This is a genomic window from Barnesiella intestinihominis YIT 11860, assembly GCF_000296465.1.
GTDB lineage: Bacteria > Bacteroidota > Bacteroidia > Bacteroidales > Barnesiellaceae > Barnesiella > Barnesiella intestinihominis.
This window is the reverse complement of record NZ_JH815203.1, coordinates 905,189-962,859: the sequence shown is the minus strand read 5'-3', so window position 1 is coordinate 962,859 and position 57,671 is coordinate 905,189. Positions and strand designations below refer to the sequence as shown.

Here is a 57,671-nt window from a genome sequence, read left to right as displayed (position 1 = left end):
CGGTGTATCGAGGGATTGTAATCGGCATCGAACAAGCTCATGCGCATATACGTGTGGTCTTGTGCCGCCACGAAACCTAAGGTGTCGAATGCCGCGAGGCTGTCCCGGTCGCTGGGAGGGAAAAACATGCATTTCGAGAAATTCATGTATTCGCAATAACCGATGAGTATGATGAGCAATACCCATACCAAGTTGGCTTGTTTCCAGTCATCGAGCATAGCCGAGGTGATACGGAAACTTTCGAATCCTCGGTAATGGGCTACGATAAACATCAATAGGGCGAATGTTACGGCTCCTGCTGATAAAACCGAAAAACTGGTCAGGGGAATATGCATTAAGTCGAGCAAAGCCATCACGACGGTTTGCAGCGTCATACCCAGAGGGAAAGACAATCCTATGCGTTCGGTCCACGAAAAACGCGTCCCGATGACTCCTGTTAATAAAAGACCCGACAGGCAAGTCAATATGATTCCTGATACTACTAACATGATGGTTACGGTTTTAGGTGCATGGGCAATACGGCATGAGGCGCTTTTTGTTCAACCTCGTAGTCGAGATATTCGTATCCGCGACCGTTGACGATAGCTACATGGGTGATTTTCTCGCTCCAAGGAGTTTTACCCAACTCCGATGGGATAATGACTCGGCGCGGATATAAGAACCGGATAGCCCATAGTTTGTTATAAGGTTCGCCCGAGAATATACGTTCTTCTCCTTCGGGGTAAAAAGCCTCTTTTCCCGGTAACAAGATAACGGCGTTTTCGGGAGTGCTCTCTTTCACGTACCGCAGATACACATGAGAAAGTCCCAGCTTCATTTCAAAGCGGTTGTCTGTCGTCGTACGGGAGTAATGACGTATAGTCTCCAAGTTTTTTTGAAGCATGTTGTATGCCCAGTTGTAACCCGGTTGTACGTCGAGGACGAATTTGTTTAGCAGAAACAGGACGATGACAACGGCAAAAATGTTCTTTGCTACCCATGAAAAAGAGATTCCCTCTTTTTGAGGCGTTGCAGTACCCTTCTTGGTGGAAGGTGTGTTTTTTTTGCTTGTGGTGCTATTTTTCATGATTCGGGTATTTTCCAGAAACGATATTTCAACAGCGTGCCTATCGCTTTCAAACCGTCGCTCAGACGCAGTTTTTTCCCCTCTTCGATAGAGCGGGGATAATAACGAATGGGCACTTCTTTGATTTTGTAGCCCAGTCTCGAAACTTTTGCCGTCACTTCGGGACAAAATTCGAATCCCTCGCAGTCGAGAGGAATCGATTTCAGCAAATCGGCGGTGAACATTTTGTAACAAGTGGGTTCGTCGGTGATGTGCTGACGATAAAGAATGTTGGTCATTACCGATAAAAATTTCCCGCCCAGTTGATAACTGAAATAAGTATGTGAATTTTCCTCTGCTAAAAATCGGGAGCCATATACCACATGGTATTCGCCCGATAAAAGAAAAGGAAGCATTTTCTTGAAATCGTTCGGATCGAGTTCGAGGTCGGCATCCTGCATGACGATATAATCGCCCGTTACGGCTCGTATGCCCGTGCGGACGGCCATGCCTTTCCCATAATTCCTTTCGTGCTTCAAGTAAACGATAGGAGCGTCGGCATGGCGGGCGATAAAATCTTCGACGATTTGTTCTGTCGAATCGGTCGAGCAGTCGTTCACCACGATCAACTCCCTTTCGATGCCGGTCCCTAGATCGGCATCGAGTACCCGTTGCAGCAGTTTTGCAATAGTCTTTTCCTCGTTATATGCGGGAATGATAATCGATAAAGTGTGCACGGCTTCGCCCATAATTCGCTATCGGTAAAAATAAGATAAACGAAAATGACGGCTTGGCCGTCTTTTGATGTGACGATAAGCCTATTTTCGCAATCCGTGCAAAAATATTATAATAATTTTGCCTGTGCAAGATTTTATTTCGAAAGAATCGGAAACAAGTGCTTTCATAGAGGCGAAGGCCGTGGCATTGATTTATTGCCTTATAAAGAAGAACGATATATTTCATCTTTCTGAAATGAGAAAACAAGAATTACATTATCCTCCTCCCCTGTGTTTTGCTGTGCAAAATATAGGGGAGGTGTCACGCAGTGACGGAGGGGTTGGAAAATACCGGCAGTGGAGGTGACAGAGTCAGGTCTCCTCTCCCTCTTGCTCATCGTAGATGTGATAGGAGAGGTGACTTGTAGAGCCGGTGAGGTTAAAGAAACAGGGAAGAGGTGTAAAATTTATCCTTGTGTCGAAATGGGAATTACCATTTTAATCTTTTCTCCTTGTTGTATTGTGGCATTGCTGGATATTTCATACTCCTTCCTTAGAATAGCGAGGGATTGGAATGACATCATTGGTGTGGTATTTAAAACCTCCTCCCTGCCGTGTCCCGTAGCCTTACGGGGGTGTTTTGCCATGCAAAATATAGGGGAGGTGTCACGCAGTGACGGAGGGGTTGGAAAATACTGGCAGTGGAGGTGGCAGAAGTCAGGACTCCTCTCCCTCTGCTCATCACAGATGAGATTGGGGGAGTGCCCGTAGGGCGAGGGGGTTAAAGAAATACCCGCAGTAGAAACAGAGACAGGCATTAACCTCTTCCCCTTTCGAGGTGTCTCCGAAAGAAAAGTACAATAGCTATTCCCCGGAAAAATGCTCTTTGTCGGGTCGGTTGGAAACTTTTTGAGCTCCTGTTTCTGCTATCTTTGTATTTGTGTTATCTTTGCAGCCGTAAACTGCTCGGTCCTTTCCGGGCTCAATATGTGAAGCATGAAAGATTTTTTTTCCATACTCCGGCGATTTGTGCCCCCCTATAAATATTACCTTGCCCTCAACATCTTTTTCAATATTTTGGCGTCGGTCTTGACGCTTTTCTCGTTTGCCCTTATCATTCCTATATTGGAAATATTGTTCAAGCTCAAACAGGCCTCTTATACTTTTATGGAATGGGGGTCGGGTTCCATTAAAGATGTGGCGATAAATAATTTCTATTATTACATTACAACCATAATCGATGAAAAAGGAGCCGGTTTCGCCCTGCTGATATTGGGCGTTTTTTTAATGGTGATGACCTTTTTCAAGACAGCCGCTACCTATTTGAGCTCCTATTTCATGATACCGCTTCGGTCGGGAATCGTGCGCGACATTCGCAATTATGTGTATGAAAAAGTAGTGAGTCTGCCTATCGGCTTTTTCACCAGTGAGAAGAAAGGCGATGTCATGGCCCGTATGTCGGGAGATGTAGGAGAGATAGAAAATTCGATAATGGCATCGCTCGATATGATGTTCAAGAATCCCATTATGATTATTGTCTGTCTGGCGACCATGTTCGCCATTAGTTGGCAGCTTACTCTTTTTGTCTTGATTCTGCTTCCTACGGCAGGATACATTATGGGACAAGTGGGTAAGAAACTGAAACGTCGTTCTCTCGAAGGGCAGAATCAATGGGGGTTGTTGATGTCTATCATAGAGGAGACTTTGGGCGGGTTGCGCATTGTCAAGGCCTTCAATGCCGAGGATAAAATGATAAAATGGTTTCACGACGATAACAATCGTTTTTATCGCATATCCAATCGAATCAACCGCCGGCAGTCGTTGGCGCATCCCATGAGCGAATTTTTAGGCACGTGTACCATTTGTATCGTCCTTTGGTATGGCGGCTCGCTCATCTTGTCGGGAACGAGCAGTATCGATGCCGCTTCGTTCATTTACTATCTGGTTATTTTTTACAGCATTATCAATCCGGCGAAAGATTTGTCCAAAGCCGCTTACTCCATACAGAAAGGGTTAGCATCTATGGTGAGGGTCGATCTTATTCTGTCGGCGGTGAATCCCATACAAGACCCGAAGAATCCGGTAGAATTGAAGGAAATGAAAGAGGGGATAGAATATCGGGGAGTCTCTTTCCGGTATAGTACCGAAAATGTCGTGAAGCACGTCGACCTTTCCATTAAAAAGGGACAGACGGTCGCTCTCGTAGGGCAGTCCGGTTCCGGAAAATCTACGATGGCCGACCTTTTACCACGCTTTTACGACGTGAATGAAGGGGGAATTTACATCGACGGAATCAATATCAAAGATTTCAGAGTGCACGATTTGCGGGGATTGATGGGAAATGTCAATCAAGAAGCCATTCTCTTTAACGATTCTTTCTACAACAATATAACCTTCGGGGTGGAAAACGCGACGATGGAGCAAGTCATCGAAGCGGCAAAAATCGCCAATGCGCACGATTTCATCATGGCGACCGAACAAGGATACGATACTTGCATTGGCGACCGGGGAAGCCGTCTTTCGGGAGGGCAGCGACAACGTGTGAGCATAGCCCGTGCTATTCTGAAAAATCCTCCTATCCTTATTCTCGACGAAGCGACCTCGGCTCTCGATACCGAGTCAGAACGGCTGGTACAGGAGGCTTTGGAGAACCTTATGCGTAATCGCACTACGCTGGTAATAGCTCACCGTCTTTCCACGATAAAAGATGCCGATTTAATTTGCGTCATGCACGAAGGCGAAATTGTGGAACGGGGTCGTCATGACGAATTGATAAAACTCGACCGCTATTATAAACGCTTGGTCGATATGCAGAAATTCTGAAACGTTTCGGAAAAGATACGCCGAAGAGCCTCCTCTCGGTAACCTCTTCGGCATCACTCATTTCGAGATTAATCGATTACCTTTTTGTATGTCCCTTCCGGTAAAGCCGTTTTATCCATAATATTCTGTTGTGGAGTGTCTTGTCGTTTTGTAATACAGGGCAAGTAGAAATTGTGCGTGGGTGGATATGGAACTCGTATGGCTTGTCGTTGATAAAATAAATTCCACAGAAAACTTTTTTGATTTTTATTCAAAGTATTTATTAAGATTGGCTTTTGAAAAATAAAAGCAATATTTATATATTATTATAATGATAAAACTTTCGTTTTCTTTCTTGTATATTAATATTATTTTATATAACTTGCCTTCGCTTATAAAAATAAGATCGGTCTGGCTTTATTCCATAATTTGATATAGGCCGATAAAGTTGTTAGAAATTCGAATATAAAATATTGATATTCAAATTGATATTATCTAAAATGCTGGTTAAGAATCAAATAGTTTGTTGAGCTATATTTTTACAAATATTATACATAAACTAAATTTAAATTATGATGAAAAATTTCTACAAAAAGCTATCGTTTGTAATGGTTATGGGCATCTCTCTTTCAAGTTATGCCGCATGGAACGGTGATGCAACTGCTTGGACACAGGGCGATGGTTCGGAACAAAATCCGTTCTTGATAGAGAACGAGGCGCAACTGTCGCATTTGCAGCAAACGGTGACAGCCGGTGAAACCTATCAAGGAAAATTTTTCCGCTTGACAGCCGATTTAGACATGGGTGGCAAGCAAATGCCTTCGATTGGTAACTATAATGACTATACGACACAAGAGAATCCCGAGTTGGTCAGAGAGTCAAAAGTATTCCGTGGAACTTTCGATGGCGATTTCCATACCATCGATAATCTCACAATCGTAAATAATAATGCCGATGTCAATCTCGGTGGGGTGGGACTTTTTGCAGTCTCTTATCCCGAAACCCACATCTGTAATCTCACTCTCGGGCAGGGTGTTACCGTTGAAGGTAGTGAATTCGACAATGTAGGCGGTTTTATCGGTTATAGTTCGGGTGGCAAGGTGGAAAATTGCCGCTTCATGGGTTTGGTGAACGGGGGCAGTATGAACGCTGGGGGTATCGTGGGTGTTGCCGAGACGACTGTGACAATCTCTGGTTGTGTAAATACCGGTAGGTTGGTAGGGCATTCGTTTGCTGGTGGTATTGCTGGGACTGTCAGTATATCGAAAGTTCAAAACTGTTATTCTTCGGCTACAATTTCGTGCCCATCGGCCTATTGGGTGGCTGGTATTGTTGGTTGGGCCGAGCAATCCACAGTCTACAACTGTTATGCTATCGGTTCCATCGAGGCGGAAGTCGGTTCGTCTTTCTTGCCCGGTAAAAGCCCCATTTGTGCAGAATTGGAAAAATCTTCGGCTTCCGATTGTTACTATGTCGAAGCGCTCACCGGCTGTAAGCCTTTGAGCGAGCAGACCGGTGTGACCGCTGTTACGGAGGAAGAAATGAAAGCTGCCGATATGATTGCTAAACTTAATGCCAATCTGTCTGCTAATGCGTGGGGGGTAGGGGCCGACGGCTTCCCGGCTCTTCTGTGGGAAATCGACGGAACGGGCAGTATCGAGTCTGTCGGTGCGACAGCTGGAATTGAGATTGTTAAAGAGGGCGACCGCTTGGTGATTGTATCGGCAACAGGTGAAAAAGCCCGCCTCAGTGTTTACGATATTACCGGTAAAGCGATTGTGACGACTGTTGTCACCGATGGCGATTGCATTACGGTGTCCAGTAAGGGAGTGTGTATAGCCACGCTTGTTACAGACGGTGGTAATTGCACGACCCGTAAATTTTTGTTCTAAAAAGTAACGAGAAAGTGAAGGGGAATCGCATGCTATCGGTTCCCCTTGCGCTCTCTGCATTATAATATTATCGACTTATGATAATGCGAAAAAAAATTACATGTATGGTTGCGGCTGCGTTGGCCTTTATGGCTTCGGCGCAGCCGTTTCAATCGATATATTACCCTTCGAAGCTCACCGCTTCCACGATTACCCGTGTTCATCGGACAGCATCGGCTTTGCGAGCTTCCGATGAGAATATACATGCCATAGTGAGACTTTGCGACGAGGCCGACCTCGACAGGCTTGCTGCGGACTATGGAGTGGCTTTCAATGTGGTGACGGGTAACTTGGCTACGGCAGTAATCCCGATGAGCGCATTGGTGGATTTCGCCGAAGATCCCGATGTCGAGAATGTTGATGCCGGAAACAGTGTGAAAGCCATGACCGATCTTGCGAGGGAATATTCTCATGTGGATGCTCTTCATGTAGGTCTTCCCGATTTCCCTCGCAGTTTCACGGGAAAGGGCGTGCTGATAGGAGTGATTGATACGGGTTTTGATTTCATGCACCCTGCATTTCGCGATGCCGAGGGCAATAGTCGCATTATTCATGTATGGGATCAGAGCGGTAGGAACGGAAACGCTTCTTCTATGGGATACGGTGTGGTATTCGATACCCCGGAACTGATTCGCTCTGCGGCTCATGATGTTTCGAGAGACACTCATGGTACTCATGTGGCTGCGATTGCAGCCTCCTCGGCCGATGTGTATAAAGGTATGGCGCCGGAGTCCGACATTGTGGTAGTGGCGACCGACAAGAGCGAATCCGGAATTATAGATGCCCTTGCCTATCTGCTCGATTATGCCGAGAAAGAGAAGAAACCGATGGCTATAAATCTCAGCATGGGTACGGTCATAGGCTTCAAAGATGGGACTGATCCTATCGCGTCGATGATTGACGAGCTGCTCGACAAAAGCGGCAAAAAATGCCTTATGGCGATTGCGGCCGGTAACGAGGGGCATCGCAACTCCACGATTGTGACCGAGGCCACGGGGCAGGGTGAGGTGATTAACACATCGTTTACTCCGCCATCGCACATGCGCGAAAATATCTTTATCGGGTGTTCGACCACATCTGCATTTCAAGTGACCCTCTCGTTGGTAGGTAGCGATGGAGTCGCTTTTGAAACTTCGATTAGCTCCGATGTTTCCGAATCGGTAAGTCACGAGAATATAACCGGCGAAAAAGACTATTCGCTCGTCACGCTTTCCCCTATGAAAGATGCCGATGGTTTGCAGCGCGGTGTGAGCATCAACCTCTATGCCCCGTTGAAAGACGGGCAGAAATGGAAACTCTCAGTGACGGGCGCTGCCGGAAAATACATTGCATGTTGCGATTACGGAGAACTTGATAACGGCTCCAACGCGAGCACGATGGCGGCGACCGCTTGTGGGCAAATTCCCATATCGGTGGGTGCTTATGTGTCGCGAGACAAGTTTACCAATTTACAAGGTACGGAACGAAGTTCCGATTGGACTGTGGGCGAGAGGTATCCCCTTTCCGGTATGGGTCCCGCATTTGATGGACGCGATAAGCCCGATGTGCTTGCACCGGGTGCACACATAATTTCGGCGATTAATAATTATGCGGCATCTTATAATGTAAATCGCGAAGACTTGGCTTATACCGAGGTCGATGCCTTGATTCCCGGGCGTACCAATTATTGGGGGGCAATGTGCGGGACATCGATGGCGACGCCGGTAGTCACCGGCATTATGGCATTGTGGTTGCAAGCCAATCCTCGGCTCGACTTCGATCACGTGCGAAAGCTCATCGGCTCCCCCGGATCTCACATCGATGCCAAAACCGGTATGGAGTCGCTGTTGGCAGGGGTAGAGCTACCGAAAAGCAAAAACACCGTGCCCTATATTTACAATCCCTTCACACGCAGTATCGCTATTATCGGTGAAGGAGTCGTTTGTGTAGAGGTGTTTGCTGTCGACGGTACTGTTTTAAAGAGGAAAAATCGGCCCGTGGAGCCTGTTCATATCCCCGAAGGAGCTATGCGCATTGTGCGTATAACCACTTCGACAGGCTCGCATATCTTGAAAATATGATGCTGCACGGTGTGCTCTCTGTCGAGAAGCCCGCTTGCGAGGATATATCGCATGGTTATGGGAGAAAATATTTATTGGAGAGGCAAGAAAAGGATATTCTTGCAATGGGGTGAAATTCAATTTTGAAAAGATAACCTTTCGGTTGGGATTTGGGGGGCAGTCTCAAAGTCAATAGAAAGAGCCGTATTAAACTCCGTTTTCTTCCTTTTCGACCATACCGATCGCCCGTTTAGTCATGTCATTTGATTACACGTGCGTTAATGTAAATATATATCATAGAACCGATTCTTGTGAATCTCGAAGATTTTTTATACGTTTGTCACATGAAAGGTTTCATGAGAAAAATAGTAGTTTTCCTATTTGCCACTATATTCGGGCTTACTTCTGCCATCTTTTTGTCCGCAGGAGGCGAAAATGAGTTTGTGAAACCGCAAGACCCCTCTTATCCTTATAGTCTTATCGATGTTCGGGCACAATCCCTGCCTATACAGAATTTTACAGCGATTATTCCGGTAGAAAGAGGGCTATGTGTGAATGTTTCACGCTTTCCGTCTTCTCCGATAACAGGGAAAGTAGGAGGAAATATCGCATTTTTATATGAGCAGCAATTATATTGTCAGTTAGTAGATCTTCGGGAGAAGATCGTCGGTGATTGTTATGATAAATATAAGGCACAGTTGTGCTACGACGGACATTATCTATATTCCCTTTGTAAAATGTTGATTTAGAGGAATAACGGCGGGTAGCTGTTGTTCACGGGGAGTCGAGTGCCTCACCCGGTTTTCTTGTCGCATGTATGAGTGTGGCGAGAAAGAGCCTGCATATACATATAATAGGAATAGTCTGGTATCCCGATGATACGATTCTCTGGCTGTATGGAGTTGTTATATTTATATTCTTGTCTTGCTGTAATGCGATAGAAAAGAGATAGCTCGCAGATTCAGAGGCTTGAAATCCGGCAGAGATATCGTCTTTTCGGTTTGATTCCATATACTATCTGTACTATCTGAGGTTCGGCACTTAGGAACTATTTTGCGATTTGTCGATTTAAGCAATCAAAATAGTTTCATGGAATTTTAACTACCAATTTTTATTACGATTCAATTAGTTTTATCATCAAATGGAAAATATAGAAAAGGAAACTGCTTCTTCTAAATTTATGGAAAATCCTTATATTGAAATGAAAAAGAAAATTTCTGTAAATGGTATTGTTGCACTGGTAATTGCTATACTCGCTTTTGTAGGTTCATCTGCTGTTTCCGATACACAGTCCTCCCTCAAACTTTTTTTGATTATGTTGGGAGCGGGACTCCTTATATATGGATTGATAAGAGTTGCAGTGGGGAATAGGATAGCTGTTTGTCGGGCTACTGGAAAAGTGTTGAAAAAATATGAACTACTTTTCGAAAGCGCCGAAGTTTCACGGTTAAAACAAATGGTAGAGTCGGGTAATTTTCAATCTATCGATACGTTACAGCGGGCGGTAGGCCACAAGGCTGGGGCAAAATTGACTTTATTCATCGATGCGGATCATAATTTTGCGACAGCACAAGTTTCTGAATTTATACCGTTTGACTACGAGCCGGTTATGTCTCCGATGAGTTATGAGGGCGAGGTCGTAAAGACAATCGCAACGTTAGTGACTTCTGGAACATAACGGATTTTTTACTACTTATACTACTACTTTTTTATTAGAAATGATCGTAAGATAGACTCTTTGTTTCAAGTTATTTAGAATAATAACCAAGAGACATGCTACTGAATTAATGTATTTTTTAGGCTCCCTCTGTTCGGCTTTCATAATTTTCGAATAGAGGGAGTTTTTTATGATTCGGTTGAGTAAGTCCGGTTTTGGGTCAGTAGAAAATCCGTGGGGTAGACCTGAATTTTAGCGATGAAACCTTTGTCGATAACTATATTCCAGTCTTTTCGGAGAGTTTGATTTACAGTTCTGTTACTGTTATCGGGTGCTCCCCCTATTTTATCTATGATGAGCAGGGGAGGAGGGTAATACCTTTCTGTGTATCGTGTTTGTTCTTCTTCCCTATATTACACGGAAAGACCCCGTAATGCTGCGGGGCACGGCATGGGAAAGATTTTAATGACTTTCTGTCACATTGTTTTAGCGAATGAGATGGATTGTATTTAACCTTCTCCCCTGTGTTTTGCGATGCAAAATATAGGGGAGATACAGAGGAGCGAAAGCGCCGAAGAGAGGGGTTAAAAAAAAGACAGCGTATAGGATTTTTTATTGTAAAATCTAACCCCTTAGCCCTGTGGGTGCTCTGGCTATTTGCTCCGAAAAATTATTCTGGGAAAGAAATTTGCGATAGAATGTCGTTAATTATTGTCGAATTGGTTTCCTTTACGTATCTTTGCGCAAGAAGCAAAATAGACAGCATTCGGTATGGCCGGATAAATTGGTTACTGTCCATCTTTGCGTTATCTTTGCATAGTGTAACAATATAAAAAATAATTCTCATGAATCAAGTATCCGATCGTTTGGCAGCTCTTGCTCCTTCGCAAACGCTTGCGATGTCACAAAAAAGTAGTGAACTGAAAGCACAAGGAGTAGATGTGATTAATCTGAGTGTGGGAGAACCCGATTTTAATACACCCCAGCATATTAAAGATGCCGCGAAAAAAGCGATAGACGATAATTTTTCGCACTATTCGCCGGTTCCGGGATATATGGATTTGCGGCAAGCCATTTGTGCGAAGCTCAAAAACGAAAACGGACTCGATTTTACTCCTGAACAGATTGTCGTTTCGAATGGAGCCAAACAATCCATTTGTAACACGATTCTTGCCCTTGTCAATCCGGGAGACGAAGTAATCCTCCCCGCCCCGTATTGGGTAAGTTATGTAGAGATGGTTAAACTCGCCGAAGGAAAGAATGTGATTATCGAGACGGGCATCGAACAAGATTTCAAGATGACGCCTGCCCAACTCGAAGCCGCTATCACGCCCAAGACCAAGCTGCTCATTCTCTGTTCGCCCTCCAACCCTACCGGCAGCGTCTATTCCCGTGAAGAGTTGGAAGCGTTGGCCTCCGTTTTGGAACGCCACCCGCAGGTATTCGTCATTTCCGATGAAATATACGAACACATCAATTATGTGGGAGCCCATCAAAGTCTGGCGCAATTCCCCTCTATTCGGGAGCGGATAGTCATTATCAACGGGGTTTCCAAAGGCTATGCGATGACCGGTTGGCGTATCGGGTTCATCGCTGCTCCGTTGTGGATTGCCAAAGCCTGCAACAAATTGCAAGGACAATACACATCGGGAGCATCATCTATCGCACAGAAAGCCGCGGCTGCCGCTTTTGCCGGAGAGCAAGGTTGCGTAGAAACCATGAGACAAGCATTTCAACACCGTCGCGATTTGGTCGTACGTTTGGCAAAAGAAATACCCGGCTTAAAAGTAAACGATCCGCAGGGAGCATTCTATCTCTTCCCCGAGGTCAGCCACTATTTAGGGAAGTCCGACGGCGAACGCAAGATAAACACCTCTTCCGATTTGGCGATGTATATCCTCGAAGTAGGTCATGTCGCAACGGTGGCGGGCGATGCTTTCGGGGCTCCCGATTATCTTCGTCTGTCTTATGCCACTTCCGAGGAGAATATCACCGAAGCCATGCGCCGTATGAAAGAAGTCCTCGCCCGTTTGAAGTAAGACCCGCCGAATCCGGTTCAGTAGAAAAATAAAAGGGTTAGCGATGAATTTCTTGTCGATAACCACATTCCAGTCTTTCCGGAGAGTTTGTTTACAGTTCTGTTACTGTTGTCGGGGGCTCCCTTCGCCCTTCGGGCACTCCCCCTATACCGCTGTGTGACACCCCGCAATGCTGCGGGACACGGCAGGGGAGAAGAACAAACACAATACACAGGAAAGTATTAACCTCCTCCTCTGTGTTTTGCGTAGCAAAATATAGGGGAGGTGTCCGCAGGACGGAGGGGTTAGAAAATACCGACCGTGGAGATGACAGATTCAGGTCTCCTCTCCCTCTGCTCGTCGTAAATGAGATAGGGGGAAGTGCCCGTAGGGCGAGGGAGTTGAAAAAAATACTGGCAGAAAAGGAAACAGAAGCGGATATCAACCTCTCTCCGGCTGTGTCTCGTAGCGTTACGGGGAGTTACGTTAGTAATATAGGGGAGACACCGAAGATACGGTAGTTTCTTCGGAGAGGGGTTGGAGGTGTATAAAAAGAAAATTTCCTCTGATGTCCTCCTGAGACCTGAATCCCTTTTTAGGAAGATACAGATACCTATTCGATAAAAACAGAGAACACCGCTCCTCACGGGGCGGTGTTTCTTTACTAACTAAAAACAAACTCCAATGTTTTGGATTTTTCTTTCCCCGCGAATTAGATCTGGCTTTTGGGGGATTTTATAATTATTTTATTTGGCTTTGCGCTTGCAATAGCGGAGGCATTGTCCGCAAATATCGTAACCCAGCATGGCTCCCAATATGAAATCCTCCTCTGGTGTCAGTTCGTTCAAAGGTCGGGAAGTCATGGATTGAATCACTTCGATGCACTCCCTGCGGCCGAAAAACAGATTGATTTTATTACAGCCGATCGGTTGAATGCAATAATCTATGTTTTGGCTGTTCAATCGACTGACGGCAAACTCTTCATATTTTTTGTTCGTCGTATAAAGAACCATGTTGCGAACACCCTTCTTGTATTCATACACGTGGTTCAGAAACACTTTCAATTCGGCCGGATAGGCATTGCACGTAATCATGGGATGCCGGTTGTAAAAGGTTAATCTTTCAAACTTTTTACCCAGTTATCGATGCGACCTTCGGTCTTGTCCGATTCATTCATTTCGTCGAGGGGAAGCCCCGCGAATTCACCGTCTACAACTGCCGTAGAAGAGGAAAAGTTGTAATCGCCCGTCGGTACGTGATTACCGATAAACTTACAGCCCGTCCCTTTCAGCTCCTCATACAGTACGCCTATTCCGTCACAGAACGTATCGCAGTACGACTCCGAGTCCCCGCACCCGAAGAGTGCGACCTCTTTCGAACTCAGGCCAGCCTTTTTCAACACCTTCACAGCGTCGTACCAATCGTCTTGCAACTCTCCGCAGCCCCAAGTCGATGTACCCAATACCAATACGTCGTATTCCTTTACCATTTCTCCGGTCAGTTTGGAAGCATCGTGTACGTCGTTCGAGGCGACACCCAACTTTTGTGCGATTGTATGGGCTACACTCTCGGTAGTACCTGTGGAAGAACCATAAAATATTCCAATTTTTTTCATCGTTTTATTCTTTAATTTTTCACGATGTAAAGTAACGACTTTCGGCGAGCTTTCGAAATACCTAGTTATAGGGATTTTATGGTCGTCCAATACTCAATTTGTGTGGAATAATAAGGAAAAAGAGGCTAATTTTTATAAAAATACCAGCCCGATAGGAAATCAGATAGGATTGTCATATCCCCAACTCCTCTCCGAAGAAACTACCGCATCTTCGGTGTCTCCCCTATATTACTAACGTAACTCCCCGTAATACTACGGGACATGGCGGGGGAGAAGAACAAACACAATACACAGAAAAGTATTAACCTCCTCCTCTGTGTTTTGCATAGCAAAATATAGGAGGTGTCCGTAGGACGGAGGGGTAAAAAATATCCATAGCAGAGGAAGCATATCAAAATATCACACACTCTCTCCCTATGTTTCTGTAAGGGAATAGAAAGTATTCACAAAGCAAGAAGAAAGCACAAAAAGGCCATTCAAAGTGACATTTTAATCCTCTCCCTCTGCTCATCGCAGATGAGATAGGGGAGGTGTCCGCAGGACGGAGGGGTTAATCTTTACAGCCAAAAATTTTATGAAATCCTTTCAACCCCTCTCCTAAGAAACTACTGTATCTTCGGTGTCTCTCTTATATTTCTAATGCAACTCCCCGTAATACCACGGGACACGGCAGGGGAGAAGGTTAGAATGTTTTGTCTTGTTGCATAGAAAACTCGCCGGATTGTGACAAGCAACGCTTTTAATCCTCTCCCTCTGCTCATCGCAGATGAGATAGGGGGAGTGCCCGCAGGGCGAGGGGGTTAAATCTACAATCTCCCCACTATTTTTCGATAGTAGGATAAACCAAGTTCTTTTCCTCGATAACGTCGAGAACCTCGCGCAGATATTTGTCTGCCTCCCATCGAGCCATAGGCAGGTCGTGCAGCAGATAATTTCCGCAGTCGCGCGGAGCGGCTCCCGGCACTTCGCCGTCGAAGTCGCGGATAAATCGGAATGTCTCCCGCATTAGTTCTACAATGTCTTTCGATTCGAGGTCACCCTGCATTAGGAAATAATTTCCTGTACAGCACCCCATTGGGCCCCAGAATACGATTTTGTCGCCCCATACCGGGTGGTTACGCAAAAATGTGGCGGCTAAGTGTTCGATCGTGTGCAACGCACCGTAACCGATGGCCGGTTCCCGGTTGGGTTCTTTCATTCGAATATCGAAAGTCGTTACGACGTGGTCGCCCAAATAATCTTTACGGGAAACGTAAATGCCACGTAATAAATGGATATGGTCGATGGTAAAGCTCGGTATCTTTTTCATATCGATTGTTTTTTGTTTTACAACACATTGATGAGTTGGGTTAAAATCTCGAAAGAACGATGAGGCGCATTTTCCCAGAAATTGTTATACTGGTCTATATGGCCGTCGACACCCGGTGTATCGCTAATGATACGGAAACTCAGGAAAGGAATGTGACGTAAGTAACATACTTGTGCGATAGACCCCGATTCCATATCTACGGCCATGCCCTCGGGGAAAAGCCCTTTGATTTGCGAAAGTTCCGCCGGATCGGTGATAAAACGGTCGCCGCTGCAAACCAATCCCTTATAGAGAGACAAGTCGGTCGATACTTTCAAAGCCTTTTCCACCAATGCCGGGTCGCTGTGGAACCGGGCGGGAAGTCCGTCTATCTGCCCCCATGCACAGTCTTCTCCGCACCAAACGTCGTGGTAAACGATTTCGCTGCCCACCACTATATCCATGACATGCATCGATCGGTCTATACCTCCGGCGACACCGGTGTTCAGTATGCAGTCGGGAGCATATCGGTCTATCAGTTCGTAAGTCCGTATGGCCGACGATACTTTCCCTATTCCGCTTTGTGTCAGAATCAGTTCATGTTTCCCATTCGTGCCGATAATGAACAGAGACGAACCGTGCTGCTCTTCCCGAGGATTTTCGAGTAAACAGCGAACGCATTCCAATTCGCTTTGCATGGCTACGATAATACCTATTTTCATATTCGTTTTTCTTAAATTAGGGAGTAGGAATAGGGCAAATCCGTTTCCTGCTTCAAAGGTAGGGCATATCTCATGCATGACAAAATTTGCAGGAAGAAATTTCGATAATGCGATAATCTTGTTTTTTCCGTATCTTTACCCGAAGAATAATCGCATGAAAAATTTTGTCGCCATAGATTTCGAAACCGCCAATTACGAGCCTACGAGTATTTGTTCAGTGGGGCTTGTGGTCGTTCGTGGCGGGGAAATAACGCAACGCATGCATCGGTTGGTTTGTCCCGAACCCGATTACTATATCCGCCGTTTTTCCGAACAAGTACACGGCATCTATCCGGCCGATACCTGCGGGGCTCCCACGTTCGACGCGGTATGGAGCGAAATCGTTCCGTGGGTCGAGGGGCTACCTTTCGTCGCCCATAACAAGGCTTTCGACGAACGGGTGCTTCGGGCTGCCTGTCGCATGTATGGCATCGATTATACCTACGGGACATTTCTCTGTACCCTCCGACAGGCGCGTCGGGTTATTCCCCGCACGTCCATTGCCAATTACCGGCTACCCACGGTTTGTGCCTATTTGGGTATTCCCTTCGACCGCCATCACTATGCACTTGCCGATGCCGAAGGCTGTGCGCGCATTGCCCTCCGTTTGTGGGGAGACGAAGAATAAGAAACGTTCGCTATGTCGTTTTTGATACGTTCGCTTATTTTTTACCTATATATCTCCGAATGGTGGAAAATACTTTTCTTCTCTTTCTCGTATCTATGTAGCGCCGGATATTCACCCTCCTCTCTTAAAACAGAGATGGATTGGTGTGACACTATTGGAATGGTATTTTGAACCTCCTCCCTGCCGAGTCCCGTAGTATTACGGGGTGTCGCCCAGCAATAGGGGGGAGAAGAACAAACACGATACACAGGAAAGTATTACCCTCCTCCCCTGTGTTTTGCAGTGCAAAATATAGGGGAGGTGTCACGAAGTGACGGAGGGGTTAAAAATATCCTTAGCAGAGGAGGCATATCAAAGCATCACACACTCTCTCCCTATGTTTCTGTAAAGGAATAGAAAGTACTCACAAAGCAAAAAGAAAGCACAGAAAGGCCATTCAAAGTGACATTTTAATACTCTCCCTCTGCTCATCGCAGATAAGATAGGGGGAGGTGCAGGACGAGGGGGTATGAAGCGAAGATAAGACCTCTCTTTATCCTTAGTTTTTATAAGACAAAAAAGAATAAAATTTACAGTGATTTCTTATAGTGAGGGATTATTTATAAGAAGGCTGTTTGGCCATTCTTTATAGCTGTGTTGAACGTCAATAATGGTATTTGTGTTTAACAGTGTGACTTCTATCATCGAAATATTTTCGATGGCCTCCTTTATCTTTACTATTATCCAATCGTTAGAGTTGTCATAAGGTAAATAGAACCATCTGGCCAATCCTATAAAACCAATCCGATATTGTCTATTTTCTTTATCATCTACAACTTGCGTCGGGATCCATTCCATAACGCTAAATTGAGGAAGTGATACTCCCCTCTTGTCTATATAGAACCATTTATCACTTTCCCAATAATGATATTCTCCTTTTGAATTTGGTACTACTTTTTTTTCTCCTCTATTTGTAACCTTTGCACGTCCGTCTTTAAAAGGAAAACCAAAAGCAAATTGAGGTTTGATGATAATTGCACCCTTTTCATTTACATACCCTATACGCCCTTGCCTGTCTACAATGCGGCGCATTCCGTCTTGTAGATAGTCTTCACCGTTATCGATTTGATAGATTGTATAGCATCTATTTGGTATACATCCGACAAATAACAATAAGGTAAAAAGCTCAATGTAATATTTCATATAAGATATGCTCTATCGTTTTCTCTTAACTGTATTTGGCTATAAATATAATAAAAGTTTCATTCATAACTCTTTACGAATGAAACTTTTTTGTTGGACTGCAATGAGGTGCGGTATTTCTCACTTGATATTCTCTCTTTGTGCGATATGGGTAGTTGTATGTTCGGCTTTTTTATCCTACCGAACCGCTCGTGTGTTTTTTACTGAACTTTGTGAACTTTATTCGTCCCGAATGAGGTCAGTGAAATTCGATAGGGGAGATGTTATGCGGAGCCGGAATGGGTGGCCACTCAAAGTAACGTTTCAATCCTCTCCCCCTGCCGTGTCCCGTGGCATTACGGGGTGTTTCCGTAAGGGAATATAGGGGGAGTGCCCGTAGGGCGAGGGGGTTAAATTCTACAATCAAAAATCTTATATGCTATCTTCCTCAACCCCTCTCCTCAGAAACTATTGTTTCTTCGGTCTCTCCCCTATATTCTGCGTTGCAAAACACAGGGGAGAAGTGTAAAATCTATCTCTCCACCCAAAAAGGAGAATGCTTTTTAACCCCCTCACCTATACCCTGCGGTATTGTAGGGTATTCACACACTCCTCCTCCTCTGCGCACGTATGTGCGATTGGGCGAGAAGGCTCGTAGAGCCGGAAGATTAAAACAACGGTGGAGCGATGTATTGAAAGATTTCTACTCTCCTCCCTGCAGTGTCCCATAGTATTACGGGGTGTCGCCCAGTAATAGGGGGAGAAGAACAAACACGATACACAGGAAAGTATTACCCTCCTCCCCTGTGTTTTGCAGTGCAAAATATAGGGGAGGTGTCACGAAGTGACGGAGGGGTTAAAGAAATATCCCTAACAGAGGAACTCTCCACTAAGACAAAACGCAGGGCGTGATGCTACGTAGAGCCGGGTGAGTTGAATATCGCTAACTTTCGGCGAGTTGTTATTTTACGAGCAGTACCTCTTTGATAGCCTTCTGTAAGGTCGCTTTATCCATGAATCCGGCAGCGATTTGCGGCTGATTCTTCATCGGACAAAATAGTAATGTAGGGATACTCTGTACACCGAAGGCGGCGGCAAGTTCAGGTTCTTTATCCACATCTATTTTATAGACATCGATTTTCCCGGCATATTCTCCGGCAATCTCCTCCAATATCGGAGCCAACTTTCGGCAAGGCCCGCACCATGTAGCGTAAAAATCGATAATGCAAGGCTTCGAGCCCAAGTACTCCCACTTGTCGGGCGTTTTCTCATAGTTCGCCACTTTCGAGAGAAATTCCGCTTTGGTCAAGTGGCGGGGCTTGATTTTCTGTTCTTGCTTGTTTTTTCCTGCATGACTCTCGGTGGAGCTTTGGGCTTGGCACGAAAAGATGAACACCATGCAGGTGAAGGCTATTCCTATTACATGTTTTATTCTCATATCTTTATGGTTTTATAAATTGGAAATAAATGAAAATCGTGGCTGCATCATACTGACAAGAGAGCGAATATCGCCGATTTTTTCCCTCTTGCCGCACCTTGCGACATCACAGGCTGTATACTTCATCATAGGAAAGGGCCGGCCTGTGGGCGAGGAAGCAGAAATAGATACGGTCTATTCCACGATAGGCTACAAAGATACTCGCTTTACAGCATGAATCTGTTTCTCGGGGTGCTATTTTTCAGATTATTAGAAATTCTTATCATACAAAAATTCCGTGAAAGGCGGCAGTCCTTCACGGAATCTTCGTATGGCAATCGAACGGTCTTACAGTAAAATGAATGCCAGAGGAATGAGTATGCCTGCGGCAAATTCTATACCGCCCCGTCCCCAGAAGCCTTTACGCCCTTTAAGCATGACAAGCCCCGTGAGGGTGATGACGATGAGCGACACGGCAAAAATGTCCGAGAAGATCGTCCAGTTCCGGTTCGGGTTGTAGTGCAATCGGTTGAGACTGCTCAATATAGGGCGTTTTTTCACCGATTCGTAATAAGCCTCCCCCGTTTCGGTGTTCACTGTCAGCGACGAGCCGCCTTTGATAAACACCTTCATGGTGTTCTCTTTCGGGAAATAATGTTGGGTATAGTTGTTACGCTCACCCAAGTCATCGAGCAAATCGAGCACGTACGCTTTGGAAAAGTCTGCTTTCGCTTTCGGAAAATTCCCTGCGATTCGGTATTCTTTCTGTGTGATACTGTAATCGGAGTTAAAGTCGCGTTTGTGGTTCAGCATGATGCCAGAGAAAGCATAAATGAGAATGACTCCTGCAAAAAAGAACGAGAGATCCCTATGCAGAATGTGACACCATTTTCTGAATTTCCCCGATATACGTTTTTCTTTCGACATGTTCGGTTTCTATGAGTTAATTTTTAATTTCGTAACTGGTCGTGTTGATGTGATACGACATCACGAAATAGTCTTTACCGGCTTCTTTGGCTTTGGCAAGGCGTTCTCGGAAGTTCTGTATGCGACCTTCGAATGTATTGATGTCGGCTTGTCCGGCAGCTTTCTTTTCACTTTCGCATCCGGCTTCTCCGTCACCGTGTTTCTCTCCGCTTTGATTTTTGTCCTGTTCTTCCATTCTCTGTATGGTAGCTTCATCGATACGGTCTTCTTCGAGAGTTCCCGTCACCGATACGAGACTGTTCACAACCTCAGCGGGGAAGCTGCCCAGTTCGCAAGCCTCTGCACGCAACATTTTGGTGTCGTCGGTTCCCATCATGAAGAGTTTCTTGCCGCCGTGTTTACAGATATGGGTGCACACACCCTCTACGGTAACGGTTTTTCCCACGAGGCTGTCCCCTTCGGCTAAAATGTCGTCTACGCTCAGAGCCACTGTTGCGGCGCTTTCTTGATTCTGATTCTCCTTAGCTTTGTTGTTGCAGCTCACCATAGCGAGCAAGGCGACGGCTGCAAGGATAAAAATGGATTTTTTCATATTGTTGTAGTTTAAATGTTTGTAAATCTTTTCTTTATTTTTGTTATGACAAAGATAGCAAATATTTTATAAACGAATCGTCGGGTTATGCCCGTTTGCAAACCAGTAGCGGAATAAACAGATATATGCCCAATATCATGGTCGCTACGGTCGTTATGAATTTTTGACGGCGGCTACATGTGCTACCTTTACATGCTGTAAAATAAAGCAAAGCGGCCAAAACGAAGTTCAAAATCAGTACCCAGCACGATCCCATGCTCACACGCGGTTTTACCCATTGGTCGTCGTAAGATGTGAACGACAGTTCGAACGGGAAAATATATTTCGACCATTTGTCGAGAGCAGTCTCCGGGTAGTCATAGCGCAGGCTGTCGGCGAAAGCATAACTGTCAGCGTCGACGGCGTATGTGGTCACGCCCTTTTCGTCGCTTATTTTTAGGGTCCAGTAGAAGATATCGCCCATGATGGTCAGGGTGTTGGTCTTGGGGTCGTATTTGTCTATCGGCAATTTGTGCAACGTGTAATCCCGGTTCAATACATATAGGTTGTTATCTTTGTCCGTTAACAATCCCAGAGTTTTGCGGTTGCTGAATTCGGTGATGGCTACATGCTCGATACCCAATTCGGGAGCCACACCCGTTTCACGCACGTAGGGCAGTCCTTTGGTTTGTTTCACATGGAATACTCGGTGGTTGTTGTCTACCATCAGATACCCCTCGTCATACTCTTTCCGGTTCGTCGGGTTTCCCGACAAGGTTCGCATGGGAAATTCAAACCCTTTTTGTTTCATGACTTTGTCGAACAAAGCCGATTTTTTTTCGTTGACCGTGTTGTCCCGCATATCGATGAAAGTGATACGATCGGTCGTGCGGAAAGCTTCGATGGGGTTTTCGAGGTCGATCCGGTCCGGCATCGATTCCATAATCATGTTCAATGCGGGCTTCGTCACATTCACGTCTCGGGCCGACTGCTTGAATGTGAAATTTCCGTGAGCGATGATTTTCGGGGTCACCTCTTTCCCGTTGATTGTGTCGGGCAGCCGGTCTTTCGAGAACAGCTGTCTGTAATAAAAGGTAGGCAATATGGAGTCGAATTGTGCTACCGTATATTCCGTTCCGTTCGCGTCGTAGCGTTTTACTCCGTTATCCTTGCTCGATTGTATGTATGCGAACCGTTTGGTTACGCAACTGTACAACGTGAAAGGATCGTTTCCCGGTTTGGAGGCTGCGAATTGCAAAAGCCACGGCAATAACCACGACAATAGGACGACTGCCGTCAGGTAGAAAAATATTTTGCTGAATTTTTTCATTGTAGTATACCGTTTTTGAAATTAGTCTTGGCAACCTTCTTTGAATCGGACAACCGACCGGATAGAAAGCGATGCGCACAGAATGGTGAAAATAATAAGCGTCGGCAGAAACGAATTATAGGCTTCCGGTTTGTCGAGCAGGAAAAAGATTCGCACGATACCTGCGGCGATCAGTAGATTGACGATGCGCAGTTTCCACGTCGGTTCGAGGCATATCCACGCCGTCAGCAGGTAGGCGGTATAACCGCAGATATACCACGGAGCCGCTGTCAGCAATATGCGCGCGACCATTTCGCAGGCGATATGTTGTTGCAGGTAAATCCACAAGGAAGCGGCTTGCAACAGAAAGACGATGCTGATTTGCGCGACTCCCGCCAACAACATCAATAGAATCATGCGTTGTTGAGGATAAGGGAGGTGTAAAGTCAGTTTCAACCGTTTCTGCGTCATTTCGGGAATAAACTGCGACGAAGCGAACAGTGCGCCTATGATGAGCGGCAGGTATTGTAGCAACTCGATAAACACGGTATCCCGGCTCAACAAGATGGCCCACAGGTGGTCGGCCCCCTTGAAAGTGATGACCCGGTTGATGCGCATCATGACGTATCCGGCGAAACAAAGCGATACCAGCAGGGCGATGAAAAACAGCCCCCGGGTTTTGATCCACTCTTTGAAAAATATAGCTTTATTCATAATTCCGATGATAAAAGGATTAGTATTTTCCGGTCAATCCGATGAAAACATCTTCCAGATTCATTTTCTCGGATTTGAAATCGGTATAGGGTATCGATTGCTCTTGCAATATCTGTTTGATACGTTCTTCGTTTTCGAACGAGTAGGTCTCGGCAGAATCCCGTATGGCCGCCGTGCTGTATAACGACGGGTCGTGGGGGAGCTTGTCGGGCGACGATGTTTTGAAGGTATAGCGTGTGAAGGTGTCGAGCAATTCCTTTACAGGCTTCTGAATCAATATGCGGCCGTAATCCATGATGATACAGTCGTCGACCAGCCGTTCCATGTCCTGTATGATGTGCGAGGTAAGGAAGATGGTCTTTTCTTCGGCTTTGGCGTATTCGCGCAGATACTCTGTGAAGAGTCGGCGGTAGCCGGGGTCGAGTCCTATCGAGAAATCGTCGAGTACCAGCAAATCGGCGTTTTGGGCGAGAATGAGACCCAGAGCCACCTGCGACCTTTGTCCGCATGACATGCGGGAGATTTTTTGTTTCGGCGCGACTTTCAGTTTGCGCATGAGTTCATAATAGGCTTCTTTGTTCCATTTCGGATAAAAAGCCGAGTAAAATCGCTCTATCTGTTCGATATTCATGAACGTGTATTGCACATGGTTCTCGATGAGCAGGGCGATACGCTCGCGGGTCACCGGCTGCATTCGCTGTATGTCTTCTCCGAAGATACGGCATTCGCCCGAGCGGGGTTTCAAGTAACCCATTAAAATATTGATCGTGGTCGTTTTCCCTGTACCGTTTTTCCCCAGCAACCCCAAAATCCTCCCTTTGGGGACTTCGAAGTTGAGGTCTTCGTATATTTTTCTCGACCCGTAGTAATGGGTGAGGTTCGAGCATTTGATGATTGTTTCCATATAAAAAGCTATATGTGTTTGTTCTTTTCGGTCAGAAATTAAATCCTATATTTACTCCGGCATAGTTGGCCGTGCCGTGCTTTTCGTAATGGCTCTGCTGCCAGTCGGCGGCGACCGATAAAGCCCAGCCCGAGAATATTCGGCTCCATTTCAATTCTATTCCGTAGTTTGTTCGTCGGGTCTTCAACAGGACGAAATTATGTTCCAGCATTTCACGCACGCAGTCTTTCTGTACGTTCGGTATGGACAATTCCCCATTGCCGCCGGTTCGAATTCCTATGTTTCCCGATAAAGATAGTAGAGATTTTTCGAATATGCCGCTTGCATCTATTTTCAGTCCATATTCGCTGCTGTTGATTTTTAGCCTATGCTCTTTCTCTTTTTGACGAATGTCGGTGTGAAACCACAGGTAATAGGGGCGAATGTACCCTTTAAAATTTTTCCCGGCCTTTATGCCGTACAGCAATTCACCTTGTATTTTCATTTGGTCGGAGGTGTACGGGGTCGTGCTGCCTATTTGGTCGTAATTATTGCCGGCGGCACTGCCGAAGGTGTTCTCTGTCCCTTTACGGTTATAGAGTACTCCTTTTACTTGAATCCCGACTGTGTGCATGTCCTGCTTTGTCGAATATCCGGCGGTCATATCGAGCAGAGTGCGGTCGAGTACGGTTAAAGGCAGGTTGTTGTACCCGTCGAGATGTTGGGTCACGCTATATTTGCGGTAGTTCGCTGCGGCGTATATGCCCTTCCTTCCTTGTGTGGGAAGCAGTTGAATGCCGGCTCCGTAACCGTAGCCCTTGTAGTTCGTATCGGTGACGTCGCCTTTCCCGAATCGTACCGAGGTCGTTCCCAGCCCGGTCATCGTATAGATATAGGCGCTACCCAGCGGGGCATAAAAGTCGAGCGTGTTGTCTTGGCTGTATATTTGTGCCATGACCGATATTCCCACGACATATTTATCCAATCGCACGGAACCTCCGCCGGCAAAATCGAGGTCCGAGACGATGTTCTTCGGACGAGGATCCCGGTTACGATATTCCAGTGCGGCACGGTAGCTCCCTTCGATACCCCATGTGAATTTTCCGGCTCGACCCGAATATCCTCCCGTGAAGGCATATTCTTGCAGGGAAAGGTCTCCCCCGATGGAATCGGCCATGACGTAGGGGTAGAGCAGTTCGAAGTCTGCTGTTTCGTTCCATACGACACCGGTTTCTTTTCCGGTTGTATAGCGGGCGTTACCCCATAGGCGGGTGCGATCGCTCAGCTTTATCCACGACGATACGTCGGCTGCTCCTTTCAGATAACCGTCGCCGGCTTGCAAGAGGGCAGCTTCGTCTTCTTTTCCGTAAACCCCGTTTAAGGAGATACGGGTCAGAGAAGTACAATGCTGGTAATATCGGGTGGCTGGGTTGGTATAAACCGTTTCTATCCATTTCGCAGACAAGGCTTCATACTCGGCAATCGTGCGAAGCAAAGACAAAGAGTCTCTTTCCGCCCCCTGCAAAGCAGGGAGCAGAAAGAGTGCTATGGTTAGAAAAGAACAGAAACGTATTTTCATGACGACCGATGTCTGTTAAGATTATTTCTTCAACGATGGAGTCGTAAAGGTGAAATCGTTGGCCGAGTCGTCGGTATCTTGGTAAACCGTATAGCTGCCTGTGGAAGAAGCTACTTTGCGGATAAATGACCGTCCGAAACGGGTTTTGTCTGTCCCGGCGATTCCGGTAGTAGCATAACTGCGGTCGAGCACTGCGGGGGTAGCGATTCTTTCGAAGCCGGTATTTCCCAGATTGACGGCATCGAGAACCCATGCTACCGGTACGTCATAACCCTTTTTGGTCATCTCTTTACCGTTCGTGGCCGTATAATGATATTCTTTGTAATAGTTGGCGAGGAATTCGTCTTTCGACACTCCCATGCGGGCGATAGCGTAAGCGCGGTTTGCTTGGTTGTTGGGCATCCAGATGGTAGCCGAGTAGCTATACCATTTGTCGAGATTGGGAACTTCGGCTATATCCGGGTCCATGCCTTTTTCGGTTTCGTCATACCATTCGAAATCGGCGATCGACAAATCGATGGCATCGGCTTTGGTCTGTGTGAAATCGTAGCCTTGATCTGCGAGAACGAGTTGTTCGCCCGGAGCGAGAGGGTGTTCCGTACCGTTACCCGGAATGACATAGATGGCGGCTGCGGTAAACGTGGTCGTCATCGGTTGCGGGTTGTCGTTGTATTGGTATTTCTCGGTCGTCCCGAAAGTGCTTTCGAGCAAGGCCACTCCGTCGGCATAGACGGTTTCGCTGCTGTTGTTGTAGATGACGAAGTATTTGTCATAGAGACTGGAAGTCCCTTTATCATTGGCTGTCCCCGTTACATAAATCTCTTTGAGAATAAGGGAGTTGCTCGGGGTGTAGATCGATAGCTCCAAAGCGATCGAAGTCGATGGGGCAGAGATTTGTACGTTGTCTTTCGTGCTGCGTACATTGCAGAGGATTTCGCCCGAAGTACTGGCTATGGCTCCTTCGACCGTGATGTTATAAAGTCCCGAAGAAAGTGTGATGACGGAACTTTGGGACAGGTCGAGCTCGTATTCTTTCCCACGGTTGAGGTCTGTGAAAGTGGCCTTGCCTTCGGCCCATGTGAACGAGGTGATCGTGTCCGACGGAGCCGTAAAGTTGAGGGTTACGTCGACGGGAACGGAAGTGTCTTCGTCTTCGTCGCAAGCGGTGAACGCCGTGATTACAGTGGCGAACAACAGGAATGAAAAAAATCTTTTCAGTTTCATAATGGTTTTATTGAATGTTTATTGTATATTAAATTCGTTTGTAAATCTGTTCTCTCTTTAATGACTTGATTTTTAATTGGTTCTATAATCTGAAATTGATTTCCATGCCGAAGTAGGGGTTGGAAGTCCGGCGGATTGTGTTCCCGAACAACGTGTAATCGGGGTGATAGCTTACCAACCGATTGACGTATAAGGCCAGTGCGATTTTATCCCGGCATATTTTCTTCGTGACCTTGATATTTATATTGGCATCGATGGGAATCGTACGTTTTTTGAAGTTGTTTTCATAGTGCGGTTCCACCAAGTGTTGCAATATCATGTCGTTTCGTTCGGCATCGGTGTAGGGAAGGAGTTCGCCCTCCATATTGACGTAGGCGATGGGAACCCCGCTTTCCCACATGCTTTGGCTCGATGTGAACCACATACACTGAATAGATGTGGAGAATCCCAGTTTGAGCCGCGGTATATCGGTGTCGAATGTAAAGTTGGTATTGAAACTTTCTCGAATATAACCGTCGTCCTCGTTGTAAAGTCCTATGTATCTGATTTGTCGACCGTCGATAACGACAGAGGGACGTTTGTACACCGGCTGGCTGTTGTTATAGGTCGTGCGGAACCACGCTCCGTTTACCGTCAGTCTCGTGCGGATTATCGGAAATCGTTTCGAGGAGTATTGAAATTCCACGCCCTCTTTCAAAATTCGGCTTCCGTTGGTGTGGACGCTTTGTACTTTCAGTATCGTGTCGGGGGTAAACGTCAGGTCGGCGAGGTCGGGCGGCCCTGTCATCGTCGATGGGTCCAGCCCCTCGGTACTGTATCGGTTATAAATATACCGGGTGTAGGATTTTCCCTGCCGGAATCCCGAAGTCATTTTTTCCCGGAAGTAGGTTACCAATAACCGGTGGTCGTCTATCGAAAAATCGGCGCGCACTTCCCATTTCATGTTTCGGGCGGCTTTCAGGTTGTAGTTGGTCAGGTCGTCGACAAATGTGCGGACGTTCATGCGATTGACTGCCGGATTTTCGTTCGAAAAGAAATTGAGCTGTATAAGGTCGTAGTAAAAAAGGTCGGGATAAAGTTTCGAAATGTCGGGCATTTTGGTGTGCCAGCCTACTCCGCCCGATAGTTCTATGCTCAACGGCTTTCTCTCGCCGATACGCGGCAATGCCCATTTTGCGTTTACACGAGGGTCGAGATAGATTTTTCCGTCGAGGACGTAACGGTTATCGAGATTTGACAGCGATGCGCTGCGTAGGCCGGCGGTAATGTCGATGCGGTGTTTTCCCAATCGCAACTTCGAGGCTTCCTCGATGAAAAAGGCGAGATTGTGCTCGGCCGGTATGTCGTTGAACGGTCGGGGACGGGTGGTCATATCGATGCTGATGGGACGCCTCATGTCGTAGAGTTGTCCTTCGCCGTAGTTTTTATTCATGCGCCAGTCTCCTCCGACCTTGATGATATTGAACCAGTTGCGGTAATTGTAGTTGAATGTGGCGATCGCTTTGACGAATGCGTTGAACGGGTTGCCGTTCACGTCGAGCGATGCGAGATAGGTCGAAGGCAGAATCTCGGCGTCGTGTACGCCCGGTTGCGTGGCCGTGGGCACGACCGACAATTTGCTGGGCACGACGGTTTTTTCTTGGTGGATATTGTCCCACGAACCGCTGGCCGATGCCGTCAAGGAAAGCGATCGGAAAAATCCCTTTTTGCGATTGTTGAGCGATAGGGTTCCGGCGAGGGAGAGGGCGTTGTTCGACGATTCGTAAGAGTCTATTGCCCCCGACGGAGTGAGGTCGGGATCGTTTTTGTCATTTTCGAAAGTCCCCCGGTAATTCAGATTGGAGTTGAAAGTCCATCGCCAATGATCGTTCGTCCATCGTTTTTCGGCCCGTATCGAGCCGGTCACCCGTTTGAAGTTTTCTCGGTTGTTGCGAGGGTCTATTTTCGAATCGAGGTAGTCGATACCCGTATTGAGCGTAAATTGTTTATCCGTCAGTTCTATCCCTTTCCCCACATAAAACAGTTGGCTTTGCATGTCGGCTTTGAAACGGGCTTCGAGATCGTTCCCTCCCTTTTTCCGTTCTATGTTGACCAGTCCGCTGGTGAGGTCGCCGTATTCTACCGAAGGGATTCCCCTCACGATTTCTACTTTGGCGATGTCGTCGGTGGAGATGGAACGCATGTCTATCCCTTTGCCGGTCGTATTACGTCCCGTTTCCCAACTGTTGGAGATATACTGCATATTGGCATCGTTGTTGAGGGGGACACCGTCGATAACGAACGAAGTCCCGAACGAGGTCACGTCGTAGTCGCTCGGCCCTGTCCCACCGGCTTCGCGTAGTTTTATCAGGTTGGCCGAGCCCATAGAGGGATCCTTCGAGACGTTTCCCGGCAACAGTTCTACCAAATCGGTAAAGCTCGACGGTTGCAGATGCTCCATCGCTTTTCGGTCGATACGCGATGCACTGGTTGCTCCTCGCGATTCGTAGGCTGTCACCACCACGTCTTGCATGGCGATATCGTTCGACAAGAGTAAGATTGTCAAAGTCGTATCTCTGCGAGCATGCAGGTCGATTGTCCGGGATTTGTAACCTAAGGAAGTGACGGTCAGTTCATAGTCTCCTTTCGGAATGGATAAGAAGGTGTGAGAACCTTTTTCGTCGGTGATACCTGAGAATTGCCGATTTTTACCCTTTTTCAATAAAAGAGTGGCATACTCTACGGCGTTACGATTGTGGGAATCGCGTACGGTCAATTTCAGACTGATGCGTCCCTTCCGTAGAGGTTCTCCATGAGAACGATGCTGTCCCATGCCTTGAAAATTCAAGCCAAGTAGTAAGATAAATCCTATGAGCTTTATTCTCGTTTTCACCGAATGTATAAACCTGTCGAACGTCCTTTATTCTGTTTTCGATGTGCAAAACTAATTATTTTAAATTGAATGATTGATATGATTTTAAACAAAAATAAAAATTATTTTATGTAGTATGTGTTTTTATTATTTCAAAAAGTTTTTTATTATTTGTGATATTATGGAAATATGTTAGTTTGGAATGAAAATAAATAGTAAAATTTATTTATATCAATTCTAAATAATATCTATCTGCCAAATCAAAATTTTTCTATGGCTGTTTGGCAAAACTCGATAGAGGTAAACAAAATGTATGGTCTACCGTCTTTTGTACTGAGGGATATCTCTCAGTATTGCAGAGTATGGCAAGTAGTGCCGTTTTCCCTAACCTTTGTAAAGGAAGATGCTTTCACCTCCTCCTCTGCTCGGCGATGAGCCGAGATAGGGGAGGTGGCACGAAGTGCCGGAGGGGTTAGAAAATACCGGCCGTGGAGGTGACAGATTCAGGTCTCCTCTCCCTCTGCTCATGGCAGATGAGATAGGGGGAGTGCCCGTAGGGCGAGGGGGTTAAATATCTGATATAAACAGACTGATAAGATGGTGTTTTTCAACCCTTCTATCACTACGTACCACCTTCTCTACATGGCTAACGCAACACCCCGTAATGCTACGGTACACGGCAGGGAAGAAGGACAAACACAATATGTCGGAAAGTATTAACCTCCTCCTCTGTGTTTTGCATAGCAAAATATAGGGGAGGTGGCACGTAGTGACGGAGGGGTTCGTTGCGACAAGGTGCGTTTGGGTAACGGAAAACGTTTTTTATATAGACGACTCGTTAACGATCCTTTCGCTCCGATGACCTTTCGATGAAGCGGACGGCAATTCCCGACTGCATATATAGTTCCCGATACAACGGGTGATGAGTATGTCGTCGTGATGACCCTCCATAGCGCCGTAGCTGCCGTTGGGCTTGCGTTCATATACATCGTGTTCGTAGCAGGCTTGTGTGTCGTGCTCGATATAGCTCCCTTCCCGAAGGGCGTTCTTTTGGGCATCGATAACCAGTGCTTTGGTGGCTCGATTCATGTGGAATCCCCAACGGGAGGGCGGTTTCTGTCCTATGCTGTCGGGAGGGGACTGTCGGGCATACAGGTTGTTGTAATATCGGGAGAGCGTGTCGAGGATATAGGCCGAGTGTTCGCTATCGTCGTGCTCGGTTTCGAGCGTGTTGCTCTCGATCACCAGCAGAGCGTTCTGATAGTATGCGGCGATTTGAGCCGATTTCCATGCGAGCAAGTCGTGGTCTATGTGTCCCCGCCATTGCGCCACGACTTCGGCGGGGCCGCCATCGAGCATCCAATAACGGTCGAACACGGCTATGACCGAATAGTCCGAGGTGTCGGAGCGTCCGCCTATATCGACTACTGCCAGATAGCGATCCCGCATTTCGCATTCTTTGGCGGGATATTCCCATATTTTCAGAGGCCCTTCGGGTCGGGTCTCCAATTCGATTTCTTGCAAGGCTTGTTTCCCGGTGGATTCTTTGCCGTGAATGTCGCCTTCGAACCGCGGCGGACAACAGCAGCGACGCAACTTTTCCACCAACGTGGGATCGAACACTCGTTCGCCCGAGTAGCAGAATGCCTCTATATCATCGCTGGGATATTCGGCCATCATGTCGGCATGCCGGGCATACTCTTTCCGTTTCTGCCGATACCAAGCGATTGCTTCGAGCGTGGCTCCCCTGTGCCATAGCATGCGTTCGTAGTCGGTGAGGCTGCCGATGAACGAGTCGTAGTCGTCGATCGGCAGGGTGTACATCTCTATTTCGAACCACGGGACGAAAGCGAACTGTTTGTCGCTCTCTCCCCGTTTGGCTCGTTCGCACTCTTGGTGAAAATAAGACCCCGTCCCGTTCGCCGTGCTTTCCATAACCACCATCGAACAGGGTAGCAGCATGATCGACCCGCATATCGAGCGCATCACCTGTTCGGGCGATTTCATGCGGCTGTTCCGCCAGAAAGCCACCTCCGAGAGGTGAGCCATCGCCGCGTCGATACCCCGCACCGATTCCTGACTCTCGGCCGAGCCTATGGTTACCCTGCACTCCCGCCCGGCGATGACCGATGTGTTCGCCATGCGCTCGAACGGTTTGAACTTCGGTTTCTCCCCGTCGAGCAGCCAGTCGGGATAGTTGGCGAGCAGTTTGCTGTACATGCCCTTGATGTTGGCGGCCGATTCTTTGAGATGGGCGCAAATCACGCTGTTCCAGTTGCGGCAGTGCACCAGCTGAATCCATGCCATATAGATTTGTACGAGAGTGGAACCGCCCCATTGCCGGGCTTTGAGCAAGATGAGGCGAATGGGTTTTCCCGCCGTGCGCATATCTTCGAGCATCCCCAATATGCGCCGTTGCGGTCTGTTCAGACGGAATGGAATGTCTTCGGCTCCCAATTTATCTTTGATACGGACAAAGCTGAATGCCCAAAATTCGAAATCGTACCGAATTCGCACCCGTATCCACTCCCTCCATAGTTCTTCTGTGGCATCCCCGCCGTCGGCGAGTTTCGGGTTTCTTCCTGCTTCGTCGGTAGCGATTATTTTGTCGTGACCGTATCGTTCGGCATACACCGCCAGACTCCCGCATTCGACGAGTCTTTGCGCCATTATTTCGTTCTCGAACAAAGCCTTCGGAATATATTGAACCGGTATGGGAGCATCGGGCAGCCGCAATATCCAGCGGTCGCCTGTATCGTTACCCTCTCCCGTCTCGGGGTTATAGTACCGTCGCAGGTATTCGTTTCTCTGTCGGTTCTCTTCGACCGTAATCTCTTCGTGATGAAATACAATCCCCATTTCTTCTGCAATTTTCTGCAAAAGAAATGCCGCTTCCACCCCGTTTTATGGCAGGGTGATACGAAACGATGTTTTGGAAGGTGATGGGCAGGAAAAAAGGAAAATATATTATCTTTGCAATTCATGGGAAGTTTACGGATAAAACATAGCGGGCAAGTATTTACCCCCGATTATTTGGTCGCCGATATATTGGATTTTTGCGGTTATGTGGAATCTCCCCGCATATTGGGAAAGCACATCATCGATAACAGTTGTGGCGAGGGGGCATTTCTTTGCGAAATTGTCGGCCGTTATTGCCGGGCTTTTCGTGCAGGGAATGATGATATCGCTCTCCTTAAAGACGAATTGCAGACATATATACATGGGATAGAAATCGATGCCGGGACTTATGAACGGTGCATAGAAAATTTGAATCTTGTTGCTTTGAAGTTCGGTGTAACCGATGTGGATTGGGATATTATCGAAGGTAATGCTTTGAAAATCAAAATTTATGACGGGGCAATGGATTTTGTGGTGGGTAATCCCCCGTATGTGAGAGTTCATAATTTAGAAACCGATTATACAGATGTCAAACAGTTTACTTTTGCCAATGGGGGAATGACGGATTTGTTTCTGGTGTTTTTCGAATTAGGTCTTCGTATGTTGTCGGCAGGTGGACGATTGTGTTATATTACGCCGAGTTCGTGGCTGAATAGCTTGGCAGGTGAGAATATGCGTCGTGAAATTGTTTTGAGAAAGTATTTGACAGGAGTAGTGGATATGGGACATTTTCAACCTTTCAAGGCTACTACCTATACGTTGATTTCCCGGTTTGAAAAAGTCGAAGATAATGATCGGATAGATTATAATGTCTATGACGAACGGGTGGGTAAAATACGGCACATAGACACGCTGTCATACGACGAGATACAAATAAATCGCAAGTTTTATCTTTCTGGTAAGAAGGAGTTGGAACTGTTGAAGCGGATAAGGCTGTCTGCTTCGGATTCATATGTACGGGTGAAAAATGGATTCGCTACGTTATTCGACGATGTGTTTATCGGCGAATTGCCTTTTATGGAGTATACGATTCCGGTATTGAAGGCCTCGACAGGAAAATGGTCGAGGGCTTTTTTTCCTTATGATGAAAAAGGGTCTCCTCTCGCGTATGAACTTTTGTCGGAGAGCGAGAGTGTATGTCGGTATTTAGAGGATCATGCGGAAAAGCTTCTGAAAGGAAGAAAAAGAAGTGAGACACCCGATTGGTTTTTGTATGGGCGTACACAGGCGTTGAAAGATGTTTGTATTTTGAAGTATGCCGTTAACACTTGTATCAAAGGAGTTGAGAGTATTAAATTGACGGAGGTTCCGCCGGGGTGTGGTCTGTATAGCGGTTTGTATATATTGCCTGATAAGGGGGTTACATTCGATATGCTCGATAGGATTATTAGAAACGAGGAATTTATTCGTTACGTTTCGCTACTCAAAAATTATAAAAGCGGTGGATATTATACCTTCAATTCGAAAGACTTGGAACTATATATAAATTATAAGATACAATTGGAATATGGAAAGGGAAGAGATAACTTATCCACTGGGCAACTCGGACTTTTTGAGAGTGCTTACTAATTCGTTCAAAGAGTTTATCGAAAAGGGTACATCTCGGAGCACGGCAAAACTTAAACCGTTACACGGTGCAATAGCACGAGATTTGGCAGAAAAGTTAGGCCGGGATTATACCGTTTTTTCGCAGGGGTATGGAATTGGTAAAGAGACGAAGATAAGGGGACGTTATGTCAATAAGGCTGTGGATATTACAGTGAAGAAAGGGGAGCGTGCCGTAGCCGGTTTGGCGGTTAAATTCGTTATGCAGAATTACTCGCAAAACTCGAACAATTATTTTGAGAACATGTTGGGTGAAACTGCCAATATACGATGTGGGAATTGTCCGTATTTTCAAATATTCATCATACTTGATAAACTACCGTATTATCAACGATCTGGAGAATTGAGCCGGTGGGAGACTTTTACAGCTCATAATGCCGAAAAATATGTTACTCTTTCTCAAGATGATGCTAGTATCTATTTCCATACACCTAACAAAACTTTGATTTATGTCGTGCATATTCCTGATAACGACTCTTTGTCTACCAGCAGGGAGTATATGGATTATTATAGGAGGTTGAACCCTTCTTTGTCATTAACAGAACATGACTATAATGATTTCGGGAATGGTGTGATATTTAACGATTACGAGCTTTTTATCGAAAAGGTGTATCACACGATAATGGCTTTGTGATTTCTATGGTATGGCTAATGTTATAGTATAAAATCAAGAGATTGTTTCTCTATTTCCATTTCATATTGTTTAACAAGAGCTTCATAACTTAAAAAAGAGACGCGCTTGTTTAACCGTAACTCGTCGAATGCATGATATGAAAGTTTGGTTTCAAATTCAGATTTTCGTTTGGCATCTGCCACTATGGCCATTCTGACGTAAAAATCTTGCAAATCATTAAATTTTAAGAGCGAGTTTTGGATATCTGTCGAGTGTTCTATTTCAAAGAACGAATGAGGCATATTGCGTTCATTGAACCAAATGGTATCAATCATCGCACTTCGATTTATTAATGCGGGGTAGGAGTAATTGGGTAATTTTTTGAGTGTAGAGAGTTCTTGAAGCGTTTTCCCATCGTAAAATTTTTTATTTTTGTCTTGATTTGGAATAAACGTTTTCAGATTACGCAAATTACCTATTATCACCAGTAGCCCTTGATAGTAAGCGTGATTGAACGATCTTTGTATTTCGGAGTCTTTGTTCTTTTCTGTTTCAGGAATAATTCCTCTTTCTTCGTTTTGTTTTCGGTATTTTTCAAGGCCATATAATCCGGGTTTGATTTTATAAATACCCTTAGTTTGTTGAACTATGCGTCTGATTGATGCGAATGGAGTTTTTGTTTTCCATTCACATTCTTGGATTTTAAAAACTTCTGAGTTTAAGTCTCCCAATGTGGCTACACCACCTAATTTATCTAATGTTTCAATGACTGCTTCGTATTGTTTCATGGATTATATGTTGTTCCTATCATTTGCTTATTTTCATAAGTTCGTCTAACGAGAATGATATTTTGACAGCCTGTTAAAGAGGAATAGAATTTTTATCGATTATTTCTTTATTTCAGTTGGAGAGGGAGCATTGTTGTCTGCTTTTGTTGTTTCCTTGTCTGTTTTTTCCTCCTCGTTTTTCCCGTTTTTATTCAGTTCGGGATAACTAATGCGGGTGTGATAGATGGTTTTGAGTTTCTCGATAAAGGTAGCTTTGATCGTCTCCACATCGCGGAAGCTGAGGGGGGTATCGCGCAGGAGACCGTCGGCGACTTGCGAGTCGATGATGCGGTTGACGAGTTGCGAGATACTTTCGTTGGTGTATTCTTTGAGGCTTCTCGAAGCGGCTTCGACGGCATCGGCCATCATGAGTATTCCCGTTTCCTTCGTGAACGGGTTGGGACCGGGGTAGGTGAATTTCGATTCGTCTACGGGTTGGTCGGGGTATTTGTTACAGAAGGAGTTGTAAAAGAATTTTGCTTTCCCGTGTCCGTGGTGCGTGGAGATAAAGTCTTTGATAGCTTGGGGCAATCGTAGTTTATCGGCCATTTTAAGTCCGTCGTTCACATGGGAGATGACGATTTGTGCGCTTTGTTCGAAGGAGAGCGGTGTGTGCGGATTGAATCCCGATTGATTCTCGGTGAAGAATGCCGGATTTTTGAGTTTCCCGATATCGTGATAAAGGGCTCCGGTACGAACCAATTGAGCCTTCGCTCCTATTTTATTGGCCGCCTCGGCCGCTAAGTTGGAGATTTGCAGGGAGTGTTGGAAGGTTCCGGGGCACTCTTCGGATAACTGTCTCAATATGGGATTGTTCACATCGGACAATTCGACCAGCGTGACTGTGGAGATGAACCCGAAGGCCTTTTCGAATATATAGATAAGGAGATAGGCGAACAGCAGAAATACACAATTGACTCCGAAATAGATGAACATATTGTAATTCAGTTTCGAGAGGTCGCCTTCGGAAAGGAGTGTATATCCCACGTAGGCAAAGCAGTAGGCGAGGAAGACGAGCAGGGCGCAGCGCATGAGCTGGGAGCGGCGAGAAAGGTCGCTGAGGCTGTCGATGGCGGTCATGCCTACGATAAGCTGCAAGAAGATGAATTCGAGTGCGAACGGCGCCGTAAAAGCACAGATAAGTACCGTAATGAGGTGTACATAGAGTGCGGTGCGCGAGTCGAAGAAGGTGACCACGATAATGGGAATAATGGCGAACGGAACCAAATATATGCCTTGTAACCGAAATTCAGAAAGGAAAAAAGCTATCAGGGAGATGCCCACGATGAGCATCATCATAAAGCCGAGGGTACGCATCTCGTTGAAAGTCTGCGGACGGAACAGTGCCAAGAACAGATAGAAAAAAGAAAAGAGACAGGTGAATACGATGATTTGTCCCAGTATGGTGTAACCACGGTGGTCATTGCCGACGCTTTTTTTCAAGGTGACGGTTTCGAGCGATTTGAGAATGCGATAGGTTTGCGGCGTGATGATTTCGCCCCGGTCGACAATACGTTCTCCGGCTTGAACAATACCGTCGGAGAGAGCGATTCGTTGTAACAGATTGTCTTTGAGCCGGTCGGTCGTAATACTATCGAATGCGATATTCGTGTTTAGAAAATCGTTCAGGTTACAGGTTTGTAAGATGTGATGCGAGTAGGAGTCGGGGAATTTATTGAGCATGTTCTCGTAGGCTTCCCGTGCGGATTGCAGTTCGGATACCGGTATTTCGCGCGCGACATTGTTTTCGAGGATTCGTATTTCCTTGAATTTTCCGGATTGCAGTTGGGTGTATGCTTCGGAAGAGACGATTCCTTTCCGATAGGCTTCTCGCAGAGCTTGGACCAAGTTCTTGCGGAGAGTCGGCGGGATAGACATTTCCGTATAGTTACTCAATGCTTTTTCGAAGTCGTCGACGGACTTTTTCTCTATCGATTCGTTGTGTGAGAAGACCGGTTGGAAGTCGAGCATGATGCTGTCGCGTTCTTGTTGAATGACGGCTTCGTCTTTATAAACGGGAAAGTCGAACGGAGCGGTGAGCAATCCGTACTTCCACGGTTTCCCTTCCTGAAAGGTGTAACGAAATTTTCCTTCTCTCGGGAAGAAATAGGTAACCAATGTCACTGCTGCCACGAAAAAGACAAATTGCAGGACACGTGTGCTGGACAGGAATTTTTGTATACGGTTTTTATCCATGATTCTACGGGTTATTCTTTACAGCGTGCGACCTTCTGTACGCCCTTTATTTTACGTAATTTATTACAAAGCGATTCTACGACGCGGGTGTCGTGCACCATGATGTTGACCGTCCCGGTGAATACGCCTTCGTTGGCTTTTATGGTGAGTCCTCTCATGTCGATAATCAATTCATTGGAAATCACCCGGGTGATTTCGTTGAGAATCCCTATCCGGTCGATACCTTGTATCTCTATCTTGGCGGGAAAGGAAAGCGATTCGCTGGCTTCCCATTGCGTGGACACCAACCGTGGGCCGAAGCTCGATTTCAGTCGCATGGCTACGGGACATTCCCTTTTGTGCACGACTACGGTTTCGTCGTCTTCCACATATCCCAAGACGTCGTCACCGGGTATCGGGCAACAGCAATCCGCTACTTTATAGTTTTTCACTCCGTTCTCGTCTCGCAGAATGTAGGTCTGTTTGCGGTCTATCGTAAGTTGCTGAGGAGTGACGGGTTTGGGCTGTTCGTTTTTCCCGTTGTTGCTGCCGAACGAAAGTTTCAGATACCGCATGAAAGGATTTTGACTTTTTTCCTTGATGATTTTTTTGATATTTTCGTTGGGGGTAATCTCGTCATTTCCTATTTTGTAGAACAGATCGTCCCGATGTCGTATGCCGAGGTTGCTTAATATTTTGGTTACTACATCGTTGTTGTATTCGATGTGATTGCTTTCGAAAAAGTCTTTCAGTATTTTCTCTCCTTTCGCTATGATTTTTCGCCGGTCTTTCCGCAACGACGCCGTCAGTCTGCTTCGGGCTTTGGCCGTGGTGATGAAGTTGAGCCATTCCTCTTTGGGCGTTTGCGATTTGGAGGTGAGTATTTCCACTTGGTCGCCGCTATGCAGTTTTTGGTTCAGCGGTACTAGCCGGTGATTTACTTTGGCGGCGATACAATGGAAGCCGAGGTCGGAGTGCAGGGTGAAAGCCAAATCGAGCGCCGTGGCGTCTTTGGGCAATGTGATGAGCTCGCCTTTGGGCGTAAAGACAAATATCTCGGTACTGAACAGGTTGAGCTTTATCGTGTCGAGAAAATCGATGGCGTTGGGCTCGGGGTGTTCGAGAATGTCTTTGATGGTTTTCAGCCAGATGTCGAGTTCCGACTCTTCGTCGGAGTTTCCCACTTTGTATTTCCAATGGGCGGCGAATCCCCGTTCGGCGATCTCGTCCATTTTTTCGCTTCGTATTTGTACTTCTATCCAATTGCCGTCGGGACCCATGACCGTGAGATGCAGAGCTTTGTATCCATTGGCTTTGGGGCGGCTCACCCAGTCGCGGGTGCGTTCGGGGTGCAGTTTGTAGATGTCGGTGATGACCGAGTAAATGGCCCAGCACTCTTTTTTCTCGTCGGCCTCGTTGGGGCATTTGAAAATGATACGAACCGCATAGAGGTCGTAGACTTCCTCGAAAGGTATGTGTTTCGATTCCATTTTGTTCCAAATGGAATAGATGGATTTTACCCGGGCTTTCATCTCGAATTCGAGTCCCATTTCTTTGAGCTTCGCGACAATCGGCTTGGAGAAGTTGTTGTAAATTTGCTGGCGCGATTCTTCGGTCTCGGCGATTTTCTGCTTGATTTGGTTGTAAGCCTCGGGGTGTTCGTATTTGAAAGCGAGATCTTCCAACTCGGTCTTTATGGCGAACAGTCCTAAACGGTGGGCCAACGGGGCATATATATAGAGTGTCTCGCCAGCGATTTTATATTGTTTGCTGGGGAGCATGGAACCGAGCGTGCGCATGTTGTGCAGGCGGTCGGCCATTTTGATGAGGATTACCCGAATGTCTTCGGACATGGTGAGCAACAGCCGCCGAAAATTCTCGGCCTGAGCCGATGCTTGGTCGCCGAAAATACCGCCCGATATTTTGGTGAGCCCGTCGACGATGGATGCTATCTTTTTCCCGAAGTGGTTCTCGATGTCCTCGACGGTATATTCGGTGTCTTCTACAACGTCGTGCAACAGGGCGGAGCATATCGATGTAGAGCCCAAACCTATTTCCTGACTGACGATACGAGCTACGGCGATAGGGTGCAGTATGTAGGGTTCGCCCGATCGTCGGCGTATTCCCTTGTGGGCTTCTTTGGCAAATTTGAACGCACGCTCGATAATCTCGACTTTCTTCCGGTGGTTGGAGTTGAGATATCCGTTGAGCAGTTCTTGAAATTTATCTTCGATAAGTTGCTCTTCGTTGGTGTATTGTTGATCGGACGTTTCCATAGTTCGAAATCTAAGAAAAACAAAGATAAAACAAGTCGGGAGCAAATGCAAATTTTATTTGAGAATTGAGGCGAATTGCCGAATCGGTGTGGCGAACCTGTCGATTTTCTTTTCAGAAAAACATTCTAACTTTCTCCCTACCGGTATTTTCTAACCCCTCCGGCACTTCGTGCCACCTCCCCCTATCGCTTTGCGACACCCCGTAAGGCTACGGGACACGGTAGGAGGGAGTGTGTGAATACCCTACAATGCCGCAGGATATAGGTGAGGGGGTTAAGGGGTATTCTCCTTTTAGGGTGGAGAGATAGATTTTATACTTCTCCCCTGTGTTTTGCAACGCAGAATATAGGGGAGAGACCGAAGGAACGGTAGTTTCTGAGGAGAGGGGTTGAAAGATCGTTGTTCATTCTTCTCAGCAGCGAGAAGAACGAACCAAGAAGCGCCGCCGCAGTTATCGGGCTTTTCGGCTCGTCGCCTCGGTCGTCGTCGGGGTCTGCGGAACTCGCTTCGCACAAACAGTCCTCGCCCTTTTTCCTCCGTCTTCCTTGCGTCTTCGCCGCCCGATAAAGGCGGAATTAACCAGTCCTTTTTTCGGTTTTATTCAACTTTCTTTTTTAACCCCTCCGTCCTTCGGACACCTCCCCTATATTTTGCGTTGCAAAACACAGGGGAGGAGGGTGAGATTCAATATTTTGGCTCTACTGTCGTTTTAACCCCCTCGCCCTACGGGCACTCCCCCTATATTCCTTGTAGGAACACAGGGGGAGAGAGGAGTTAGCTGCATAAAAATCACTTCTGAATTTCTACCAAGCCAGAATTTTTCTTGCTTTACAAGTTGCTCGACCCATCGGACCGGGTGAGGGTGTAGGTCGGTCTTTTCCCAATAAAACCGGGGCTGCTTGATGGAATAAAATCAGGCAGCCCCGTGCAATGAAATTTTTTGTTCCCCGTGATTAGATCGAGAGTTTTCTCAACGTGTTGAGCAATTCGCGATCTATGGGTTTGTCGTTTTTGATAGCTTTATTGAAAGGAATATATTCTATTTCGTTGTTGCGGATACCGATCATGACATTACGTTGATCTTCGAGCAGGGCATCGATGGCGGCCGAACCCATGCGGCTGGCCAGAATGCGGTCGTGCGCCGTGGGTGAACCTCCCCGTTGAATGTGTCCCAGAATAGTTACGCGGACATCGTATTGCGGGTACTCTTTCTGTACCCGTTCTGCCAAGTGCATGGCTCCACCGGTGATGGGGCTTTCGGCTACCAACACGATACTGCTGTTTTTCGATTTGCGGAATCCGTTCTTGATGAGTTCTTCGAGTTGGTCCACTTCGGTCGAAATCTCCGGAATAATAGCTGCTTCGGCTCCCGTAGCGATGGCTCCGTTCAAAGCGAGGAATCCGGCATCGCGACCCATGACTTCGATAAAGAAAAGTCTTTCGTGGGACGTTGCGGTATCGCGTATTTTATCGACGGCATCCATAATGGTGTTCAGTGCCGTATCGTATCCGATCGTGGTGTCGGTTCCATAGAGATCGTTGTCTATCGTTCCCGGCAATCCTACGATGGGATAGTTGTATTCGGTGGCGAAAATGCGCGCACCGGTCAATGTTCCGTCTCCTCCGATTACGACAAGGGCATCTATGCCTTCTTTGACGAGTGTGTCGTAAGCGACTTTTCGTCCTTCGGGCGTTTTGAATTCCTGACAGCGGGCTGTCTTCAATATCGTACCTCCCAACTGTATGATGTTACTTACATTTTGCGTTTTGAAAGGGGTTATTTCTCCCGTAATCAAACCTTTATAACCTCGATAAATACCTTTTACCTCGAATCCGTTGTAGATGGCTGCACGAGTTACCGCGCGAATGGCCGCATTCATTCCGGGAGCATCGCCACCGGAAGTTAAAATACCTACACATTTAATTTGCGACATAACCTATATTGTTTAATTGGTAGCAAAGATAGTGAAAGGTGAATGTAGAAAAAAGAGCTTGCGCTAATTTTATGCTGCACCTTCTCCTATTTTTGCTTTTTGGGCAAATATAGAAATTAAAAGTCAAATACCGGTACAGTAGAGATGACGATATTGTGAAGAAATGTTTTCGTAATACCGCCTCTTTTCTGTTTTTTAGGGTCGAATGAACGATAATTTCTTGTCTTCTTCTGCAAATAGAATGGCCGTGTTTACCAGAGCCAGATGGGAATAGGCTTGGGGGAAATTCCCTAATTGTTCTTTGGTGTCGAAGTCCAAATCTTCGCTGAACAGACCTAAGTGATTGGAGCATTTCAGTATTTCGTCGAACAGACAGCGGGCCTCTTCTTTTTCTCCTATGACGAAAAGAGCCCTCACGAGCCAAAAGGTGCATATCGTGAATGCCGAGGAGGGCAGTCCGAAGTCGTCTTTGCTGTTGTACCGGTACATCAAGCCTTTGTGTAACAACGCTTTTTTTATGGCTTTCACTGTTTGGTGATAACGAATGTCGTTCGCTTCGATGAAGCCGTAAGGTTCCATGAGGAGCAGGGAGGAATCTAAGGCCGTGTTTTCGTAGGTCTGGGAAAAACTGTGGATTTTTTCTTTCCAGCCGTGAGTCATCACATCGGTTTTTATCTTGTCGGCTTCTTTCTGCCAGCGTTCGATATATTTGTATTTTTTTAGCATATTGGCGATTTTCGTTCCCCGATCCAAAGCGACCCAGCACATTACTTTCGAAGAGACGAAATGCTGGCTTTCCCCCCTGATTTCCCAGATTCCTTTGTCTGGTTCTCTCCATTCCTCTTCGACTGTGGCGAGAATACTCTTCACCATTTCCCACATGTCTTCTATCTCGTCTAACGTCCCCGGCATGAGTCGATAGTATTGGTAGATCAAGTCCATGAGATAACCGAACGAGTCGTTTTGCCTTTGGTGATAGGCATCGTTTCCTATTCTCACCGGTTTGGAGTTTTTATATCCGTCGAGGTGGTCCAGAATGATTTCTTTTAATTGCCTTTCTCCGCGAATGCCATACATGATTTGAAAAGACTCGTGCTTGGCGACGAAGGTGGATTGAATGAATTTCATAAATCTGCGAGCCGCTCCTGCATGCCCGATTTGGAAGAGGGTCTCGATGGACATGGATGCATCTCTCAACCAACAAAAACGATAGTCCCAGTTGCGGACGTCGCCGACGGTTTCGGGCAGGCTCGTAGTGAGTGCCGCCAATACGGCTCCGTTGTAATAAGACATTAACTTCAATACTAATAGACTTCGTTCTATAACGTCGTTGTAGAGCGAGTATTTTTTAGTCCGGTTCGTCCAGTTGAGCCAATAGACCAGTGTGCGGCAATATTCGAGCTTTTCCCGTTCGATGTCTATCGGAATTACCTTTTCGTTGTATGACAGCAGGAAAAATTCATCTTGTTGGAGCGTGATTTCCTTTTTTTGTTCGATATCTTGTAAAGACAGGGAAGAGTATAGGTATTGTCGGTCTTTGTTCTCGGACGAACAATAAGTTTCGATGTATTCGTCGGTAATGTTGTGTATGACTTTTCCCCGCGCATAATCGGGAGCCGGATTGTAATTTACTTTAAACCGGGGTGTCCCTTTTATCCAACGGATATAACGATATATTTCTGCGGGCAGATAGTGCTCTTTTTCATAGGAACGGTAGCACGGCATGAAGTCGAGCACGACAAATTCTCCTTCGTCGGAAGAGAAATGGGTGGATAGTATATTGGTATGAGGTACATAAGATTGCGAGATGCGGTATTCGTTCGACACTTCGAATCCGAAACAACCGCCTTTGTCCCTATCGAGCAGTGCCGCGAAGATAGAGGGCGAATCGAAGTCGGGGAAACACAACCATTCGATATTCCCTTTTTCCGATATGAGCGCTGCCGTCCGGCAGTTTCCAATTACACCATAGTTGAGGTTATTCATCGGTTTTATTTTAAGTTTAGTAGTTCTTTAAAGAAATGTAATGCGGAGTTCAATCCTTTTCGGACTTTATCGTTGGTCGATGACTCGCCCGAAATATTTACCAATGTTTGCAACAAGGGGAGGACTTGTTCCTGCGATGGCAAGTTGTATCTGGCGGTTTCGGAGACGTAACCCACTTTTATGGTTGCCGCATTTTTGGGCAGGGCCTTGAACATATCTTCGTCGGTGGTGTCGTCGCCGATAGCCAGAATAAAATCGTAATATTCTTTTTTGAGTTGGCGGGAAACTTCCGAGCCTTTGTTGTAATCGGGCGATTTTATTTCGATCACTTTGTCTCCCTGAATGATTTGCAATTTCTGTTGTATACAGATAGAAACAAGTTCGTTGGCTAATTGTTGGGCTCGCAAAGTTCCCAGCCAAGCATCGCTTTCCCGATAGTGCCATGCGATGGCGGTTTCTTTGACTTCCAGACGCGAACGGGGTGTTTTCGCTACGAATAGTTTGAGGATAGATAACAAACCTGCGCTCCATACCGGTTTGTTGATGTTTTTGTGCCATAGCCCGTTTTCCCGATAGAATGCTCCGTGCTCCGCAGCTATCGAGACCGGAAGGTTCCCCAGCCATTTTTCCAATGTGAAATGATCGCGCCCGCTATTGATAACGATGTGGTTGTCGGAGTCTTCACAAAGTTTTTGTAGCGTTTCTATGAGTTCGGGTGTCGGCTCGGCATCTTCGGGGCGGGGTTTGAGAGCCGCCAATGTTCCGTCGTAGTCCAAAAGAATGAGCCGTTTTTTCGCTCTATTGTACTCTTGTTTGATAGTGCCTATCGCGTTTGCTGTAATCTGTTTTTTGCGGAAGGAGATGTTCTTGCGGCAAATATCGTTCCACTCGTCGGTAAAGTCGGCAGCCCATTTGTCGACGGTTTGGGTCGAGATGATTTTCTGCATGTTTTGCAGCCGTCGCAACTGTTCCTCTACGGGCATTTCCAATGCTTGACAAATTGCCCGTTCGATTTGTCCCGTGTCATTGGGATTGATTAACAGAGCGTCGGTCAATTCGACGGCTGCTCCTGCCATTTCGCTGAGAATCAATACACCGGGATTTTCGCTTTTGGCGGCTACATATTCTTTGGCTACCAAGTTCATTCCGTCCCGGAGGGGGGTCACAAGCGCTATGTCGGCCATGTGGTACATGGCTGTCAGTTCCTCGAAAGAAAATCCGTGATAGAAATAATATACCGGAGTCCAATCCATCGTAGAATACGCCCCGTTGATGGAGCCTATTTCTTCGTCTATTTTGGTCTTTAATTGGGCGTAACTGCCTACGTGGTCGCGCGAGGGGACTATGATCATAGCCAAAGCGACCTTGCCATGATATTCGGGGTGATGTTCGAGGAAGGCGGCGAAGCCTCGCAGCCTGTGCAGGATTCCTTTACTGTAATCGAGGCGGTCCACGGAGAGAATCAACTTGTGATCTCCGAACAGTTTTCTCGTGCGGTCGACCGCTTGACGGACTTCCGGTTGTGTAGAAGCATTGTGGTACAGGTCGTAATTAATCCCCATAGGAAGGGCATCTATTCGTACGACCCGATTGCCTAACTGTATTTCGTCCAATTTGAAATTCATGCGCAGCACGCGTTCTACCGCACTGATAAAGTGCCGCATGTAGTCGTGAGTGTGAAAAGCTATGAAATCGGCTCCTAACAGACCTTTGAGAATCTCGGCTCGTTCGGGCAATATGCGGAAGAGTTCATAGGACGGGAAAGGTATGTGATGAAAATAGCCTATGCACAAGTCGGGAACGGCTTCTCGAAGCATACCGGGCAATAACATCAGTTGATAATCCTGTACCCACACTTTATCTTCGGGGCTTATCAGCCGGCAGATGGTTTCACAGAATCGCTTGTTTACTTCTCGGTAGGCTTGCCAGAAAGTGTCCTTGTACAATGTATAGGCAAAGAAATAGTGGCACAGCGGCCAGATGGTACTGTTGCTGTAACCTTCGTAATAATTTTTTATCTGGGTGTCGGACAGGAATACGGGGTGAAAGTTTAGTTCTTCCAATTTTTCCCCGATCGCTTGTTTGTCGCTATCATTATCCACACAAATTCCCGGCCACCCGATCCAATGCTTTTCGTAAGCAGTTTGAAGAGAATCGAGCCCCGTTGCCAGTCCGCCTTCGCTTCGGGTGAATGAAAACGTTCCGTTTTTTTCGCTTACCTTGACCGGCAGTCTGTTTGATATGATGTAGAGTTTCATATCTCTTGCACGACAAATGGCAGACCATTTTTGTGGGGATATGATTAAATTGTTGATTATTATGGCGATAGTCGGTTTTTTCGGAGCGCAAATGCCTTTCATTTTGATAAACTATTTACCAAAATGAAAGGCAGGGGTAGAATCTATTTTTGTATAAAGTATCGGAGTAAACTTATCCGGGCTGAGCCGGATTATGCTTGCTTTTGGGTATTCACAGAAATACGGTCGGTCATCGGGTGGCGGTAGAGCCGGTCGTTTCCAATAACCGGGTTATGTATTCTTGGACTTCGGTCATGAGCCAGCGGGGGGTGGAGGTAGCTCCGCAGATACCTATGCTCTCTTTTCCTTCGAGCCAAGTGGGGTCTATTTCGCTGATGTCGGAAACGAGTCGGGATTGGGGATTGACTTGCAGGCATTCTCCGAAAAGCACCCGTCCGTTGGAACTCTTTTTCCCGCAAACGAACAGGATAAGGTCGTGTCGGCGGGCAAACTCCCTGATATTGGGAATGCGGTTGGCGACTTGCCGACAGATGGTGTCGAACGATTCGAATTGTCCATCGGGTTTCAGCTGTTTTATCTCGTCGACGATGTGGCGGAAGCCTTCTACCGACTTGGTTGTCTGGGAATAGAGCAACAGTTTTTTGCGGAGGTCTATCTTGTCGAGGTCTTTGTCCCCCTCGATGACGACGGCTTTGCCGTGGGTCTGTCCCACCAGTCCGTTGACTTCGGCGTGTCCGGTTTTGCCGTAGATAACGATTTGCGCCTCGCCGGGAGGGTTGGAATCGTATGCGGTTTTGATTTTACGTTGCAGTTGCAACACGACGGGGCAGGTGGCATCGATGATTTCGATGTTGTTCTCGGCGGCGATTCGGTAGGTTTCGGGAGGTTCGCCGTGGGCTCGCAGCAATACTTTCACGTCGTGCAACTGTTTGAGTTGCTCGTGGTCTATGGTGATGAGCCCTTTGGCTTTGAGTCGTTCCACCTCGTTGCTGTTGTGTACGATGTCGCCGAGGCAGTAGAGTCGTCCGGTGCGGTCGAGTTCTTCTTCGGCTTTGCGGATAGCCGTGACTACACCGAAGCAGAAACCCGAATGTTCGTCTATTTCTATGCGTGCCATAACCTGTCTCCTTTCTACCTTTGCGGGTGATTATCGAAGTTTATCGACGGTTTCTCTGTACCGGGTCATGAGCCATGCGTCCTGCTCGGCGATTGTCATGTGGGAATTGTCGAGCTCTATGGCATCGTCGGCTTTGCGCAAAGGGCTTTCTTTACGGGTCTGGTCAATGTGGTCGCGTTTGTTGATGTTGGCGACCACTTCGTCGAAATCGACATCGACACCTTTCGCCCTCAGTTCGTCGACACGTCGTTGTGCCCGAGTCTCCGCTGAGGCCGTGACGAATATTTTCAGTTCAGCATGGGGGAATACGGTCGTGCCTATATCGCGCCCGTCCATGACGATACCTTTCCGTTCGCCCATTTTTTGCTGTGCGGCAACCATAGCCGTGCGCACGAAAGGTATGACACTAACGGGGCTTACCTTATCGGATACTCGCATGGAGCGAATTTCACGCTCTACGTCGATTCCGTTTAGAAATGTGTGTGTCATACCCGTTTCGGAATCGGGGCGGAAATCGATTTGAATGTCGTCCATGAGGGACCTCAGCGTATCGGTATCGACCGTGTCGCCGTCGATGAGACCGTGGTCGAGGCAGTAGAGGGTGACGGCGCGGTACATTGCGCCACTGTCGATATAAATGTAGCCTATGTTCCGGGCAAGAGCTTTCGCCATCGTACTTTTCCCACACGACGAGAAGCCGTCGACAGCGATGATTATCCGAGGTTCAGGTTTATTCATAAGCATTTATTTTTTGAATTCGAAAAGATTGGTCGAGAGGTTGACCATGAGCGTGGTCGCTCCCGTGTGTTGTTGTGCGAGGGCGACACCTATGCCGAACATGCGGACTTTGATTCCGCCGCCTATGCTGAATCCGGAGAGAAAGTTACGGTGAGCGGTGCGCATGTCGGTGCGGGTTTTGTAGTTGTACCCCACTCCTATGTAAATGCGGTCGGTGGGAAGGAACTCCACGCCGAAAATGAGGTGGCGGAAAAGGTTGTCCACGAATCCGCTTTTTTCGACGATTTCGTCGCTCCCGGTGTAAGAGCTGCTTTCGATGGTGGGATAGGGAAGTTTCCACCTTGTGAGGTTACGAGCGGTGACCGACACCCGTATGGGCGCATGTTCGAGGCTTTGCGTATAGCCTATCTGCAAATCGAACGGCATGCGTTCGAAAGTGTCGTTGTAACGTTTGATTTGTCCACCCAGATTGCGTGCTACCAGCGAGAGCGAGAGGTCGTTGTCGGCGTTGTAATAGTTGAGGCCGAGATCGACGGCAAGCGCCCAAGAGGTGTATTGTTCGTAGGAGGAGTAGATGACTTTGGCATTGACTCCGCCCCGCAAGGTCGTGGTGATGTCGTGGGCATAGATACCGTTGAAGACGATGTCTTTGGGTGAAAATTCACCGGTGATCACGCCGGTTTCGTCGGCACTTTTCATTTTGCCGTACCCGTAGTATTGTATGCCGGCCGCCCATGCTCCCCGTTCTCCGGCCGCCTTTCCGAAAGTGGCTCCTGCCAGATTGATTCCCCCGACGTATTTCATGTAGTTCAGCCCGAGTTGCAAATCCGATTCGGGTCCCATCAGAGCCGGGTTTTGATTGACGAGGTTTATATCTTCGTCGATGACGGATATATTGGTTCCTCCCAACGTATAGGCGTGGGTAGAGGTGGGGATATTGAGAAAGTCGAACGAGCTTTTCCCCTCTTGTCCCCTCCCGGCGAAGCATGTAGTGACAGTCGCCAGAAGAACCGTTATATATCGAAACGTATGTGTCATAATTGTTTTCGGGTTTCAAAGATAGCCAAAATTCCCGGTCGGCAGAAGGTCGCGTGATTGAATTTTGCTTTCGGCAGAATGGTTCCCGATGATTTATTAACGGGAAAAAGGGCAATAAAGTATGTGGCGGAACGAGTTTGTATCGGAACTTTATTCGTATTATATTGTGAGTTATGTTTGCTCGGCTCGATGGAAATCGTTAATTTTGAACTCTGTTCTATGTAAAACATAAAAATTTTCAAGTAGTTTATGGAAAAACTGCAAAGATATTTCGATGCGATAGAAGCTGAACTTTCGAAGATAGAATATGCCGCCGAACCCGATGGATTGTATGCTCCCGTGCGTTATGAGTTGTCGTTAGGCGGTAAGCGCGTGAGGCCGTTGTTGACGCTGCTTGCCTGCGAGATGTTTGCGGGCGATTATCGTCGGGCATTGAATGCGGCGGTGGGGTTGGAAGTGTTTCACAACTTTACGCTGTTGCATGACGATGTGATGGACAAAGCCGACGTGCGCCGTGGTAAACCTACGGTGCATAAGGTGTGGGACGAGAATACGGCCATACTTTCGGGCGATGCCATGGAGATCATCGCTTTCCGTTATATCGCCCGCACGGAAGCTCCGCACACGGGGGCTGTCGTCGAGTTGTTCCTGAAAACGGCTCTTGAAATTTGCGAGGGTCAGCAATACGATATGGAATTCGAGCGTCGGGACGATGTGACCGAAGCGGAATATATCGAGATGATTCGCTTGAAAACAGCCGTGCTGTTGGGAGGAGCGTTGAAGATAGGGGCGATTATAGGCGGAGCGAGCGAGACGGATGCGGATTGTGTCTACCGTTTCGGCGAGTCTTTGGGACTGGCGTTCCAGTTGCAGGACGATTGGTTGGACGTGTATGGCGACCCTGCCCGTTTCGGGAAAAAGATAGGAGGCGATATTCTGAATAACAAGAAAACGTATATGCTCATCAATGCCCGGCAACGGGTCGAAGGGAAAGATGCCGAGGAGTTGTCCCGCTGGTTGGGCGCGGCCGAATACGATCCTTCCGAGAAGATAGCTGCTGTGACGGCGTTGTACGACCGTGTCGGTGCGGGCGATTTGTGTCTGCGGCAGGTCGACGAATACAGTCGTCGGGCGATAGAGGCTTTGCGGCAAATCGGAGTGGACGAAGCGGCGAAGCAGCCTTTATACGATTTGGCGAATTCATTGATAAAACGAGATCACTAAAATTTTTCAGAAACAATGCCTTACCGCCGGTTACCGAATACAGACAAAGCCCGCCTTACCGCTCTCGAAAAAGCGGTGGCGATGGAGCACGAGTGCGATGTGGACAAGCAGGCGGCTTCGTATAAAACGCTGAACGAGGCCCGCGCACTTTTGAGACGCTTCAAAAGTGCCGTCGGGCAGTTCCAGTATTGCTATACGGCTCAGGCCGAGGCCAACCGACAATATCAGTCGCATTTGAAGACGGCCCGGTTGTACATCTCGCATTTCATACAGGTGCTTAATTTGGCAGTGTTGCGTAACGAGGTGCGTAAGGAACACAAATTGTTTTACGGGCTCGACCCCGAAGATTTTGCCGTGCCCGAGCTGACCGGCGAGAAGCACATTCTCGTTTGGGGAGAACGTCTCATCGAGGGGGAACGCGAACGGGTGTCGCACGGAGGCGCACCTATTTATAACCCTACGATCGCGAAAGTGACCGTGCATTACGATATTTTCAAGGAAGCCTATCGGGAACAACAGAATTATAAACTGAATACGACTCGTTCCCAGTCGGGATTGGATGCCTTGCGCGAGGAGGCGGACCGGATTATCTTGGATTTGTGGAATCAGGTGGAAACGTATTACGCCGATCTTCCTGCCGAAATCCGTTTGAACCGTTGCCGGGCTTACGGCGTAGTATATTATTACCGCAGTGGAGAAAAACGACCCGAAGATGATTGATACTCACACGCATATTTATCTGGAAGAGTTTGACGAAGACCGTGTCGAGGTGGTGCGCCGCGCCCGTGAAGCGGGAGTCGAACGAGTGATATTGCCCAATGTCGATTTCGACACGGTGCAAGCCATGCATGCCACGAACGATTTGTTTCCCGGTTATTGCCGTATGGCTATGGGGCTACACCCCACGTCGGTGGAGGACGATTATCGGGAGCGGCTTGGACAGGTGAGAGAGCTGCTTTTCTCCGGGGAGTATTGCGCCGTGGGCGAGATAGGGCTCGATTTGTATTGGGACAAGACCTATGCCGAGGAGCAGAAAGAGGCTTTTGTGATGCAAACGGGGTGGGCGGCAGAGTCGGGTTTGCCGGTGATTATTCATTGCCGGGAGGCATTCGACGAAATATTGGCTCTGTTGCAGTCGGGCAGAGTGCCGGCATTCCGAGGGGTGTTCCACAGTTTCACGGGGTCGGCCGAACAGGTGCGTCTGCTGAGGGGAACCGGTGACTATTATTTCGGGATAAACGGCATCGTTACTTTCAAGAACGCTCATCTTGAAGATATGGTACGAGAAGTGGGCATCGGGCGTATATTGCTCGAAACCGATGCCCCGTATTTGGCTCCCGTGCCTTATCGAGGCAAACGGAACGAACCTTCGTATTTGCCTTATATGGCGAAGCGAATAGCCGAAATTCTGGATATTACGACTGCCGAGGTGGAGGAGGCTACCACGGCCAATGCTGTGCGATTGTTCGGAGAAGGGTGATTCCCGGATAATGGGAAGAGCCGGCTTTCATGCTATGCATAGGGGGAATGTGTTTCATGGGGCTTTCCTCGAAAATAATTCCCGAATTTTGTTTGAAGAGGGTTAAAACAGTCGTTTGGAGCCGAGGCATGAAAAAAAAGCGTGAAATATTTGGGGAAATGTAAAAAAAAAGCATAAATTTACGGAGAGACACAAAATCACGATACTATGAAAAGACCCCTCCGCTTTTCAATGAGTTTGTCTATACTCTTTTTGTCGCCCATGTCGGCGATAGTGTCGGTTGCCGTCGATATTCCTTTGAGTTTGTCGTCTGAAAAAAATTATATCGTGGAGGTCGTTCTTCCCGGCGGTAGTACGTCGGCGAATATAGAGGACGGCCGGATAACTGCCGAAGGGGCTTCGCAGGCGCTTGCGACCGTGGTCTATTATGACGGGCTGGGTCGTCCCGAACAGACTGCCCGAGTGGGTTTCACGGCAACGGGCGCCGACCTGCTGTCCACAGTCGGTTACGACGAGGCCGGGAGAGAATATCGTCAAGGGCTTCCCACACCCGTATCGGGGAACAACGGCTGTTATGTGAATCCTTCTACATACGGGCAGACGGCTCAAAGTTATTATGGAGACACATATCTCTATCGGGAGACTTTGTACGAAAACTCACCGTTGAGCCGGACAGTCGGTGTGAAAAATCCCGGAGCTGTTTGGAACGCTCACCCGAAGACTGTTGCATATCGGTGCAATACGGCAGGAGAGGTCGTTCTTTTCCGCATTTCGTCCGATGGGGTACAACGAGTGGGGCGGTATACGCCGGGTGCTCTTTATGTTACTCGCGAAACCGACGAGGACGGAATTTGGCAAGAGAGTTTCACCGATAAATCGGGTCGGGTGGTTATGACCCGTCAGGGAAACGGTTATGACACTTACTACATTTATGACGACCACGGCAGGCTGTGCTATGTACTGCCCCCGATGGCTGTGGACGGAATGTATAATACCGGCAATTATCCCGACAGCCACACTCTTTTGCAACAGTATGCCTATCTCTATAAATACGACGACCGGGGGAACTGCATAGGGAAGCGTTTGCCCGGTTGTAAATCGATACAGATGATTTACGATAGGGCTAATCGATTGGTCATGAGTCAGGACGGCAATCAACAGATCGGAAGCCTCTGGACCATAACCAAATATGATGCCCTCTCCCGAGTGCTGTATACTTATGAGACGGATCCGTTGCAGAGTCCACCGGACTTGTATCGGTATTGCAGGGAAAGGAGGTTTGTCGAGGAACGTGCCGATAGTTATACTGCGTGGCCGGGTATGGGTTATACCCTCAGGATTCTGCTGCCTGCCGCCAATGATTACCGGTTGCTCACGGTCAATTATTACGACGACTATTCTTTTTTGTACATCGAGGGGACGGCAGCCTCGCAGCTTGCCTATCGGAGTAAGGAGGGATATGGTGCGGCTTATTCCTCGGCCAAAGGTTTGCTGACCGGGACGCAGGTGTTCGACTTGACGGACAGGAGCAAATATGCGATTACCGTTTATTATTACGATGAATATGGAAATCCCGTACAGACACGCACTCGGCATGTATCGGGCGATTATGAAATGACTTATGCTCAATGCGACCTTTCGGGAAATATTCTTGAATCATACACGGAACATTTGGATTCCCGGGGGCGTTTATCGGTATCGGAGTCCGTAGAAAATACTTATGACCGCTCGGGACGCCTCACCCGCACCGATTATACGGTTAACGACTCTTTGTCTACCGATTGGAGATATGAATACGACGAGTTGGGACGGATATCCGGCAAAAGTATCGACGGAGGACTGACGCATGCTAAATATCGGTATAATTTGCAGGGTTGGATCACTCGGATAGAAGATGTCGATTTCGTGCAGAATTTGTATTACGAAAGCCTTATGGGAAACTATGGGAAAGTTCGTTACAACGGAAATATATCGGCGATGAATTGGACATATCGCACCGATACCGACACGATTGTGAACGGCTATCGCTTCACTTATGATGCCCACGACCGGCTGGCTTCGGCCTATTCGGTGACGGGCAGTGATTTTTCTAGCGGCCGCTATCATGTCGAGTATGAATATGACAAGCATGGTAATATGGTAAATTTGTATCGCAATGGGGGAAGGGGCGGAATGATAGACGAGATGAACTGGTCTTATGAAGGGAATAGGGTAGTAGAGATTACCGATATGATGGGAGAACAGGGGCGATACGACATGAAAGAATATCGGGATTATAACTATAATGGACTCGATTATTTTTACGACCCCAACGGAAATATGACGGCCGACCTCGACCGGGATATTGTCGCCATACGATACAATTTGCTGAACCAGCCCGACACCGTGCAGTTCCGCAACGGGTCGGCTATCGTGAATTATTACACCGCCGACGGCAAGAGAACCGGCAGTAAATACCTCACACCACTGACAACGGTCGTTATCCCTGCGGGGCAGACCTTCGGCAGTACATCGGGGACTGCGGCCATGAGCAGTCATGTTACGGCACGTCGGGGTTCTTTGGAATATGCGGGAGCCGATTTCGAGAGCGATACCCTGATACGAATTCATAACGGCGACGGCTATTTGGATTGTTCGGAACAAGATTTCCGGTACTTCGTGCGGGATTATCAAGGGAATATCCGCACCGTCTACGGCAGTGCGCTTAAAAATTTGAAATTTATAGAAATCGACAAACCACCCCGCCACCTTGCTACCGTCCCCTTCGATTGGTTCGACAGAGGCGACATGCAGTATATCGAACTTCAAAAAACCGTCACCTACCAACGTATGCAATACTATCCTTTCGGTCTTCCTTATGAAGCCCATTACCAGCCCGAAGAACAGCCGTACAAATACGGAGGAAAGGAGTTTATAGAGCTGCACGGCTATGACAGTTACGACTTCGATGCCCGTATGTATTATCCGGCTCTCTGCCGATTCACCACTATGGATCCTCTCTGCGAGAAATATTATTCCATCTCGCCTTATGCCTATTGTAATAACAATCCGGTGAAATATGTAGACCCGGACGGAAGGAAGGTAGAAGCGGATAAACTTTCTCAAAAAAACATCAGTAATACACTAACAAAGCAAGAGGTAAAGTTTTTAAGATTTGACAAAAGTGGAGTACTTGATATAAGAAGATTGAACAAATCGAAAAGTTTCTCCGAAAATATGACTGCCTTGAAAGCATTAGCGAATAGTGAGGTAGTATATAGTTTTCAAGTTAAGGACAAAGATCACGCAGGTTTTGCTTACTACGATAATTCCTCAACAGGAGGAAATTTTTATAGAGGTACAACTGAAATGCCGAATACAGAGTCGAATCCTTCGCCTGACAATAAAGTATATGTTCTTGTTGGAAAAAATTTGAATGAGAAACAGCAAGTAATGACTACCGCACACGAAGCTTTTGGGCATGCCTATTTTTACGAAGTTTATCGCAACGTAGTAAAAGCAAGCCATACGTATAAACCAGAAGTTCGTGTGATCTGGGATGAGGAATTACATATGAATATTTTTGAAATTACAAAAGTTCCTACAAATCTTATTTTGGAAAATCAAATAAAAACAGTTGTAAAACAAGCAGAAAATAATTATGAAGAAAAGAAGAACCCGTGAAGTATTATTAATGGTATTGTTCTTTTGTTTGACAAATATTGCTTTTGGTCAAATACAAACAAAAACAGATACGATATTGTGCCATAACAAGAATCTGATTATCGAGTATCCAGCAATCCACAAAATTAATGTTGTCAATTATGAAGAGGGTTATTTCAAAATAATAAATTGCGTTTTAGATTCTGCTGCAATAATAATACATTGTGGAAGTATGATAAATTTACCTTTGACAGATTTGTCGGATAAAATAATATGTAGTGAATTTGTACTAGGTAAAGATGTTCGTAGTATAAGAGGGTACTATATGACAGATAATGGAAAAAAATATTTTAGAGAAGATAATTATTTCAAATATGGTATTGCCATTGTCTATGAGCATGTAGGAGAAACAAAATTGAAATCTTATGAACATTTTTTCAACGACATAAAAATACAATAAAAATACTGCCTATGAATAGCATTAGTAATAATGTATCTTTTCAAATATACAATAATGAAAACGAATATATGAAAGTAACTTCAAATTGGTAATTTATGGCAACTTTTAAAATGGATAGAATAATGGGATTAGTAGTAATATGTATAAATGTATTGTTGCTAATTCAATCACTATATTTGCTTTATGCTTACAATCTTACAAATAGGTTGTTTTTATTTATGTATCCGAATTGGGTATTATTGATAAATGCTTTGCTGGCAGTAATTGGGAATTATACGCCAATACTTGTAATTAAAAATAAAATTGGATTGAAAACTTTTCTGAAAACGACATTGCTATTTTGGTTAATTGTTTTTTAATTATTGTCTTTTCCCAGTTATATATTAAGAAATCTTTTTAATTTGTCAAACGGTGCAGGAGGCTCTTGGTAACACTTATGAATAATAAAAAATTAAATAAGATATTACAGTACATATTTATACTATTTTCTTTGATAGTAATTGTTTATAGTGTTTTATTTATTATCAATCAGGAAATTAATATAAAGTATTATTTTGAAGATTACTTACCTAACGGCAGTAATAATTTAATTCCTATTTGTCAAAAAGACTTTTTTTTTTAGAGTTGATATTATATGCTAAAGTTCTTCTTTTTTATGCTATATACGGATTAATTTTATCAATCTATTGTATAAAGAAATCTCAATATCAAACAAAGAAATAAAATATTTATATCCTTAAAATAATCCATTATGAAAAAGTCGATTTTAATATTCCCGATTCTGTTTTTGCTTTTACCCTTTTTGGGGAAGAGTGAAGATAATGAAAATTCAATCGAATCGATATATGTGCTATATTATAACTATTCATTTAACAGTCCAGTAGATATAGATTGCGACTGTCTGAGAAAAAGAATGATCGGACCATTCATCGATATTACCGATAGCGGTCTGATAGAATATCCGGACTCAATGGGCATAGTCGACACTCTATTGATCGATCCGAAGCTGTTGCGGGAAGTTCATGACGAGTTGAAAAAACTAACCCCCAATGCTAACCCTTATCCTCCTGATACTCGAGCATCCTATACCTTACGTTACAAGGACGGCTCAGAAGAAAAAATATGTATGGGTGAGTATGATCACTTTTGGTTTAGGGGGAGAAGCTATACCAACAATCGGTTGTTGTATTTACTGAGAAAAAGCATAGACTATTATAGAATAGTATGGGAGCCTATGTTAGATGGGCTTGAAGAGTTAAACGATACTACATTTGAACGAGAACCGGTAGTGGGGAAACACGGCATGGTTTATTAAATTAGGCAATGGTAACCTGTGGCAGTAGTCGTGCAGCGTCTCGATACCTCCCTTCGGGGGGTATTTTCCGCAGCCGGAAATACACCAACTCAAAAAGCAAATAATTTAGGGAAATGTTAAAAATATGCAAGAGTGATGAAAACAATGGTCTATATATTTTTCTCGTTTTTCATGTTTTGTGCTATGAATTTAAATGCACAGAGTCCAATAGAGATTGATACCGTATCGTTGAGATATGTCAATGGATTCACCAATCAGCATGAGATTGTAGATGAGTATCGAATGAAAAATCATTCAAACGAAGAGTATATAACTTGGGTGTCATTGGAGCCGATAAAGAATAAATCGAACCTTCTGTTGATGCGCGAATTCTTTTTACAGGCACATGGCGATTTCAGTTATCTACATCTGATGGGTGATTGCATATTAGACGAACTACCCGTCAATACAGGATATTCGTTTATTAAAAAAATTGCACCCGGTGAGACATTTTCATATTTTATTGTCAAAACAGATCCGGAATCAAATTTTTATTCCGAAAGGATTGTCCTTATGAAGGAGAGTGAACTCACTCAATTTTTAAAGACGCAGCTTGAAGAAAGATATTTTTTCAAACCATCGAATATTGTTTTAACTGGAAAATGACCTACCTATCCAAGAGATTAGCCCACATACCAATGAAGAGCATACGATACAATTTGCTGAACCAGCCCGATACCGTGCAGTTCCGCAACGGGTCGGCTATCGTGAATTATTACACCGCCGACGGCAAGAGAACCGGCAGTAAATACCTCACACCACAGACAACGGTCGTTATCCCTGCGTGTCAGACCTTCGGCAGTACATCGGGGACAGCGGCCATGAGCAGTCATGTTACGGCACGTCGGGGTTCTTTGGAATATGCGGGAGCCGATTTCGAGAGCGATACCCTGATACGAATTCATAACGG

At 46.4% G+C, this 57,671-nt stretch carries 45 protein-coding genes and 1 pseudogene (1 of these 46 cut by a window edge); 17 read left to right on the top strand and 29 right to left on the bottom strand.

Annotated features, from left to right (window positions below; genetic code table 11):
• From HMPREF9448_RS03945 to HMPREF9448_RS14610, 4 genes are all read right to left on the bottom strand, one after another.
• Positions 1 to 488 carry the start of a glycosyltransferase family 39 protein gene (locus tag HMPREF9448_RS03945; protein WP_008861297.1) on the bottom strand. The gene continues 892 nt to the left of window position 1, outside the view, so 488 of the gene's 1,380 nt are visible here — the first part of the coding sequence; its start codon is at positions 486 to 488; its stop codon lies off the left edge, out of view.
• A 5-nt stretch (positions 489 to 493) separates the two neighbouring features.
• On the bottom strand, positions 494 to 1,066 hold the full coding sequence (locus tag HMPREF9448_RS03940) for a hypothetical protein (protein WP_008861296.1): 573 nt from the start codon (positions 1,064 to 1,066) through the stop codon (positions 494 to 496).
• Complete coding sequence (locus tag HMPREF9448_RS03935; protein WP_008861295.1) at positions 1,063 to 1,794, bottom strand: glycosyltransferase family 2 protein; 732 nt, start codon at positions 1,792 to 1,794, stop codon at positions 1,063 to 1,065. The genes HMPREF9448_RS03940 and HMPREF9448_RS03935 overlap by 4 nt, the downstream gene beginning before the upstream one ends.
• Before the next feature lie 434 nt (positions 1,795 to 2,228).
• Positions 2,229 to 2,408, bottom strand: a complete 180-nt coding sequence (locus HMPREF9448_RS14610; protein ID WP_155012054.1) for a hypothetical protein — start codon at positions 2,406 to 2,408, stop codon at positions 2,229 to 2,231.
• Between the two features lie 349 nt (positions 2,409 to 2,757).
• Here HMPREF9448_RS14610 and HMPREF9448_RS03925 point away from each other — a divergent pair, with 349 nt between their 5' ends.
• From HMPREF9448_RS03925 to HMPREF9448_RS03910, 4 genes are all read left to right on the top strand, one after another.
• Complete coding sequence (locus tag HMPREF9448_RS03925) at positions 2,758 to 4,584, top strand: ABC transporter ATP-binding protein (RefSeq protein WP_040295870.1); 1,827 nt, start codon at positions 2,758 to 2,760, stop codon at positions 4,582 to 4,584.
• Between the two features lie 551 nt (positions 4,585 to 5,135).
• On the top strand, positions 5,136 to 6,455 hold the full coding sequence (locus HMPREF9448_RS03920; RefSeq protein ID WP_157260334.1) for a T9SS type A sorting domain-containing protein: 1,320 nt from the start codon (positions 5,136 to 5,138) through the stop codon (positions 6,453 to 6,455).
• A gap of 77 nt (positions 6,456 to 6,532) precedes the next feature.
• Positions 6,533 to 8,554 (top strand): S8 family serine peptidase, encoded by a 2,022-nt coding sequence (locus HMPREF9448_RS03915; RefSeq protein WP_083855836.1) that lies wholly within the window; start codon positions 6,533 to 6,535, stop codon positions 8,552 to 8,554.
• 335 nt (positions 8,555 to 8,889) lie between these two features.
• Positions 8,890 to 9,282, top strand: a complete 393-nt coding sequence (locus HMPREF9448_RS03910; RefSeq protein WP_157260333.1) for a hypothetical protein — start codon at positions 8,890 to 8,892, stop codon at positions 9,280 to 9,282.
• 25 nt (positions 9,283 to 9,307) lie between these two features.
• Here the strand turns inward: HMPREF9448_RS03910 and HMPREF9448_RS14605 are convergent, their stop codons facing one another.
• Positions 9,308 to 9,544 (bottom strand): hypothetical protein, encoded by a 237-nt coding sequence (locus HMPREF9448_RS14605; protein WP_157260332.1) that lies wholly within the window; start codon positions 9,542 to 9,544, stop codon positions 9,308 to 9,310.
• A gap of 190 nt (positions 9,545 to 9,734) precedes the next feature.
• Between HMPREF9448_RS14605 and HMPREF9448_RS03905 the strand changes: the two genes are divergently transcribed.
• The gene (locus tag HMPREF9448_RS03905) at positions 9,735 to 10,211 is read left to right on the top strand and encodes a hypothetical protein (protein WP_157260331.1); all 477 of its coding nucleotides are present in this window, start codon (positions 9,735 to 9,737) and stop codon (positions 10,209 to 10,211) included.
• 824 nt (positions 10,212 to 11,035) lie between these two features.
• Positions 11,036 to 12,229, top strand: a complete 1,194-nt coding sequence (locus tag HMPREF9448_RS03900; RefSeq protein WP_008861287.1) for a pyridoxal phosphate-dependent aminotransferase — start codon at positions 11,036 to 11,038, stop codon at positions 12,227 to 12,229.
• Positions 12,230 to 12,954: 725 nt separating this feature from the next.
• Here HMPREF9448_RS03900 and HMPREF9448_RS03890 read toward each other — a convergent pair.
• The 4 genes from HMPREF9448_RS03890 to HMPREF9448_RS03875 form a co-directional block, all read right to left on the bottom strand.
• Positions 12,955 to 13,302: a DUF2023 family protein gene (locus HMPREF9448_RS03890; protein WP_008861285.1), complete on the bottom strand. Its 348-nt coding sequence runs from the start codon at positions 13,300 to 13,302 to the stop codon at positions 12,955 to 12,957.
• 20 nt (positions 13,303 to 13,322) lie between these two features.
• Positions 13,323 to 13,823, bottom strand: coding sequence for a flavodoxin FldA (gene fldA, locus HMPREF9448_RS03885; protein ID WP_008861284.1), 501 nt, complete (start codon positions 13,821 to 13,823; stop codon positions 13,323 to 13,325).
• Between the two features lie 820 nt (positions 13,824 to 14,643).
• A complete protein-coding gene (locus HMPREF9448_RS03880; RefSeq protein ID WP_008861283.1) occupies positions 14,644 to 15,132 on the bottom strand; it encodes an S-ribosylhomocysteine lyase in 489 nt (162 codons plus the stop codon).
• Between the two features lie 17 nt (positions 15,133 to 15,149).
• Entirely contained in the window at positions 15,150 to 15,833 is a 684-nt protein-coding gene (locus tag HMPREF9448_RS03875; protein WP_008861282.1) for a 5'-methylthioadenosine/adenosylhomocysteine nucleosidase, read from the bottom strand.
• Between the two features lie 154 nt (positions 15,834 to 15,987).
• Here HMPREF9448_RS03875 and HMPREF9448_RS03870 point away from each other — a divergent pair, with 154 nt between their 5' ends.
• Complete coding sequence (locus HMPREF9448_RS03870) at positions 15,988 to 16,500, top strand: 3'-5' exonuclease (RefSeq protein WP_008861281.1); 513 nt, start codon at positions 15,988 to 15,990, stop codon at positions 16,498 to 16,500.
• Positions 16,501 to 17,082: 582 nt separating this feature from the next.
• Here the strand turns inward: HMPREF9448_RS03870 and HMPREF9448_RS03865 are convergent.
• From HMPREF9448_RS03865 to HMPREF9448_RS03810, 11 genes are all read right to left on the bottom strand, one after another.
• A complete protein-coding gene (locus HMPREF9448_RS03865) occupies positions 17,083 to 17,682 on the bottom strand; it encodes a WG repeat-containing protein (RefSeq protein WP_008861280.1) in 600 nt (199 codons plus the stop codon).
• 940 nt (positions 17,683 to 18,622) lie between these two features.
• Positions 18,623 to 19,099 (bottom strand): thioredoxin, encoded by a 477-nt coding sequence (gene trxA / locus HMPREF9448_RS03860; RefSeq protein ID WP_008861278.1) that lies wholly within the window; start codon positions 19,097 to 19,099, stop codon positions 18,623 to 18,625.
• Between the two features lie 327 nt (positions 19,100 to 19,426).
• Positions 19,427 to 20,005: a PepSY-associated TM helix domain-containing protein gene (locus HMPREF9448_RS03850; RefSeq protein ID WP_008861277.1), complete on the bottom strand. Its 579-nt coding sequence runs from the start codon at positions 20,003 to 20,005 to the stop codon at positions 19,427 to 19,429.
• Positions 20,006 to 20,021: 16 nt separating this feature from the next.
• Positions 20,022 to 20,597 carry a hypothetical protein gene (locus HMPREF9448_RS03845; protein ID WP_008861276.1) on the bottom strand — a complete coding sequence of 192 codons (576 nt, stop codon included), beginning with the start codon at positions 20,595 to 20,597 and terminating at the stop codon, positions 20,022 to 20,024.
• Between the two features lie 85 nt (positions 20,598 to 20,682).
• Positions 20,683 to 21,906, bottom strand: a complete 1,224-nt coding sequence (locus HMPREF9448_RS03840) for a DUF4857 domain-containing protein (protein WP_008861275.1) — start codon at positions 21,904 to 21,906, stop codon at positions 20,683 to 20,685.
• A gap of 21 nt (positions 21,907 to 21,927) precedes the next feature.
• Positions 21,928 to 22,599, bottom strand: a complete 672-nt coding sequence (locus tag HMPREF9448_RS03835) for a hypothetical protein (protein WP_008861274.1) — start codon at positions 22,597 to 22,599, stop codon at positions 21,928 to 21,930.
• A gap of 19 nt (positions 22,600 to 22,618) precedes the next feature.
• Complete coding sequence (locus HMPREF9448_RS03830) at positions 22,619 to 23,503, bottom strand: ABC transporter ATP-binding protein (protein ID WP_008861273.1); 885 nt, start codon at positions 23,501 to 23,503, stop codon at positions 22,619 to 22,621.
• 31 nt (positions 23,504 to 23,534) lie between these two features.
• Positions 23,535 to 25,061 (bottom strand): DUF6850 family outer membrane beta-barrel protein, encoded by a 1,527-nt coding sequence (locus HMPREF9448_RS03825; RefSeq protein ID WP_008861272.1) that lies wholly within the window; start codon positions 25,059 to 25,061, stop codon positions 23,535 to 23,537.
• A 21-nt stretch (positions 25,062 to 25,082) separates the two neighbouring features.
• Positions 25,083 to 26,285 carry a DUF4876 domain-containing protein gene (locus HMPREF9448_RS03820; RefSeq protein ID WP_008861271.1) on the bottom strand — a complete coding sequence of 401 codons (1,203 nt, stop codon included), beginning with the start codon at positions 26,283 to 26,285 and terminating at the stop codon, positions 25,083 to 25,085.
• 82 nt (positions 26,286 to 26,367) lie between these two features.
• The gene (locus HMPREF9448_RS03815; RefSeq protein ID WP_157260330.1) at positions 26,368 to 29,157 is read right to left on the bottom strand and encodes a TonB-dependent receptor; all 2,790 of its coding nucleotides are present in this window, start codon (positions 29,155 to 29,157) and stop codon (positions 26,368 to 26,370) included.
• Between the two features lie 801 nt (positions 29,158 to 29,958).
• Positions 29,959 to 31,995 carry a hypothetical protein gene (locus tag HMPREF9448_RS03810; protein WP_008861268.1) on the bottom strand — a complete coding sequence of 679 codons (2,037 nt, stop codon included), beginning with the start codon at positions 31,993 to 31,995 and terminating at the stop codon, positions 29,959 to 29,961.
• A gap of 123 nt (positions 31,996 to 32,118) precedes the next feature.
• Between HMPREF9448_RS03810 and HMPREF9448_RS03805 the strand changes: the two genes are divergently transcribed.
• Positions 32,119 to 33,603, top strand: a complete 1,485-nt coding sequence (locus tag HMPREF9448_RS03805; protein ID WP_008861267.1) for an Eco57I restriction-modification methylase domain-containing protein — start codon at positions 32,119 to 32,121, stop codon at positions 33,601 to 33,603.
• The gene (locus tag HMPREF9448_RS03800) at positions 33,542 to 34,273 is read left to right on the top strand and encodes a hypothetical protein (protein WP_008861266.1); all 732 of its coding nucleotides are present in this window, start codon (positions 33,542 to 33,544) and stop codon (positions 34,271 to 34,273) included. Before HMPREF9448_RS03805 ends, HMPREF9448_RS03800 begins: the two co-directional genes overlap by 62 nt.
• Positions 34,274 to 34,293: 20 nt before the next feature.
• On the opposite strand, the gene HMPREF9448_RS03795 is transcribed toward HMPREF9448_RS03800, so the two are convergent.
• The 9 genes from HMPREF9448_RS03795 to porQ all read right to left on the bottom strand — a co-directional run bounded on the left by HMPREF9448_RS03795 (position 34,294) and on the right by porQ (position 48,601).
• Positions 34,294 to 35,040 carry a hypothetical protein gene (locus HMPREF9448_RS03795; protein ID WP_008861265.1) on the bottom strand — a complete coding sequence of 249 codons (747 nt, stop codon included), beginning with the start codon at positions 35,038 to 35,040 and terminating at the stop codon, positions 34,294 to 34,296.
• Between the two features lie 99 nt (positions 35,041 to 35,139).
• Positions 35,140 to 37,275, bottom strand: a complete 2,136-nt coding sequence (locus HMPREF9448_RS03790) for an HD family phosphohydrolase (protein WP_008861264.1) — start codon at positions 37,273 to 37,275, stop codon at positions 35,140 to 35,142.
• Positions 37,276 to 37,286: 11 nt separating this feature from the next.
• Positions 37,287 to 39,530, bottom strand: coding sequence for a RelA/SpoT family protein (locus HMPREF9448_RS03785; RefSeq protein WP_008861263.1), 2,244 nt, complete (start codon positions 39,528 to 39,530; stop codon positions 37,287 to 37,289).
• A gap of 953 nt (positions 39,531 to 40,483) precedes the next feature.
• Positions 40,484 to 41,464, bottom strand: a complete 981-nt coding sequence (gene pfkA / locus HMPREF9448_RS03780; RefSeq protein ID WP_008861262.1) for a 6-phosphofructokinase — start codon at positions 41,462 to 41,464, stop codon at positions 40,484 to 40,486.
• Positions 41,465 to 41,659: 195 nt separating this feature from the next.
• On the bottom strand, positions 41,660 to 43,450 hold the full coding sequence (locus tag HMPREF9448_RS03775) for a glycoside hydrolase family 15 protein (protein ID WP_008861261.1): 1,791 nt from the start codon (positions 43,448 to 43,450) through the stop codon (positions 41,660 to 41,662).
• A 5-nt stretch (positions 43,451 to 43,455) separates the two neighbouring features.
• Positions 43,456 to 45,708 carry a bifunctional alpha,alpha-trehalose-phosphate synthase (UDP-forming)/trehalose-phosphatase gene (locus tag HMPREF9448_RS03770; protein WP_040295952.1) on the bottom strand — a complete coding sequence of 751 codons (2,253 nt, stop codon included), beginning with the start codon at positions 45,706 to 45,708 and terminating at the stop codon, positions 43,456 to 43,458.
• Between the two features lie 229 nt (positions 45,709 to 45,937).
• On the bottom strand, positions 45,938 to 46,825 hold the full coding sequence (locus HMPREF9448_RS03765) for a 4-hydroxy-3-methylbut-2-enyl diphosphate reductase (protein WP_008861259.1): 888 nt from the start codon (positions 46,823 to 46,825) through the stop codon (positions 45,938 to 45,940).
• Positions 46,826 to 46,855: 30 nt separating this feature from the next.
• Complete coding sequence (gene cmk / locus HMPREF9448_RS03760) at positions 46,856 to 47,569, bottom strand: (d)CMP kinase (protein WP_008861258.1); 714 nt, start codon at positions 47,567 to 47,569, stop codon at positions 46,856 to 46,858.
• On the bottom strand, positions 47,570 to 48,601 hold the full coding sequence (gene porQ, locus HMPREF9448_RS03755; RefSeq protein WP_008861257.1) for a type IX secretion system protein PorQ: 1,032 nt from the start codon (positions 48,599 to 48,601) through the stop codon (positions 47,570 to 47,572).
• Positions 48,602 to 48,850: 249 nt separating this feature from the next.
• Here porQ and HMPREF9448_RS03745 point away from each other — a divergent pair, with 249 nt between their 5' ends.
• The 8 genes and pseudogenes from HMPREF9448_RS03745 to HMPREF9448_RS14695 all read left to right on the top strand — a co-directional run.
• On the top strand, positions 48,851 to 49,825 hold the full coding sequence (locus HMPREF9448_RS03745; RefSeq protein WP_008861255.1) for a polyprenyl synthetase family protein: 975 nt from the start codon (positions 48,851 to 48,853) through the stop codon (positions 49,823 to 49,825).
• Between the two features lie 15 nt (positions 49,826 to 49,840).
• Positions 49,841 to 50,545: a hypothetical protein gene (locus tag HMPREF9448_RS03740; protein ID WP_008861254.1), complete on the top strand. Its 705-nt coding sequence runs from the start codon at positions 49,841 to 49,843 to the stop codon at positions 50,543 to 50,545.
• The gene (locus HMPREF9448_RS03735) at positions 50,538 to 51,305 is read left to right on the top strand and encodes a TatD family hydrolase (protein ID WP_008861253.1); all 768 of its coding nucleotides are present in this window, start codon (positions 50,538 to 50,540) and stop codon (positions 51,303 to 51,305) included. Before HMPREF9448_RS03740 ends, HMPREF9448_RS03735 begins: the two co-directional genes overlap by 8 nt.
• Before the next feature lie 207 nt (positions 51,306 to 51,512).
• A complete protein-coding gene (locus HMPREF9448_RS03730; RefSeq protein WP_008861252.1) occupies positions 51,513 to 54,968 on the top strand; it encodes a DUF6443 domain-containing protein in 3,456 nt (1,151 codons plus the stop codon).
• On the top strand, positions 54,946 to 55,407 hold the full coding sequence (locus HMPREF9448_RS03725; RefSeq protein WP_008861251.1) for a hypothetical protein: 462 nt from the start codon (positions 54,946 to 54,948) through the stop codon (positions 55,405 to 55,407). Before HMPREF9448_RS03730 ends, HMPREF9448_RS03725 begins: the two co-directional genes overlap by 23 nt.
• 751 nt (positions 55,408 to 56,158) lie before the next feature.
• Positions 56,159 to 56,722, top strand: a complete 564-nt coding sequence (locus HMPREF9448_RS03710) for a hypothetical protein (RefSeq protein WP_008861249.1) — start codon at positions 56,159 to 56,161, stop codon at positions 56,720 to 56,722.
• A gap of 183 nt (positions 56,723 to 56,905) precedes the next feature.
• Positions 56,906 to 57,367, top strand: a complete 462-nt coding sequence (locus HMPREF9448_RS03705) for a hypothetical protein (RefSeq protein ID WP_157260329.1) — start codon at positions 56,906 to 56,908, stop codon at positions 57,365 to 57,367.
• 32 nt (positions 57,368 to 57,399) lie between these two features.
• A pseudogene (locus HMPREF9448_RS14695) lies at positions 57,400 to 57,671 on the top strand (hypothetical protein); the annotation flags it as partial.

Bases quoted from the DNA above. Each gene is read 5' to 3' on its own strand.
- HMPREF9448_RS03920 (WP_157260334.1), top strand. From the start codon at position 5,136: ATGATGAAAAATTTCTACAAAAAGCTATCGTTTGTAATGGTTATGGGC.
- HMPREF9448_RS03870 (WP_008861281.1), top strand. From the start codon at position 15,988: ATGAAAAATTTTGTCGCCATAGATTTCGAAACCGCCAATTACGAGCCT.
- HMPREF9448_RS03730 (WP_008861252.1), top strand. From the start codon at position 51,513: ATGAAAAGACCCCTCCGCTTTTCAATGAGTTTGTCTATACTCTTTTTG.
- HMPREF9448_RS14605 (WP_157260332.1), bottom strand. From the start codon at position 9,544: ATGGAATCAAACCGAAAAGACGATATCTCTGCCGGATTTCAAGCCTCT.
- HMPREF9448_RS03865 (WP_008861280.1), bottom strand. From the start codon at position 17,682: ATGAAATATTACATTGAGCTTTTTACCTTATTGTTATTTGTCGGATGT.
- HMPREF9448_RS03925 (WP_040295870.1), top strand. From the start codon at position 2,758: ATGAAAGATTTTTTTTCCATACTCCGGCGATTTGTGCCCCCCTATAAA.
- HMPREF9448_RS03710 (WP_008861249.1), top strand. From the start codon at position 56,159: ATGAAAAAGTCGATTTTAATATTCCCGATTCTGTTTTTGCTTTTACCC.
- HMPREF9448_RS03735 (WP_008861253.1), top strand. From the start codon at position 50,538: ATGATTGATACTCACACGCATATTTATCTGGAAGAGTTTGACGAAGAC.
- HMPREF9448_RS03935 (WP_008861295.1), bottom strand. From the start codon at position 1,794: ATGGGCGAAGCCGTGCACACTTTATCGATTATCATTCCCGCATATAAC.
- HMPREF9448_RS03810 (WP_008861268.1), bottom strand. From the start codon at position 31,995: ATGGGGATTGTATTTCATCACGAAGAGATTACGGTCGAAGAGAACCGA.
- HMPREF9448_RS03800 (WP_008861266.1), top strand. From the start codon at position 33,542: ATGGAAAGGGAAGAGATAACTTATCCACTGGGCAACTCGGACTTTTTG.
- HMPREF9448_RS03845 (WP_008861276.1), bottom strand. From the start codon at position 20,597: ATGAAAAAATCCATTTTTATCCTTGCAGCCGTCGCCTTGCTCGCTATG.
- HMPREF9448_RS03875 (WP_008861282.1), bottom strand. From the start codon at position 15,833: ATGAAAATAGGTATTATCGTAGCCATGCAAAGCGAATTGGAATGCGTT.
- HMPREF9448_RS03905 (WP_157260331.1), top strand. From the start codon at position 9,735: ATGAAAAAGAAAATTTCTGTAAATGGTATTGTTGCACTGGTAATTGCT.
- HMPREF9448_RS03840 (WP_008861275.1), bottom strand. From the start codon at position 21,906: ATGAAAAAATTCAGCAAAATATTTTTCTACCTGACGGCAGTCGTCCTA.
- HMPREF9448_RS03915 (WP_083855836.1), top strand. From the start codon at position 6,533: ATGATAATGCGAAAAAAAATTACATGTATGGTTGCGGCTGCGTTGGCC.
- cmk (WP_008861258.1), bottom strand. From the start codon at position 47,569: ATGCTTATGAATAAACCTGAACCTCGGATAATCATCGCTGTCGACGGC.
- HMPREF9448_RS03740 (WP_008861254.1), top strand. From the start codon at position 49,841: ATGCCTTACCGCCGGTTACCGAATACAGACAAAGCCCGCCTTACCGCT.
- HMPREF9448_RS03890 (WP_008861285.1), bottom strand. From the start codon at position 13,302: ATGATTACGTGCAATGCCTATCCGGCCGAATTGAAAGTGTTTCTGAAC.
- HMPREF9448_RS03785 (WP_008861263.1), bottom strand. From the start codon at position 39,530: ATGGAAACGTCCGATCAACAATACACCAACGAAGAGCAACTTATCGAA.
- HMPREF9448_RS03830 (WP_008861273.1), bottom strand. From the start codon at position 23,503: ATGGAAACAATCATCAAATGCTCGAACCTCACCCATTACTACGGGTCG.
- HMPREF9448_RS03820 (WP_008861271.1), bottom strand. From the start codon at position 26,285: ATGAAACTGAAAAGATTTTTTTCATTCCTGTTGTTCGCCACTGTAATC.
- HMPREF9448_RS03910 (WP_157260333.1), top strand. From the start codon at position 8,890: ATGAGAAAAATAGTAGTTTTCCTATTTGCCACTATATTCGGGCTTACT.
- HMPREF9448_RS03770 (WP_040295952.1), bottom strand. From the start codon at position 45,708: ATGAAACTCTACATCATATCAAACAGACTGCCGGTCAAGGTAAGCGAA.
- pfkA (WP_008861262.1), bottom strand. From the start codon at position 41,464: ATGTCGCAAATTAAATGTGTAGGTATTTTAACTTCCGGTGGCGATGCT.
- HMPREF9448_RS03940 (WP_008861296.1), bottom strand. From the start codon at position 1,066: ATGAAAAATAGCACCACAAGCAAAAAAAACACACCTTCCACCAAGAAG.
- HMPREF9448_RS03795 (WP_008861265.1), bottom strand. From the start codon at position 35,040: ATGAAACAATACGAAGCAGTCATTGAAACATTAGATAAATTAGGTGGT.
- HMPREF9448_RS03900 (WP_008861287.1), top strand. From the start codon at position 11,036: ATGAATCAAGTATCCGATCGTTTGGCAGCTCTTGCTCCTTCGCAAACG.
- HMPREF9448_RS03725 (WP_008861251.1), top strand. From the start codon at position 54,946: ATGAAGAAAAGAAGAACCCGTGAAGTATTATTAATGGTATTGTTCTTT.
- HMPREF9448_RS03745 (WP_008861255.1), top strand. From the start codon at position 48,851: ATGGAAAAACTGCAAAGATATTTCGATGCGATAGAAGCTGAACTTTCG.
- HMPREF9448_RS03705 (WP_157260329.1), top strand. From the start codon at position 56,906: ATGAATTTAAATGCACAGAGTCCAATAGAGATTGATACCGTATCGTTG.
- HMPREF9448_RS03790 (WP_008861264.1), bottom strand. From the start codon at position 37,275: ATGGATAAAAACCGTATACAAAAATTCCTGTCCAGCACACGTGTCCTG.
- HMPREF9448_RS03835 (WP_008861274.1), bottom strand. From the start codon at position 22,599: ATGAATAAAGCTATATTTTTCAAAGAGTGGATCAAAACCCGGGGGCTG.
- fldA (WP_008861284.1), bottom strand. From the start codon at position 13,823: ATGAAAAAAATTGGAATATTTTATGGTTCTTCCACAGGTACTACCGAG.
- HMPREF9448_RS14610 (WP_155012054.1), bottom strand. From the start codon at position 2,408: ATGGCAAAACACCCCCGTAAGGCTACGGGACACGGCAGGGAGGAGGTT.
- HMPREF9448_RS03805 (WP_008861267.1), top strand. From the start codon at position 32,119: ATGGGAAGTTTACGGATAAAACATAGCGGGCAAGTATTTACCCCCGAT.
- HMPREF9448_RS03880 (WP_008861283.1), bottom strand. From the start codon at position 15,132: ATGAAAAAGATACCGAGCTTTACCATCGACCATATCCATTTATTACGT.
- HMPREF9448_RS03775 (WP_008861261.1), bottom strand. From the start codon at position 43,450: ATGAATAACCTCAACTATGGTGTAATTGGAAACTGCCGGACGGCAGCG.
- HMPREF9448_RS03765 (WP_008861259.1), bottom strand. From the start codon at position 46,825: ATGGCACGCATAGAAATAGACGAACATTCGGGTTTCTGCTTCGGTGTA.
- HMPREF9448_RS03825 (WP_008861272.1), bottom strand. From the start codon at position 25,061: ATGAAAATACGTTTCTGTTCTTTTCTAACCATAGCACTCTTTCTGCTC.
- HMPREF9448_RS03850 (WP_008861277.1), bottom strand. From the start codon at position 20,005: ATGTCGAAAGAAAAACGTATATCGGGGAAATTCAGAAAATGGTGTCAC.
- porQ (WP_008861257.1), bottom strand. From the start codon at position 48,601: ATGACACATACGTTTCGATATATAACGGTTCTTCTGGCGACTGTCACT.
- trxA (WP_008861278.1), bottom strand. From the start codon at position 19,099: ATGAGAATAAAACATGTAATAGGAATAGCCTTCACCTGCATGGTGTTC.